Source organism: Streptomyces sp. 63XJN7_1_ISO-PGPR-S23-121 (genome assembly GCF_056173025.1).
Map to the genome: position 1 here is coordinate 1 of NZ_CM149653.1, position 57,112 is coordinate 57,112.

Below are 57,112 nucleotides of genomic sequence, written 5' to 3' on the forward strand. Positions count from 1 at the left end.
GTGGCTGACGTACCTGCCGATCTTGCCGCAGTGTGGCCACGCGTACTGGAGCAGCTGCTCGGAGAAGGCCGCGGGCAAGGCGTCGAATCGAAGGACGAGCACTGGATCCGCCGCTGCCAGCCCCTGGCACTGGTCGCCGACACCGCCCTCCTCGCCGTACCCAACGAGTTCGCGAAGGGCGTGCTCGAGGGACGTCTCGCCCCCGTCGTCAGCGAGACGCTGAGCCGGGAGTGCGGGCGCCCCATCCGCATCGCGATCACCGTCGACGAGACCGCGGGCGAACCCCCGGCCCCGCCGGCACCGCCCGCCCGCCCGCAGCCGCGCTACGAGGAGCCCGAGCTCCCGTCCCCCGGCCCGGGGGGAAGCGGTGCGGGCCAGAGCGGCCAGGGGAACCACAACCGTGCCGACTACGAGGGGTACGGCCGCCACCGCGCCGATCCGCTCCCCAGCGCCCGCCCCGCCTACCCGCAGGAGTACCAGCGCCCCGAGCCCGGCTCCTGGCCCCGCCCGTCCCAGCAGGACGACTACGGCTGGCAGCAGCAGCGGCTCGGCTTCCCGGAGCGGGACCCGTACGCCTCGCCGCCGCAGGACCCGTACGGCCCGCCCCAGGACGGCTACTCCTCCCACTCCTCACCCCAGCAGGACGGCTACGCGCAGGACTCCTACTCCCAGGACTCCTACGGCCAGGAGCCGTACCCCCAGGACGCGTACCCGCAGGACCGCCGCCCCCAGGACCGCCGGCCGCAGCCGCCGGAGCGCCCCCCGTACGACGCCCAGCGCCCGGACTACGACCAGCCCCGCGGCGACTACGACCAGCGCGGCACCCGGCGTGATCTCCCCGAGCCGCCGCCGGGTTCCGGCCACGTCCACCGCGGCGGCCCGGTGGGTCCCGGACCCGCCACCGGCGCTCCCGGCCCGCTCGCCGCACAGCCGGCGCCGGCGACCGGGCCCGGCGAGCCCACCGCGCGCCTGAACCCGAAGTACCTCTTCGACACCTTCGTCATCGGCGCCTCCAACCGCTTCGCCCACGCGGCGGCCGTCGCCGTCGCCGAGGCGCCCGCCAAGGCGTACAACCCCCTCTTCATCTACGGGGAGTCGGGCCTCGGGAAGACCCACCTGCTGCACGCGATCGGGCACTACGCGCGCAGCCTCTACCCCGGCACGCGCGTGCGGTACGTGAGCTCGGAGGAGTTCACCAACGAGTTCATCAACTCCATCCGCGACGGCAAGGGCGACAGCTTCCGCAAGCGCTACCGCGAGATGGACATCCTGCTCGTGGACGACATCCAGTTCCTGGCGGACAAGGAGTCGACGCAGGAGGAGTTCTTCCACACCTTCAACACCCTCCACAACGCCAACAAGCAGATCGTGCTGTCCTCCGACCGGCCGCCCCGGCAGCTGGTGACGCTCGAGGACCGGCTGCGGAACCGCTTCGAGTGGGGCCTGACCACCGACGTCCAGCCGCCCGAGCTCGAGACGCGCATCGCGATCCTGCGCAAGAAGGCCGTACAGGAGCAGCTCAACGCCCCGCCGGAGGTACTGGAGTTCATCGCCTCCCGCATCTCGCGCAACATCCGCGAGCTGGAGGGCGCGCTGATCCGCGTCACCGCGTTCGCGTCGCTCAACCGGCAGCCGGTCGACCTGGGCCTGACCGAGATCGTCCTCAAGGACCTGATCCCCGGCGGCGAGGACTCGGCTCCCGAGATCACCTCCACGGCCATCATGGGCGCCACCGCCGACTACTTCGGCCTCACCGTCGAGGACCTGTGCGGCACTTCCCGCGGCCGCGCACTGGTGACGGCCCGCCAGATCGCCATGTACCTCTGCCGCGAGCTGACGGACCTCTCGCTGCCGAAGATCGGCGCGCTGTTCGGCGGCCGCGACCACACCACGGTGATGCACGCCGATCGCAAGATCCGGAATCTGATGGCCGAGAGGCGCTCCATCTACAACCAGGTGACGGAGCTGACCAACCGCATCAAGAACGGCTGACGGCCGCCCGCACGGGCCGGCCCGCGTCCTCAAGGCGCCCCTGGAGAGCTCCGGGGGCGCCTTCTCCGTGCCTGCGGGCCGCGGCGCGGGGCTGCCGTATCCGGCATCAGCCCCGGACACGCCCCCCGCCCCCCGGGAAGCTCCGGACGCGGCTCCGGGAGGCGCCGGACCCGGCCGCAAGGGCTCCTTGAAGCGGCCCTGAAGGCTTCGGACGGGGCTCGGAAGGCTCCCGGACCCAGCCGCGGCACCGATCGCGCCGCCCCCGCTCCCGGCCCTCGCTGTTCGAATACCTGCCGGGTTACGGCCTCTCTCCACAGATTCGGCGACTTTTTCCCCTCCACAGCTTGGGGACCGGGAAGTTGTCCCGATCCTGTCCACAGGCTGGGCTGTTGAGGAATGATCAGGGCAGGTCAGCACCTTGTGGATCCGTGGACAAAAGATCTCCACAGCCTGTGGACAACGAAAAGTCCCCCAGCCCGTGCGTCAAGTTGTCCACCGGTGGCCCACAGGCTGGAGCCGGTTGTCCCCAGCGATCACCTGCTTCTCCACATGCCTGTCCACTGTTCGGCAACCCGGAGCGGCTCGTCACCGCCTCGAGTGAAAGGCGTCACACCGAGGGCCTGGATTGGGCTGTGGGAAAGGTGGGTAAACCTGGGGACGGCGCTGGGGAGAAGTCGCCCCTCCCTGTGCACGGCGTGTGCAGAACTTTCTGTTCTCCACAGAGACGCCCAGTTGTCCACCGGCTCCGCCCACAGGCCCCGTGGACAAAATTCCTGCGCTGACCTGCGCAAACGAGGTTATCCACGGTATCCACAGGCCCTACTACTACTCCCGACTAGAGAGAGAGCGGGAATCGTTTCGAAGCGGGACCTGTGCACAACTCGAGCTCTCGAGCCCGACCGCCCCTCGGCACGACTTGACCCCGAAGGGCACCTACTGTCAGTGCGGTGCGTCAGACTGGTCCCCGGTGTTCTGCCCCTCACCGGGGACGGCGACACCGGGTCAGACGACGAAGGCGAAGCAGGGCGAGAAGCGCCGGCAACAGCAGGAGGCGGCAACAGTGAAGATCCGGGTGGAACGCGACGTACTCGCGGAGGCAGTGGCCTGGGCGGCTCGCAGCCTCCCGGCCCGTCCGCCGGCGCCGGTCCTCGCGGGCCTGCTGCTGAAGGCCGAGGAGGGACAGCTCAGCCTGTCCAGCTTCGACTACGAGGTCTCCGCACGCGTGTCGGTGGAGGCGGAGGTCGAGGAGGAGGGCACGGTCCTCGTCTCCGGGCGGCTGCTCGCCGACATCTCCCGCGCCCTGCCCAACCGGCCGGTGGAGATTTCCACAGACGGTGTACGGGCGACGGTGGTGTGCGGGTCCTCGCGCTTCACCCTCCACACCCTGCCGGTGGAGGAGTACCCGGCCCTGCCGCAGATGCCGAACGCCACGGGCACCGTCCCCGGCGAGGTCTTCTCGGCGGCCGTGCAGCAGGTCGCCATCGCCGCCGGCCGCGACGACACGCTGCCCGTCCTCACCGGTGTGCGCATCGAGATCGAGGGCGACACGGTGACGCTGGCCTCCACCGACCGCTACCGCTTCGCGGTCCGCGAGTTCCTGTGGAAGCCGGAGGACCCGGAGACCTCCGCGGTCGCCCTGGTGCCCGCCAAGACGCTCCTGGACACCGCCAAGGCGCTGACCAGCGGCGATCAGGTGATCCTGGCGCTGTCCGGGTCGGGCGCGGGCGAGGGCCTGATCGGTTTCGAGGGAGCGGGCCGCCGGACGACGACCCGCCTGCTGGAGGGCGACCTCCCGAAGTACAAGACGCTCTTCCCGACGGAGTTCAACAGCGTCGCCGTGATCGAGACCGCCCCCTTCGTGGAGGCCGTCAAGCGCGTGGCCCTGGTCGCCGAGCGCAACACCCCGGTGCGGCTCAGCTTCGAGCAGGGCGTGCTCATCCTCGAGGCCGGCTCCAGCGACGACGCACAGGCTGTGGAAAGGGTGGACGCCCAGCTGGAGGGCGACGACATCTCGATCGCCTTCAACCCGACGTTCCTGCTCGACGGCCTGAGCGCGATCGACTCGCCGGTGGCCCAGCTGTCCTTCACGACGTCCACGAAGCCGGCGCTGCTCAGCGGCAGGCCCGCGCTGGACGCCGAGGCGGACGAGGCCTACAAGTACCTGATCATGCCGGTGCGGCTGAGCGGCTGACGCCGCCGGTCGTCCACAGGCTGAGGACAAAGACCCAGGTGGGGGCGTACGCATGAGCGCGTATGCCCACAGCTGTGCACGGAACTGCGGGTTTAGGCTCGTACGCGGGTACGAAAGTGCCGCGGCACGCATCCGCCGGGTGCGGGCGTGCCGCCACGCCACCTCGCAGACCTAAGGAACGCAACTGATGGAGCTCGGTCTCGTCGGCCTCGGCAAGATGGGCGGCAACATGCGCGAGCGGATCCGCCGCGCGGGCCACACCGTCGTCGGATACGACCGCAATCCGGATCTCGCGGACGTCCACAGCCTGGAAGAGCTTGTGGGCAAGCTCAGCGCCCCCCGCGTGGTCTGGGTGATGGTCCCGGCCGGTGAGCCCACCCAGGCCACCGTCGACCGGCTGGGAGAGCTGCTGGAGCCCGGCGACGTCGTCGTGGACGGCGGGAACTCCCGCTGGACGGACGACGAGAAGCACGCCGAGGAGCTGGCCGCCAAGGGCATCGGCTTCGTGGACTGCGGTGTCTCCGGCGGCGTCTGGGGCCTGGAGAACGGCTACGCGCTGATGTACGGCGGCGACGCGGAGAACGTCGCCAAGGTGCAGCCGGTCTTCGACGCCCTCAAGCCGGAGGGCGACTTCGGCGCCGTGCACGCCGGCAAGGTGGGCGCGGGCCACTTCGCGAAGATGGTCCACAACGGCATCGAGTACGCGATGATGCAGGCCTACGCCGAGGGCTGGGAGCTGCTGGAGAAGGTCGACTCCGTGGACAACGTCCGTGAGGTCTTCCGGTCCTGGCAGGAGGGCACGGTCATCCGCTCCTGGCTGCTGGACCTGGCCGTCAACGCGCTCGACGACGACGAGCACCTGGACGAGCTGCGCGGTTACGCACAGGACTCCGGTGAGGGACGCTGGACTGTGGAGGCCGCGATCGACAACGCGGTGCCGCTGCCGGCGATCACGGCGTCGCTGTTCGCGCGGTTCGCGTCCCGGCAGGACGACTCGCCGCAGATGAAGATGATCGCCGCGCTGCGCAACCAGTTCGGTGGTCACGCGGTGGAAAAGAAGTAGGCAACACCCGAAGGTTGGGGAGGTCGGCGAACGACCATGCACGTCACGCATCTGTCGCTGGCCGACTTCCGTTCCTATGCCCGGGTCGAGGTCCCGCTGGACCCGGGCGTCACCGCCTTCGTCGGCCCCAACGGGCAGGGGAAGACCAATCTCGTCGAGGCGGTCGGCTATCTGGCCACCCTCGGCAGTCACCGGGTCTCCTCGGACGCCCCCCTGGTGCGCATGGGCGCCGACCGGGCGGTGGTCCGGGCGCAGGTGCGGCAGGGCGAGCGGCAGCAGCTGATCGAGCTGGAGCTGAACCCGGGCAAGGCCAACCGTGCCCGGATCAACAGGTCGTCGCAGGTCAGGCCGCGTGACGTGCTGGGCATCGTGCGGACCGTGCTGTTCGCGCCCGAGGACCTCGCCCTGGTCAAGGGCGACCCCGGTGAGCGGCGCCGGTTCCTCGACGAGCTGATCACCGCCCGCTCCCCGCGCATGGCCGGGGTGCGCTCGGACTACGACCGGGTCCTCAAGCAGCGCAACACCCTGCTGAAGTCGGCCGCGCTCGCCCGGCGGCACGGTGGCCGCACGATGGACCTGTCCACGCTCGACGTCTGGGACCAGCACCTGGCGCGAGCGGGCGCCGAACTGCTGGCGCAGCGCCTGGACCTGATCGCCGCGGTGCAGCCGCTGGCCGACAAGGCGTACGAGCAGCTCGCTCCCGGCGGTGGTCCCGTCGCGCTGGAGTACAAGCCGTCGGCGCCCGGTGAGGCGCACACGCGCGAGGAGCTCTACGAGCAGCTGACGGCAGCGCTGGCCGAGGCCCGCAGGCAGGAGATCGAGCGGGGTGTCACCCTGGTCGGCCCGCACCGGGACGACCTGCTGCTGAAGCTCGGTCAGCTGCCCGCCAAGGGATACGCCTCCCACGGCGAGTCCTGGTCGTACGCGCTGGCGTTGCGCCTGGCGTCGTTCGACCTGCTGCGCGCCGAGGGCAACGAGCCGGTGCTGGTGCTCGACGACGTCTTCGCCGAGCTGGACGCGCGGCGCCGGGAGCGGCTGGCCGAACTCGTGGCGCCCGGTGAGCAGGTGCTGGTGACCGCCGCCGTGGACGACGACGTGCCGCACGTGCTGGCGGGGGCGCGATTCGCCGTGGCGGACGGGACGGTGGAGCGCGTATGAGCACCGACGGGCCGGCCCCCGGGAACGCCGGGGACGACCAGGGCAAGGGCGGCAGGGCCCCCGAGCCGTCCGGGGTAGACCTGGCGCGGGTGGCGCTGAGGGCGGCGCGTGAGGCGGCACGCGCGCGGGGGGACGCGGCGCAGCAGAAGCGGCAGGCGCGGCGCGGGGGGCTGCGTTCCGGTGCGCGCGCCGACGGCCGTGACCCGATGGCGCTGGGGTCGGCGATCAACCGGCTGATCACGGAGCGCGGCTGGGAGACGCCGGCCGCCGTGGGCGGTGTGATGGGCCGCTGGCCGCAGATCGTGGGCGAGGACGTGGCCAAGCACTGCGTGCCTGAGCGGTACGACGAGGACGAGCGGGTACTGGTCGTCCGGTGCGACTCGACGGCCTGGGCGACGAATCTGCGGCTGCTCGCCCCGACGCTGGTCGCCCGGCTCAACGAGGACCTCGGGCACGGCTCGGTCCGGGTGATCAAGGTGCACGGTCCGGGAGGTCCTGGCGGTTCCGCCCGGCGGTACGGACCGCTGCGCGCGCCGGGCAGCAAGGGGCCCGGGGACACCTACGGGTGACTCGCCCGCCCGCACTGCGGGTTGGTGAGGTACCTCACATTTTCGGGCGTCGAGGGCCGGTGCGGACCGTCGGCGCCCGGCTCGTCGTACCCCCGCACAGGGCTGCGAATCCCGATCTGACTCCCAAGTAGCCAAGGGTTGACGCCTCGAAGCGCTGAGTGCCGCCGTGAGCCTCTTGAGGCCCCCTTCCGTATATCGGGAGTCGGGAGAGGCTCGTTCAGGGCGGCACATGCGAACTCAGGCACCGGCAAACCCCCATCAGTGTCAGTGCTACCGGTAGAATGGAAGACAATCCCGCCCCGAACGTGGGGACCGTCCGGGACAAGCTGAGCAACGCTGATCAAGGCGTTACCAACGCAACATGCCGCAGCCGCTCCGGCAACCCGCCGACGAGCCCGGCTCGTGCTGTGCCAGAAAGGGCGCTTCGTGGCCGATTCCGGCAACCCCAACGAGAACAACCCGTCCACCGACACCGGCGTGAACGACGCGGTGAGCACCGTCAGCGCAGAGGCGCATGCCTCGTACGACGCCAGTGCCATCACCGTCCTCGAGGGTCTGGACGCGGTCCGCAAGCGACCCGGTATGTACATCGGCTCGACCGGTGAGCGCGGCCTGCACCACCTGGTGCAGGAGGTCGTGGACAACTCCGTCGACGAGGCGCTGGCCGGGTACGCGGACACCATCGACGTGACGATCCTCGCCGACGGCGGTGTCCGGGTCGTCGACAACGGCCGTGGCATCCCGGTGGGCATCGTCCCCTCCGAGGGCAAGCCCGCCGTCGAGGTCGTGCTGACCGTTCTGCACGCGGGCGGCAAGTTCGGCGGCGGCGGTTACGCGGTCTCCGGCGGTCTGCACGGCGTGGGTGTCTCCGTCGTCAACGCCCTCTCCACGAAGGTGTCCGTGGAGGTCAGGACCGACGGCTACCGCTGGACACAGGACTACAAGCTGGGCGTCCCCACGGCACCGCTGGTCCGGCACGAGGCCATCGAGGAGACCGGCACGTCGGTCACCTTCTGGGCCGACGGCGACATCTTCGAGACCACCGAGTACTCCTTCGAGACGCTCTCCCGGCGCTTCCAGGAGATGGCCTTCCTCAACAAGGGCCTGAAGATCAACCTCACCGACGAGCGCGAGTCGGCGAAGGCCACCGCCGGCGCGGACGAGGCGGGCGAGGACGAGAAGCACGAGGTCAAGAGCGTCTCGTACCACTACGAGGGCGGCATCGTCGACTTCGTGAAGTACCTCAACTCCCGCAAGGGAGAGCTGGTGCACCCCACCGTGATCGACCTCGAGGCCGAGGACAAGGACAAGAGCCTGTCCCTCGAGGTCGCGATGCAGTGGAACGGCGGCTACACCGAGGGCGTGTACTCCTTCGCCAACATCATCCACACGCACGAGGGCGGCACGCACGAGGAGGGCTTCCGGGCGGCGCTCACCTCGCTGATCAACAAGTACGCGCGCGACAAGAAGCTGCTGCGCGACAAGGACGACAACCTCACGGGTGACGACATCCGCGAGGGTCTGACGGCGATCATCTCGGTCAAGCTCGGCGAGCCCCAGTTCGAGGGCCAGACCAAGACGAAGCTGGGCAACACCGAGGTGAAGACCTTCGTGCAGAAGGTCGTCTACGAGCACCTGACCGACTGGCTCGACCGCAATCCGAACGAGGCCGCGGACATCATCCGCAAGGGCATCCAGGCGGCCACCGCGCGGGTGGCGGCCCGCAAGGCGCGTGACCTGACCCGCCGCAAGGGCCTGCTCGAGTCGGCGTCCCTGCCGGGCAAGCTGTCCGACTGCCAGTCGAACGACCCGACCAAGTGCGAGATCTTCATCGTCGAGGGCGACTCCGCCGGCGGTTCGGCCAAGTCCGGCCGGAACCCGCAGTACCAGGCGATCCTCCCGATCCGCGGCAAGATCCTCAACGTGGAGAAGGCGCGCATCGACCGGATCCTGCAGAACCAGGAGATCCAGGCGATGATCTCCGCGTTCGGCACGGGCGTGCACGAGGACTTCGACATCGAGAAGCTCCGCTATCACAAGATCATCCTGATGGCGGACGCCGACGTCGACGGCCAGCACATCAACACCCTGCTGCTGACCTTCCTGTTCCGTTTCATGCGGCCGCTGGTCGAGGCCGGGCACGTGTACCTGTCGCGTCCGCCGCTCTACAAGATCAAGTGGGGCCGCGACGACTTCGAGTACGCGTACTCGGACCGCGAGCGCGACGCGCTGATCGAGATGGGCCGCCAGGCCGGCAAGCGCATCCGCGAGGACTCCGTGCAGCGCTTCAAGGGCCTCGGTGAGATGAACGCCGAGGAACTGCGCATCACCACCATGGACCAGGAGCACCGCGTGCTCGGCCAGGTCACGCTCGACGACGCCGCGCAGGCCGACGACCTGTTCTCGGTGCTGATGGGCGAGGACGTCGAGGCCCGGCGCGCGTTCATCCAGCGCAACGCCAAGGACGTCCGCTTCCTCGACATCTGAGTCGGTCTCAGCTGACCGCACCAGGAAGGACCTTCACCAGCAATGACCGACGAGAACACCCCTGTGACGACGCCCGAGGGCGACGCCTTGGCGATGCGCGTCGAGCCCGTCGGGCTCGAGACGGAGATGCAGCGCTCGTACCTCGACTACGCGATGTCCGTCATCGTCTCGCGTGCGCTGCCCGACGTCCGTGACGGCCTCAAGCCCGTGCACCGCCGGGTGCTGTACGCCATGTACGACGGCGGCTACCGCCCCGAGCGCGGCTTCTACAAGTGCGCCCGCGTCGTCGGCGACGTCATGGGCAACTACCACCCCCACGGCGACAGCTCCATCTACGACGCCCTGGTCCGCCTCGCCCAGCCGTGGTCGATGCGGATGCCGCTCGTCGACTCCAACGGCAACTTCGGCTCGCCGGGCAACGACCCGGCGGCGGCCATGCGGTACACCGAGTGCAAGATGGCGCCGCTGTCGATGGAGATGGTCCGCGACATCGACGAGGAGACCGTCGACTTCACGGACAACTACGACGGCCGCTCCCAGGAGCCGACCGTCCTGCCCGCCCGTTTCCCGAACCTGCTGATCAACGGTTCGGCCGGCATCGCGGTCGGCATGGCGACCAACATCCCGCCGCACAACCTGCGCGAGGTCGCGGCCGGCGCCCAGTGGTACCTGGAGAACTACGAGGCCTCCCACGAGGAGCTGCTGGACGCGCTGATCGAGCGCATCAAGGGCCCCGACTTCCCGACCGGCGCCCTGGTGGTGGGCCGCAAGGGCATCGAGGAGGCCTACCGCACCGGGCGCGGCTCGATCACCATGCGCGCGGTCGTCGAGGTCGAGGAGATCCAGAACCGCCAGTGCCTGGTGGTCACGGAGCTGCCGTACCAGACCAACCCCGACAACCTCGCGCAGAAGATCGCCGACCTGGTGAAGGACGGCAAGATCGGCGGCATCGCGGACGTCCGCGACGAGACGAGCTCCCGCACCGGCCAGCGCCTGGTCATCGTGCTCAAGCGGGACGCGGTCGCCAAGGTCGTGCTGAACAACCTCTACAAGCACACCGACCTGCAGACGAACTTCGGCGCCAACATGCTGGCGCTGGTCGACGGGGTGCCGCGCACCCTCTCCCTGGACGCGTTCATCCGGCACTGGGTGAACCACCAGATCGAGGTCATCGTCCGGCGTACGAAGTTCCGCCTGCGCAAGGCGGAGGAGCGCGCGCACATCCTGCGCGGTCTGCTCAAGGCCCTGGACGCCATCGACGAGGTCATCGCCCTGATCCGGCGCAGCGACACCGTCGAGATCGCGCGCGGCGGCCTGATGGGCCTCCTGGAGATCGACGAGATCCAGGCCAACGCCATCCTCGAGATGCAGCTGCGGCGACTGGCCGCCCTGGAGCGGCAGAAGATCGTCCAGGAGCACGACGAACTCCAGGCGAAGATCAGCGAGTACAACGAGATCCTCGCCTCGCCGGTCCGCCAGCGGGGGATCGTCAGTGCGGAGCTGGCCGCGCTCGTCGAGAAGTACGGCGACGACCGCAAGACCAAGCTGATCCCGTACGAGGGCGACATGTCCATCGAGGACCTGATCGCCGAGGAGGACATCGTCGTCACGGTCACCCGCGGCGGCTACATCAAGCGCACCAAGACCGACGACTACCGGGCCCAGAAGCGCGGCGGCAAGGGCGTGCGCGGCACGAAGCTCAAGGAAGACGACATCGTCAACCACTTCTTCGTGTCCACCACCCACCACTGGCTGCTGTTCTTCACCAACAAGGGCCGGGTCTACCGGGTCAAGGCCTACGAGCTGCCGGACGCCGGCCGCGACGCGCGCGGCCAGCACGTGGCCAACCTGCTGGCCTTCCAGCCGGACGAGACCATCGCCCAGATCCGCGCGATCCGCGACTACGAGGCGGTGCCCTACCTGGTCCTGGCCACCAAGGCCGGCCTGGTGAAGAAGACGCCGCTGAAGGACTACGACTCGCCGCGCGCCGGTGGTGTCATCGCCATCAACCTGCGCCAGCAGGAGGACGGAAGCGACGACGAACTGATCGGCGCCGAACTCGTCTCGGCCGAGGACGATCTGCTCCTGGTCAGCAAGAAGGCGCAGTCGATCCGGTTCACCGCCTCCGACGACACGTTGCGTCCGATGGGCCGTGCCACCTCGGGCGTCAAGGGCATGAGTTTCCGCGAAGGGGACGAGCTGCTCTCGATGAATGTTGTTCGAGCCGGTACGTTCGTGTTCACTGCCACCGACGGCGGTTACGCGAAGCGGACCTCCGTCGACGAGTACCGCGTCCAGGGCCGCGGCGGTCTCGGCATCAAGGCTGCCAAGATCGTCGAGGACCGTGGGTCGCTCGTGGGTGCGCTGGTGGTCGAGGAGAACGACGAGATCCTCGCCATCACACTCTCGGGCGGTGTGATTCGTACGCGAGTCAGCGGAGTCAGGGAGACGGGCCGTGACACCATGGGCGTCCAATTGATCAATCTGGGCAAGCGCGATGCCGTCGTGGGGATCGCGCGCAACGCCGAGGCGGGACGCGAGGCGGAGGAGGTCGACGGCGATGTCGTCGTCGACGAGACCGCCGAGGGTGTCGCGACCACCGGCACGGACGAGGGTGAGGCGCCCTCGGCCGAGTAGCACGAGGAGAGAGTCATCGTGAGCGGAGCCACGGGCGCCGGATCGGCCAGTACCCCCAGGGGTGCGGAGACGGACGGCGGCCGTGGCTCCGCCGCGCGTGCGACGGATCCGCACACGACTCAGCTGCGCAAGATCGACGACGGCGCGACCGGCTCGCACGCGTCTGACACTCATGGATCCCAGGGGGGAACTGTGACGGACACCAGAGGCTCGCAGGCCCGGCAGGCGGCCTCGCCGCTGCCCGGGGAACGGCAGCCCCAGCAGGCCGGCGGGCCGTACCACCCGCCGCAGGCCTACCAGACCCAGGGCGGCAACCCGTCCGCGGCCGCGTCGCGCCGCCCGCGCACCGGCGCACGCACCACGCCCCGCGTCCGCAAGGCACGGCTGCGCGTGGCCAAGGCCGACCCGTGGTCGGTGATGAAGGTCAGCTTCCTGCTCTCCATCGCGCTCGGCGTCTGCACGATCGTGGCCTCCGCCGTGCTGTGGATGGTCATGGACGCCATGGGCGTCTTCTCGACGGTCGGCGGCACGATCTCCGAGGCCACCGGCTCGAACGAGTCCAACGGCTTCGACCTGCAGTCCTTCCTGTCGCTGCCCAACGTGCTGATGTTCACGACGATCATCGCGGTGATCGACGTCGTCCTCGCGACGGCTCTCGCCACACTCGGCGCGTTCATCTACAACCTGTCCGCCGGCTTCGTCGGCGGCGTGGAGCTGACGCTCGCCGAGGACGAGTGATCCGCGCGGGCGGTCCGGCGACAACCGATTTTGGGACTGCCCACCTCGTGCGCTAATCTTCAGGAGTCAGCGCGCGGGACACACACCGCAGAGCGCGGCGGGGCTATAGCTCAGTTGGTTAGAGCGCATCCCTGATAAGGATGAGGCCACAGGTTCAAATCCTGTTAGCCCCACCAGCGTAAAGACCTCCGGACCTCTGGTCCGGGGGTCTTGCTGCATCTCCGCAGCTGGGCCGTGGCTCGGTCTCAGGCTGATCGTGGTGGTGTTCCGGCGGTGCGCCTGGCGAGCAGTCCCGCGAGCAGCATGATGATCAGGCTGATTCCCACGCCGCACAGCGTCCACAGCACCCGGTAGCCCTCGGCCGACTCGTCGGAGGGCTGTGCCAGGTCCACCAGGATGAGTACGCCGGCGGCGATGGCCGCACAGTAGAGGGCGTAGTTCCAGAAGCGGATCCCGGCCCCGTGCCTGAGGAAGACGAGCGCCACCACTTCGAGTCCGCGTCGCACCGCGAACAGTCTGAGTCCGTGTTCACTCGCGGGCACCCACAGCTGCAGCGCGGCCGTGCCGGCTCCGGTCAGGGCGCCGGTGAGGCGCTGCGCGTCGGCCAGCGCGGCCTGCTCCAGTCTCGGTTTCAGCGCGATCATGGCAGCGATCGGGATCCAGTAGCCGTACGACAGGTCCAGTCCGAACGCCAGCGCGACGGTCCCGGCGATGACCACGGCGCGGATCACCGCGAACAGGACCAGCGGGCCGGTCAGCCTCCTCCTGGACGTGTCGCCCGGCAGCTCCGAGAAGGGCTGGTCCCGGTCCCTACGCCCACGGAGGAGCCACCCGAGGAACGACGCCGTGATCCACAGGGCCGCTCCTCCGGTCCAGGAGAGCACCTGAGCCCAGTCGTAACTGGGGATGCGAGCCTCACCGTGGATGCCGGCCTCGAAGCCGACGCCGACGATGAACCAGATGTTGAGAAGCAGGGCATCGACGAATCTGCGCACCCCGAACGCGGCCATCAGTCCGGCCGCCAGCGTGACCATGAAGGACACGAGGACCAGCCGCCCCCAGGCGTCCGAGCCGATACCGAAGGCCAGCGCGGTCACCCCGGCGCCGGCCAGCGCGAAGACGGCGATATGAGCGCGCGGTGGCCGTAGCCGCCTCCGGGGTCGGCCAGTGCCGCGAACAGCGGTCCGGCGCACGGCGACGGCCCGGCTGCTCCGTCGGAGCTGCCGGGCCGTTTCTCGCGTGCGGTGCTGTACGCAATACGCCGTGACGTCAGGGTCGGATGGCGGGGGCGCGGGGCGCCGGGCCGCTCAGCGCTGCAGCGGGACGGTGTGCTGCTCGGCCGGTGAGGCGGCGGTGTCGCACGGGGTGGCGGCTGCCGGCAGGGTCGTGACGGCCGAAGCGGCGTCGGTGAGGGGACGGTGCCGGCAGCTGGGGGCCTTGCCGTGGGCCTCGGCGTGGATGCGCTGTTTCATCGTGGGGGGCAGGGCGCCTGCCCGGGACCAGGACCAGGCTGCCGCCGCCGCCGGCTCGGCCGGCTCGGGCGCCGTCTCGGTGTTGCTGTGCGTCTCGGTGTGCGGTACGGCCGCCGCGGCGGTGGTCGTGACGAATCCGAGCGCCGTGCACAGCGCCAGGAAGGCGGTGACGATGGCGGTCCACAGCTTCATGACCTTGTTCCGGTCCATGGCCCCTCACTTTCGGGTCGGGCGATTTGCGTACTTTCCTCATGATGTGTATGTGGGCCGCGAAGTGGTGGACCCGCGACCGTGGCGCCGCGATGTTCAGATGAACACCACCCGGATGGCCGCAAGGGGGACGAAATGGTGCGGAGGCGGGAGGGGGACGGGCAAAAGTCACCGTCCGTGGAGATGTGATCACCCTCCGATCGGAACGACTCGGTCCGTATCTATTGCGTTCCGCGGACGGGCAGTTGAGGGCCGACTCAGATCACCGATCGGTATCGGCCGGTGTGTATAGTCGGGCGCCAGAGGTCCCCTACGTCAAGGAAAGACGAGGTAGCGCGGTGAAGAAGCTTCTCCTGGTCGCACTGGCCGCCATCGGCGGGCTCCTCGTGTACCGCCAGATCCAGGCGGATCGCGCCGAGCAGGATCTGTGGACGGAGGCGACCGACTCCGTGCCCACGGGTTCGTGAGTCCGACCGACATCCGGTCCTGAGCAGACCCCGGCCGTCATCACGGTCGGGGTTTTGTGTTGTCCGGAGGGGGCGCGGAGACCACCGGCGCGCGGCAGGATGGGCCACGGTCCGTGCGACGGCGAGCGCGAGGGGTGGCGACTGATGGTGCGGTGGTGTACGGCTCGCCGGCGAGTCCGGTCAGGACGTGGCCGCCCGCCGGTGCCGGTGCGTCTGGCCGCCGTGACCGCGGTGCTGGCCACCGTCTCAGTCCTGCCGGGCGGGACGGCCCTGGCGGCCGGCCCGCCGGGCGGCTACGCGTTCGCCCAGGACGCCCAGTGGGCCGAGGGCGCGAGCGGCGCGGCGAACGCCCCCTCCCTCGAACCCGGCACGACGTACCGGGGCTCCCTGCCGCGGACCGGCACGCTCCACTACCGCGTCGAACTCGACGGGGCCTCGGACACGTACGTCTCCGCCACCGCCGTCCCGGACGAGGGCGACGAGCTCACCGCCGTCGACGGCGTCCGGCTGTCCGTGGCGGACGCCGACGGGGGCACCTGCTCGTCCGACAGCGCGAGTTTCGGCGCCGCTCGCAGCCCCCGCCCGGTCACGGCCTGGGGCGTACGCGCGGTCTCCGCCGACGGGACGCGATGCCAGGACGCCGGGACCTACTACGTCACCGTCGAGCGGTCCCGGCCGCAGGACTCCCCGCCGGACCCCTGGGACCTCGAGCTCACCGTCGTCACCGAACCGCCCCCGGCCCGCACCGGCGCGACGCGGGCACCCGAGGCGTGGGACTCCGCCTCGCCCGGACCTCTCACGGGCGAGCCCGCACACCGCCGGGGCGGCGGCGGCTTCGCCGAGGCCACCACCGTCGGCCAGGGGGCGTGGAGCGACGACATCCGGCCCGGGCAGACCCTCTTCTACAAGGTGCCCGTCGACTGGGGCCGGCAACTGTACGCGGCCGCCGAACTCGGCGGCACCGACAGCGGATCGGGCTACACGACCGGCGCGCTGCGCCTGGCCCTGCACAACCCCGTGCGCGGCGAGGTCGTCGACGCCGCCAAGGGATACACCGGCCGCGGGGTCACGGCCGCTCTCGCTCCCGCGCCGCCGGTGGCGTACGCCAACCGGTACGCCACCGGGGAACGGGTCACCGGGATGCGGTTCGCCGGCGACTACTACCTCGTGGTGCACCTCGCGGCCCAGGTGGCCGACACCTTCGGAGAGGGGCCGTTCCCGCTGGTCCTGCGCCTGCGGCTCGGGGGGACGGCGCAGACCGGGCCGGAGTACGCGGGGAAGTCCGTGCCCGACGGCCTCTTCGAGCTCTCGGCCCTGGAGCGGCAGGCGGCGCCTGCGGACGGAGCGGCCGGGGAGGACGACGCCGCCATGACGGTGCTCGCCGTCGGCGGGATCGGCGGCGGCAGCGTCCTGCTGGCGGGCCTCGGCGTGTGGACGGCGGTGGCCCGGCGCCGGGCCACGTGACGCGGCCCGGCGGGCCTCAGATGCGGGTCAGGGCCCAGAAGCCCACGGCGTAACAGGCCAGCGCGAGCAGCAGCAGCGGAACCGCCACGCGGGCCGGGGGACCGGGCCGGCGGGGACGCCGCGCCGCGCGGTGCTGGGGGGACGCCGGAGCGGGCGGGGCAGCGTGCGGTGCCCGCGGGGCCCGGGTGGCCTGGGCGGTGTACGCGGCGGTGGGCACGTCGGCACGCTGCCACGGCTTAGGTGCGGGGGGACCCGGGGCGTGCGGATGCGCGTACGGGGGCTGGGGCCGTGGGCCGGGGAAGCCGGGGTCCTGCGGATGGACCGACGGAGGGGCCGGTGCGTGGGCGGGCGGCCGAGGGGGGCCGGGCACGGGGGTGGACGTGCCGGTGGCCTGCGGGGGCGGCAGGGGGAAGCTCCCGGTGTCCGACATCACGGACGGCCGTACGGGTTCGGGGGCCGGTGTGGGTGCGGAGGCGGGTGAGGGCGGTGGCGCCGGCGCCGAAGGCCCTGGCATACTGTCCGCCGCCCGCCCGGGTGCGGAGGGCCGCCGCGGATCCGTCGGTGCGTCGTCCAGTCCCTTGGCCCGCTCGAGCGGGCCCCCGGGGCCGAATCCCGCCGGCAGCGGCCCTATCTGGTCGAAGATCTCGATCAGCTCGTCGTCGGGCCCCGGCTCCGGCAGCAGCTCAGCGGCCGCGGCCAGCGCCTTGCGCGCCCCCGTGGCCGTGCGGAACCTCGCCTCCGGATCCGGCTGCACCAGCGTGGCCACGACCTGCCACAACGGTTCGGGGATGCCCTGTGGAGCCGGCGGCGTCCCGTGCTCCGCGAAGTACCGCACGAGCGTCCTGGCGTCGGGCTTCGCGCCCTCCAGCAGGTACAGGGCGACCAGTCCGACGGCGAACAGGTCGGCGGCGAAGTCCGGTTCCGCGCCCATCATCTGCTCCGGCGCGAGGTAACCGGGCGTCCCCACCACGAGGTTGGTCTCCGTCAGCCGGGGCTCGCCCAGCCGCATCGCGATGCCGAAGTCGGACAGCCGGAGCCGGGGCCGCCCCGTGCCGGTGGCCTCGAGCAGCACGTTGGCGGGCTTGACGTCCCGGTGCACGACGTCCTCCGCGTGCACCGCCGCCAGGCCCGACAGGAGCTGGTCCAGCAAGACGCAGACGAAACCGGGCGGCAGCGGGCCGTAGTCCCCGACCAGATGGACGAGTGAACCGCCCGTGACCAGGTCCATGGTGAACAGGACCTGGTCGTCGTCGGCGGCCCAGCTGGCCGGGGCGAGCACATGGGGATGGTCGATCCGCAGCGCCTGCTCACGCACGAAGCGCAGCAGCGAGTGGGCGTCCCTCTGCTGCAGCACCTTGGCGGCCACATAGCGCCGGCGGCGGTGGTCCCAGGCACGCCAGACGGCACCCACCCCTCCACGGCCGATCGGATCGACCAGCTCGTACCGGCCGGCGAAGACCTCACCCATGGCTGTGTGCCGCTCCTCCCCCTCGCGCCACTCCCCGCAAGGCCGGCCGGCGAGCCCTTCGACGGCCGGACCCCGGGGGTCAGTTCTGGTGGGACTGGTAGTGCGCCACGGCGTCGGAGGTGCGGCCGGCGCCGTACACCCGCAGGAACTCCGCCAACTCCGGGTGGGACGGGGAGAGGGCGTCCGCGGCGTCGATTATGTCGCCGGCGGCCGCCACCGAACGCAGCAGCGACTGGATCTCACGGACCACGCGCTTGACCGTGGGCGCTCCCGAACTGCTCGTCGTCTGCGTGGTGTTGCTGAGTACCGAGCCCCCCTGCGACTTCTTGATCTCGTCCATGCGCTCGGTGGCCTCGGCCGCGCTCACACTGCCGTCCGCGACCTGCCCCGCCAGGTCCTGGAGCAGCTGCACCCGCTGCACCACCGCGGGATTACCGATCTTCGCCCGCTGTCCGCTCATCAGCTGTGACAGCATCGGCGCGGACAGCCCCAGCACCCCCGCCAGACGAGCCTGGTTGAGGCCAAGATCGTCGATGAGCCTGCGGAAGAGCGCCCCCAGCGGCTCCCCGTACCAGTTCCGCTGCAGTTCCCGCGCTCTCGCGGTGGCTTCCTGCTGTGCGGCGTCCATTGCGTCTCCCCATCGCTTCCCCAAAAACCGCAGTTCGCTTCAGCGAACCACGCCGAGCATCTTACGGAGCGTGGTTGTTCATCGGGACCCCCAATCATTTGTGAGATACGGGGGGCGACCCGGTACTCTTGTCTGCGGCGCCCGCCGGTAAGAAGATCCTCCGGCCGGACGTCTCCTCCGGGGCCTTAGCTCAGTTGGTAGAGCGCTGTCTTTGCATGGCAGATGTCAGGGGTTCGACTCCCCTAGGCTCCACACCTCGAGAGCCCGTCCGACCTGCGTGAACACCAGGCCGGGCGGGCTCTTCGCGTCGCTGTCGTCACGCACCGTGGTGCAACGGGCCGGCGGCCGGCGGCCGGCGTCCAGCGCGGACGGCCGCGGCCCCCGCGCCGGGTGACCGCTCCCGCCTGCGGGTTCGCCCCCCGCGCCCGCCTGCGTCCCCGTGCTTCCCCCTTGCGTAAATGATCATCAACGGCGGGCGGATCGGGGGTAGTTGACGGTGTGACAGAGGCCACCGGCCTCCCGTCACCGGGCGGGAACGGGTGTGCGCGAGGCCACCGCTCGGCACCGGAGTCGCGCTGTCTGCTCTTGATATCGTCACCCCAGAGGGCACCAGCGCCACACCCCTGCGGGGCGGTGCCAAGCGGCGCACCGCCGCCGGAGCCGTCCGGTCGCTGCCGACGAGGTGAAAGGGGTAGAGCATGCGGGCCAAGGTACGAGCCGCTCTCGATGCGCTGTACATGAAGCGGCTGCTCAGAGAGCTGGAGGGTCGCCCACGTCCCCAGCACATCGGCATCATGCTGGACGGCAACCGCCGATGGGCCAAGGAATCGGGCATCGAGGACCCCCGTGAGGGCTACCGGGCCGGCGGCGCGAAGGTGCTGGACTTCCTGCGCTGGTGCGACTCCGCGCAGATCGAGCACGTGACCCTCTTCATGTTGTCCGACGACAACCTGCACCGCCCCGAGGACCAGCTCAACCCGCTGATCGACATCATCGCCGAGGTCGTGGAGCGCCTGGCCGCCCCGGGCAACCCCTGGCCCGTCGAGGTCGTCGGTGCCCTCGACCTGCTGCCGGCCGAGTCCGCGAACCGCCTGAAGACCGCGACCGCCGCCACCCAGGGCCGCAAGGGCGGAACGAGGGTCGACGTCGCCGTCGGCTACGGAGGCCGCCGGGAGATCGTCGACGCCGTGCGGTCGGCCCTCACGGAGCACGCCTCCGCGGGAGGCGACATCGACGAGTTCATCGACACGTTCACCATGGAGCACATCTCCAAGCACCTGTACTCCAAGGCGCGCTCCGAGTCCGACCTCATCATCCGCACCTCCGGAGAGCAGCGGCTGTCCGGATTCCTGCTGTGGCAGTCCGCCTACGCCGAGGTGTACTTCTGCGAGTGCTTCTGGCCGGACTTCCGCGAGATCGACTTCCTGCGCGCCCTGCGCTCCTACTCCCTGCGCGAACGCCGCTACGGCCGCTGAGGAGACGACGGAGCCCCGGGACACCGGCGCGCTGTTCCACGTGAAACATCGCCGCGGGGCGGGAGACCCGGAAGCCTCCCGCCCCGCGGCGCTGCACAGAGGTGGCGTGCCGACCCGTACCGGAAGGCGTCAGCGCGGCTCGTCGCCGCCGTCGGCGGCCTCGTCCTCGGCCTGCTTGGCCTGCACCTCGGGGTCCAGGGCCGCTCCGCCGGTGCCGTCCACCGACGTCAGTCGCCCGCTCTCGGGGACCTCCGTCGCCTCGGGCGGCTCCACCAGCCAGTCCGGGTTGGCCTGCTTGTCCCACCACTTCCAGGCGGCGAAGGCACCGCCCGCCACGGCGCCCACCACGGCCAGGATCCTGAAGGCGCGGCCGGCACTCGCCCGCCGCTCATTCTTGCGGGCCAGCTTCTGGATGTCCTTGGCCGAGACCTGCCCGCGCAGTGCGACCAGCGCGGCGGCACTCCGCGCGGCGGCCTCGTCCTTGACGGGTCCGGCCGCGGCGACCGCCTGCTCGATCACCGGACGGGAGTAGTCGGCCGCCTGGCGGGCGGCCAGTCGTGTACGGACCGCGGCCTCGTGCGCGGCCTGGTCCATCTTCGGCGGCACATGCGTACGGGCTTGTTCCAGACGAGGCGCGACATGCGTGCCGTACTGGAGCCGGGCCTGGCATGCGGCCTGCGACACCTTGGGCGCCAGCCGTACGCGCGCCTCCTGTGCGTAGTGAGCGGCCCTGTCCTTGGCCGTGTCGGCGTAGGGCGCCACCACTTCCGCGGCGTGCAGCACGCTGTCCTTCGCCGAACCGGTCGCGGCGCGCACGCTGTCGATGCGGGTCACGGGTTCCTCCTCCTCGGTGGCGTACGGTAATCGACTTTCCACCCTTTTACGGATCATGCCTGCCGACGCACAGCCAGGCATGCGAGGGCGAGCATCCGGGTCACGGGCGATGACACCGGGCCCTCCGGGGCGCGTGGTACCGGAGATGCGACCAAAGGACGATCAACGGCAATACGGACGAATGCAGGGCAACAGGGGCCTGTCGACGACAATGCCACGGATCCTCCTCCCGCGCTCGCAACCCAGGGGTACCCACTCGGATTTCGCTCAGCCCTCTCACCCGCCCGACGCCCGGACCGGAGCTGGGCGACGTGCGCCGGGGACCGTGCGAGGATCGGGGAGCACAACAGGACGACGGAAGGCACATCGTGGCCGAGCAGCTGTACGCCACCCTGAAGACCAACCACGGCGACATCGAGGTCCGGCTCCTGCCGAACCACGCCCCCAAGACGGTCAGGAACTTCGTCGAGCTCGCCCGGGGCGAGCGTGAGTGGACCAACCCCGAGACCGGGGAGAAGACCACGGACAGGCTCTACGACGGCACCGTCTTCCACCGGGTGATCAGCGGCTTCATGATCCAGGGCGGTGACCCGCTGGGCAACGGCACCGGCGGCCCCGGTTACAAGTTCGAGGACGAGTTCCACCCCGACCTCGCCTTCGCCAAGCCCTACCTGCTCGCCATGGCCAACGCCGGCCCGGGTACCAACGGGTCGCAGTTCTTCATCACCGTCTCCCCGACCACGTGGCTGAACCGCAAGCACACGATCTTCGGCGAGGTCGTCGACCCGGCCGGGCAGAAGGTCGTCGACGCCATCGCCGCCACGGAGACCAACCCGCGCACCGACCGTCCCGTCAACGACGTGGTCATCGAGTCGGTCGTCGTCGAGACCCGCGAGGGCTGATCACCGAGGCTCCCGGACCGCCCTCACCGGCGCGTCCCAAGGGAACCAAATGCCCCGCTCGTCCGTAAGGAAGGGCGGGGCCGCGTGCCTCTCGGACTCGGACGGACAAGGGAGGGGATCCCATGGACCAGTCACCGGACGGCCCGCAGGGCCCGGACGGCCAGGCGACCCCGCCCGCCCACAGCCTGCCCGGCTGCTACCGGCATCCCGACCGTGAGACCGGCATCCGCTGCACCCGCTGCGAGCGCCCGATCTGCCCCGACTGCATGGTCAACGCGTCCGTCGGCTTCCACTGCCCCGACTGTGCCCGCGGCGGAAGCGGCACCGGACCGGCCCCCGCCGCCTCCCGGCCCCGCACGCTCGCCGGCGGTACGGTCGCCGCGGATCCGCACCTCGTCACCAAGATCCTCATCGGTATCAACGTGGCGGTGTTCATCGCCGTCCGCGCGCGGTCCTCGCTCCTCGGCGACCTGGTCCTGATCGGGCAGTGGCCGCCCGCCCCGTACATGCCGACCGAAGGCGTCGCGGAGGGCGAGTGGTACCGCCTGGTGACCTCGATGTTCACCCACCAGGAGTTCTGGCACATCGGGTTCAACATGCTCGGCCTCTGGTGGCTCGGCGGCCCCCTCGAAGCGGCTCTCGGCAGAGCCCGCTACCTCACGCTCTACCTGGCGTCCGGCCTGGCCGGCAGCGCCCTCACCTACCTGCTCGCCGCACCGACCACCGCCTCGCTCGGCGCGTCCGGCGCCGTCTTCGGCCTCTTCGGCGCGACCGGAGCCCTCGTCCGCCGGCTCAACGCCGACATGCGACCGGTCATCGCCCTGCTGGTGATCAACCTGATCTTCACCTTCGGGTGGCACAACATCGCCTGGCAGGCCCACATCGGCGGCCTCGTCGCCGGCGCCGTCATCGGCTACGCCATGCTCCACGCCCCGCGCGAGCGGCGGACGCTCGTGCAGTACGGCACCTGCGCACTGGTCCTCGTGGCCGTCGTCGGGCTGACCCTGTTGAGAACCCTGCAGCTCACCTGAGCGTCGCGTTGTCCACAACCGGTACCGGGTCCTGTGCACAGTGTGCGGGAACAAGTGTGCCTCCTGTCACTTGACCGTGTTTCCGCAGGTCAGACAGGGGGCGAACAGGTTTTCGGTTCTTGGTACTTCCATCGTACCGGTGTCAATGCCCGGCGAGTTATCCACAGATCTTCGTTTCTTTTCCCCACCGTGTGGACAAGTTCTGTGGATAACTCGGTGGATAGCCCTGGGGAGAGCTACTTCCACTGCGTGGAGACACCGAATCCAGCGGCGATGAAACCGAAGCCCACCACGATGTTCCAGTTGCCCAGCGCGTCGATGGGCAGCGACCCGTCGGTGACGTAGAAGACGACGATCCAGGCCAGACCGATGACGAACATGGCCAGCATGACCGGCGCGACCCAACTGCGGCTGGTCAGCTTGATGGCGGCCGCCTGTTTCGCGGGCGGCGGCGTGTAGTCGGCCTTCTTGCGGATACGTGACTTCGGCACGAGGGTCTCTCCTGTCGATGCGCTGCGTGGCCGCGCAGGGAACGGTTCGGGCTCGGGGCGGCGTACAAGGGGACTCTGAGCGCTCCCCCGGGCGTCCGTTAGCGTAGTGCTTCCGCGGCGCCGAAGGAGATAAGGGTACGTTGAGCAATTCTGCCGACTCCCCCGGGACCGGATCCAGTCCTGCCCGCAGAAGCCGTTTCCGGCCGGTGCGGGTGCTCACGGCAGCCGTCTTCGCCCTCGCCGGGCTGATTTTCTTCACCAGCTTCGACACCGCCAAAGGCACCAATATCCGCACGGACGCCTCTTTGCTGAAGTTGTCCGATCTCATCCAGGAACGCAGCCATAAGAACGGCGAACTGGACGAGTCCAACGCGGCCCTGCGGAGCGACATCGAGTCGCTCGCCGAGCGCGACGACGGAAGCACGAAGGCGGAGGACGACAAGCTCGCCGCGCTGGAGGAGAGGACGGGCACGCACGAGCTGAAGGGCGAGTCGATCTCGGTCACGCTCGACGACGCCCCGCCGGACGCCACCGCCAAGCTCCCCGGCTATCCCGAGCCGCAGCCCGACTACCTGGTGATCCACCAGCAGGACCTGCAGGCCGTGGTGAACGCGCTGTGGCAGGGCGGCGCCGAGGGCATCAAGGTGATGGACCAGCGGCTGATCTCCACCAGTGCGGTGCGGTGCGTCGGCAACACGCTGATCCTCCAGGGCCGCGTCTACTCGCCGCCGTACCGGATCCAGGCGGTCGGGAATCCGGAGCGGCTGAAGAAGGCGCTGGCCGAGTCGCCGGCGATCCAGAACTACATGGTGTACGTCAACGTGTACGGGCTCGGCTGGAAGGTCGAGGACGAGGGGACGGCGACCCTGCCGGGGTACTCGGGCGCCGTCGACCTGCACTACGCCCAGCCTGTGGAGTGACGCCGTTCCCGGGGGCTCCGCGCCGCTAGTCTGGTGCCGTACGGCGTGAGTCTGGTGCCGTGGTGCGACGGAAGGGACGGCATGTACGGCTGGATCTGGCGGCATCTGCCGGGGAACGCGTGGGTCAGGGCGCTGCTCACGCTCGTGCTCGTGGTGGCCGTGGTCTACGTCCTCTTCCAGTACGTCTTCCCGTGGGCCGAACCGCTGCTTCCCTTCAACGATGTGACGGTGGACAACCAGTGAGCGCGCGCATCCTCGTCGTCGACAACTACGACAGCTTCGTCTTCAACCTGGTCCAGTACCTGTACCAGCTGGGCGCCGAGTGCGAGGTACTGCGCAACGACGAGGTGTCCACGGCACACGCCCAGGACGGTTTCGACGGGGTGCTGCTGTCGCCGGGGCCCGGAGCGCCGGAGCAGGCGGGCGTGTGCGTCGAGATGGTGCGGCACTGCGCGGCGACCGGCGTGCCGGTCTTCGGCGTCTGCCTCGGCATGCAGTCGATGCAGGTGGCGTACGGCGGTGTGGTGGACCGGGCGCCCGAGCTGCTGCACGGGAAGACCTCGGCGGTGGAGCACGGGGGCAAGGGCGTCTTCGCGGGCCTCCCGACGCCGTTCACGGCGACGCGGTACCACTCGCTGGCCGCCGAGCCGGGGACCGTGCCGGCCGAACTCGAGGTGACGGCCCGCACGCACGACGGAATCGTGATGGGGCTGCGGCACCGGGAACTGCCCGTCGAGGGCGTGCAGTTCCATCCGGAGTCGGTGCTCACCGAGCACGGGCACCGGATGCTGGCCAACTGGCTGGTGGAGTGCGGCGACCAGGGCGCGGTGGCGAGGTCGGCGGGGCTCGCCCCGGTGGTGGGCAGGGCCACGGCGTGACCGCGCTGCGCCCCGAGCGCGAGTCCGGCGCGGCCGGTGACCAGGGGGCCTCGTACGGGCACGCGTACGAGGGTTCCGGTGCGTTCGGAGGCGGCTCGTTCGGGGACGACGCGGACGGGAACGGCTGGTACGCGGGGCACGTCCCGGGCGAGGGGGCGTACGAGGAGCCCTACGCGCCCGTCGCCGACGACGAGACGGTGGCGCTGCGGGTCCCGGACCCTCCCCCCGGGCGCACGGAAGGCGTTCCTCCCCCCGAGGCGGCCGGACCACCCGGTGGGGGCCGCGCGGCCCGCAGGAAGGCCACCAAGGGCCGTCACGGGCGCCGTGGGGCCGCTCAGCCCCCGTCGGAGGCCCAGGGGCCCCGCGAGGCGCCCAAGGCGCCGCTGTCCCGCGTGGAGGCCCGCCGCCAGGCCCGCGCGCGCAAACCGGGCCCGGCGGTGATCGCGAGCCGGGCGATCGGCGAGGTCTTCATCACGACCGGCGTGCTGATGCTGCTGTTCGTCACCTACCAGCTGTGGTGGACGAACGTGCGGGCGCACGCCCAGGCCGACAAGGCGGCGAGCAGCCTCCAGGACGACTGGGCGAGCGGCAAGCGGAACCCGGGGGCCTTCGAGCCGGGGCAGGGCTTCGCCATCCTGCACATCCCGAAGCTGGACGTGGTGGTGCCGATCGCCGAGGGCGTCAGCAGCAAGAAGGTGCTGGACCGCGGCATGGTGGGGCACTACGCCGAGGACCCGCTCAAGACGGCGATGCCGGACGCCAGGAGCGGCAACTTCGGGCTCGCCGGGCACCGCAACACGCACGGTGAGCCGTTCCGCTACATCAACAAGCTGGAGCCGGGCGACCCCGTCGTCGTGGAGACGCAGGACGAGTACTACGTCTACAAGATGTCGTCGATCCTGCCGGTGACGCCACCGAGCAACACCAGCGTCCTCGACCCGGTGCCCAGGCAGTCGGGGTTCACCGGGCCCGGGCGCTACATCACGCTGACCACGTGCACCCCCGAGTTCACCAGCAAGTACCGGATGATCGTCTGGGGCAAGATGGTCGAGGAACGGCCGCGCAGCAAGGGCAAGCCGGATGCGCTCGTCAATTAAGGGCGGATGACCAGTGGCAGCGACCACCGACACGGATCACGAAGAGCACACCGACGCGTCCGGCCGGCCGCCGTCCGCAGCACGCCGCCGTCGCCGCCCGGGGCGGGCCGTCGCCCTGGTCGTCAGTGTCTGCGGTGAACTCCTCATCACGGCGGGCCTGGTGCTGGGCCTGTTCGTCGTCTACTCGCTGTGGTGGACGAACGTCGTCGCCGACCGCGCGGCCGGCAGGCAGGCCGACGAGGTCCGTGACAACTGGGCGCAGGACCGGGTGGGCCGGAGCGGGCCGGGTGCGCTGGACACCAAGGCGGGCATCGGCTTCCTGCACGTGCCCGCGATGGGGAGCGGCGACGTCCTGGTGGAGAAGGGCACGTCGATGAAGGTCCTCAACGACGGCGTGGCCGGCTACTACACCGAACCGGTGAAGTCGGAGCTTCCGACGTCGGGCAAGGAGGGCAACTTCGCGCTGGCGGCCCACCGCGACGGACACGGTGCGAAGTTCCACGACATCGACAAGATCGAGAAGGGTGACCCGATCGTCTTCGAGACGAAGGACACCTGGTACGTGTACAAGGTCTACGGCATCCTCCCGGAGACCTCGAAGTACAACGTGAAGGTGCTCGGGGCCGTTCCCAAGGAGTCCGGGAAGACCAAGGCGGGGCACTACATCACGCTGACGACCTGCACGCCGGTGTACACGAGCCGGTACCGGTACGTGGTGTGGGGCGAGCTGGTCCGCACGGAGAAGGTGGACGGCGAGCGGACCCCGCCGGCGGAACTGAGGTGAGTGCCGCCGCCTGACGCGGCCTCGCACACCACGGAGCCCCGGTCCTCTGGCGAGGGCCGGGGCTCCGTCCGTCCAGTGGCGGTGGCGTCAGTCGCGGCCGAGGCCGCCGATGAAGCCGCCGCCGTCGTTGTTGCCGTTGTGGCCGTTGCCGCCGGCGGTCTGCAGCTGGATCGGCGTGGCGGCCGGGTCGTCCACCTCGGTGCCGGGCTGCGGGGTGAGGCCTATGACCATCGCGTTGTCGTCACCCGGGGAACCGGGGACGAGCTGGATGTTCGTGAACCCGTTCTGCTGGAGGATCTGCCGGGCCTCCCCAAGGGTCTTGGTCCGGACCTCGGGCACCGCGGTCTTCTTCGGTGCCTTGGCGATCTTCACCGTGACCGTGCTGCCGCGGTCCACGTCGCTGCCCGGGCTGAAGCTCTGCTCGAAGATGGTGCCCTCGGGCTGAGCGGTGGACTCCTCCTCCGTCTGGGAACCGAGGACGAGGCCCTTCTCGTTCAGACGCTGCTCGGCGTCCGCCGGGCTCAGGCCCAGCAGGCTCGGCACGGTCACCTGGGAGGTCTCCCGGGCGACGGTGAGCGTGACGGTCGAGCCCTTCTCGCGCGACTCGCCGCCCTCGGGGTTCTGGGAGAGCACCGTGTCCGGGGCCTGCGTCGACTCCTTGGACTCCTTCTCGACCTCGAAACCCGCGTCCTTCAGGGCCTTCTCGGCGTCGGCGAAGGTCTGGCCCTCGACGTCCGGGACCTCGGCCTTGGGCGCGCCGGTCGAGACGACCAGGTTGACGGTCGAGTTCTTCTTGACCTCGGTGTCCGGCTTCTGGTCCTGCGAGCAGATGTGGCCCTTGGCCTGGTCCTCGCAGGGCTTCTCGCTGAACGCCAGCTCCAGGTCGGCGTTGGTCGCCTGGTTGCCGGCCTCTTGCTTGGTGAGGCCCACGAAGTTCGGCACCGGGACGTTGTCGTTGCCCACGCCCCCGCCCCCGATGGCGTACTTGCCGATCATGATGGCGCCGACGAGCACGAGGATGCCGGCCAGGACCAGGAGGATCGTGGAGGTGTGGGACTTCTTCTGCTGCCGGCGCCGCCCGGGGCGGTCGTCGTAGCCGTAGCCGCCGTCGTCGGCGTTCATCGGCGGCAGCATGGTCGTAGCGCCCGCGCCCGCGCCGGAGTCCGAGCGCAGGGCGGTGGTCTGCTGGTCGTCGGGGTAGCCGTAGCCCCCGGCCGCCATGACACCCATCGCGGCGGTGGCGGCGACCGGCTGGCCGTCGAGGCAGGCCTCTATGTCGGCGCGCATCTCGTCCGCCGACTGGTAGCGGTAGTCGGGGTCCTTGACCAGGGCCTTCAGGACGATCGCGTCCATCTCGGGCGTGATCTCGGGGTCGAAGACGCTGGGTGCCTGCGGTTCCTCGCGGACGTGCTGGTAGGCGACCGCGACCGGGGAGTCGCCGACGAACGGCGGCCGGACCGTGAGGAGCTCGTAGAGCAGGCAGCCGGTGGAGTACAGGTCGGACCGCGCGTCGACCTGTTCGCCCTTGGCCTGCTCCGGGGAGAGGTACTGGGCGGTGCCGATGACGGCGGAGGTCTGGGTCATCGTCATGCCGGAGTCGCCCATGGCGCGGGCGATGCCGAAGTCCATGACCTTGACCTGGCCGTTGCGCGTCAGCATGACGTTGGCGGGCTTGATGTCGCGGTGGACGATGCCGGCGCGGTGCGAGTACTCCAGGGCCTGGAGGATACCGATGGTCATCTCCAGCGTCCGCTCGGGCAGCAGCTTGCGGCCGGAGTGGAGGAGCTCACGGAGTGTGGACCCGTCGACGTACTCCATGACGATGTACGGGATCGACACGTTGTCGATGTAGTCCTCGCCCGTGTCGTAGACCGCGACGATCGCGGGATGGTTGAGCGAGGCGGCCGACTGGGCCTCCCGGCGGAACCGGGCCTGGAAGGACGGGTCTCGCGCGAGGTCCGCGCGGAGCGTCTTCACCGCCACGGTGCGGCCGAGCCGGGTGTCGTGCGCGAGGTATACCTCCGCCATGCCACCACGGCCGAGCACCTGGCCCAGCTCGTACCGGCCGCCGAGGCGACGCGGCTCTTCCATGGTTACCTACCAGCCCTCTCCGTCGGTCCCGACCGGCATGCTTGTACGGTCGGGGGCTGCCGTCCGGCCTACCGTACCCGGCTCGTTCTGTGTGACCTGGCCAAGCCCGGTACCCGATACAGGACCGGTATCGCAACGTGCGTCGATGTGAAGGGGACGTGAGCGGAGTCACGTCCCGTTCAGTGCTTGGTCACTTCTTGCTGTTGATGACGGCCTCCATCACGTTCTTCGCGATGGGGGCCGCGAGACCGCCGCCGGAGATGTCGTCGCGGCTGGCGTTCTCGTCCTCGATCACCACGGCCACGGCGACCGGCGAACCGCCGTCGGTCTTGGCGTACGAGATGAACCAGGCGTACGGGTTCTCGCTGTTCTCGACACCGTGCTGCGCGGTACCGGTCTTGCCGCCTACGGTGACGCCGTCGATCTGCGCGTTGGTTCCCGTGCCGTCCTTGACGACGGTCTCCATCATCGACTGCAGGATCTGGGCGTTCTCCGCGGACAGCGGCTTGCTCATCTCCTGCGGGTCCGTCTTCTCGATGGTGTCGAGGTTGGGCGCCTGGAGCTCGTCCACCATGTACGGCTTCATCAGGGTGCCGTTGTTGGCGATGGCCGAGGTGACCATGGCCATCTGCAGCGGGGTGGCGGCGGTGTTGAACTGGCCGATGGAGGAGAGCGCGACCTGCGAGTCGTTCATGTCCTCGGAGAAGACCGACGCGCTGGAGCGGACGGGGACGAACTGCTCCTCGGTGAAGCCGAACTTCTTGGCCGTCTCGAGCATCTTGTCGTTGCCGAGGTCGTAGCCGATCTTGCCGAAGACGGTGTTGCAGGAGACGCGCAGGGCCTCGCGGAGGGTGGCGTTCTCGCAGGGCAGGTCGCCCTCGTTGTTCAGCGGGGTGCTGGTTCCGGGCATGGTCCACGGCAGCGGCGAGTCGGTCTTCTCGTCGGCCGAGGTGTACTTGCCGTGCTCCAGCGCGGCCGCGGCGGTGACGACCTTGAAGGTCGAACCGGGCGGGTAGACCTCGCGCAGGGCGCGGTTGAGCATCGGCTTGTCGGGGTTGTTCTTCTCGATGATCTTGTTCCAGGCCTTGCCGTCGGCGTCGCTGCCGCCGGCGATCGTCGAGGGGTCGTACGAGGGGTACGAGGCCAGGGCCAGGATCTTGCCGGTGGAGGGCTCGATGGCGGCGACGGCGCCCTTGCCGCCCTGCTTCTTCAGGCCCTGGTAGGCGGCCTTCTGCGCGGCGGTGTTGAGCGTGGTGACGACGTTGCCGCCCTCGCGCTTCTTGCCGGTGAGCATGTCGAGGGTGTTGCGGAAGAAGAGCCGGTCGTCGTTGCCGGTGAGGATGCCGTCGTCGATGTTCTCGAGCTGGGTGGCGCCGTAGGCCTGGGAGACGTAACCGGTGACGGGCGCCCACATGGCGCCGTCCTTGTAGGTGCGCTTGTACTTGAAGTCGCCCTCGGTGGTGGCGTGCCCGGTGATGGCCTTGCCGTCGACGATGATGTCGCCGCGCGGGGTGGCGTAGCGCTCGATGGCGACGCGGCGGTTGTCCTCGTCGTTCTTCAGTTCGTCGGCCTGGACGTACTGGAGCCAGTTGTCGCGGATGAGCAGGGTGAGGACCAGGAGTCCGCAGAAGATCGCGATGCGGCGCAGGGGCTTGTTCACGGTCGGACCACCTGGGTCATCTCGGCGTCGGGGTTGGCGGCGGGCGCGGGGGCGGGCCTGCGGGCGGTGTCGCTGATGCGCAGCAGGATGCCGATCAGCGCCCAGTTGGCGATGACGGACGAACCTCCGTAGGCCAGGAACGGCATCGTCATACCGGTGAGCGGGATGAGGCCCATCACACCGCCCGCCACGACGAACACCTGGAGCGCGAAGGCACCGGACAAGCCGATGGCGAGCAGCTTGCCGAAGGGGTCGCGGGCGGCCAGGGCGGTGCGCACGCCGCGCTCCACGATGAGTGCGTAGAGCAGAAGCAGGGCCATCAGGCCGGCCAGGCCGAGCTCCTCGCCGAAGGTGGCGAGGATGAAGTCGGAGTTGGCGGCGAAGCGGATCAGCTCGGAGTGGCCCTGGCCCCAGCCGGTGCCGAGGGTGCCGCCGGAGCCGAAGGCCCACAGGGCCTGCATGGCCTGCTCGGAGTGACCGACGACGTTCTGGCGGGAGAGCAGGTACTCGCCCATCGGGTCGAGCCAGGCGTCGACACGCTGCTGGATGTGCGGTTCGAAGCTGGCCACGCCGACGGCGCCGACGGCGGACATCAGCAGACCGAAGACGATCCAGCTGGTCCGTTCGGTGGCGACGTACAGCATGATCACGAACATGCCGAAGAACAGCAGCGAGGTGCCGAGGTCGGTCTCGAAGACGAGGATGAGGATCGAGACGATCCAGACGACCAGGATGGGGCCGAGGTCGCGGCCGCGCGGCAGGTAGAGGCCCATGAAGCGGCGGCTGGCCAGGGCGAGGGCGTCGCGCTTCACCATCAGGTAGCCGGCGAAGAAGATCGCCAGGACGATCTTGGCGAACTCTCCGGGCTGGATGGAGAACGAGCCGATCTGGATCCAGATCTTGGCGCCGTAGATGTTCTTGCCGAGGCCCGGGACCAGCGGGAGCAGCAGGAGGAACAGGGCGCCCACCATGGAGATGTAGGTGTAGCGCTGCAGGACGCGGTGGTCCTTGAGGAAGATCATCACGGCGACGAACAGCGCGATGCCCATCGCGGTGTACATCAGCTGGCGGGGTGCGGCGGTGCCGGCCTGCTTGATGTTCTGGAGCAGTTCGGACTGGTCCAGGCGCCAGATGGCGACCAGGCCGAGGCCGTTGAGCAGGGTGGCCAGCGGCAGCAGCAAGGGGTCCGCGTAGGGCGCGAACTTGCGCACGACCAGGTGACCGACGCCGGCCAGGAGGCCGAGGCCGAGGCCGTAGCTCAGCAGTCCGGCGGGTACCTCGTCGTTGATGGCCAGGCCCACGTTGGCGTAGGCGAAGACCGGGATGACGACGGCGAACACCAGCAGGGCCAGCTCGGTGTTGCGGCGGCTGGGCGCGCCGATGGCTCCGATCGTGGACGTGTGGTGCGTCGGCGAGTTGGAAGTACTGCTCATCGTGTGACGGGGCCTCTCACGGCTTGCCTACTGCTTACCGCACAGCGAGACGACCTTCTGCTCCTCCTCCGAGAGGCTGGGGCCGGGGCTGGTAGTGGGTGCGGTCGTGGACGGGGACGGTGACGATTCGGGCGTCTTGGACGGCGCCGACGCGCTGGGCGTCGGTGTGGCCTTGGACGTGAAGGAGGCGGGAGTGGTTCCCGTGGTGCCCCCGGCCTCGCCCTCGCCCGTCTTCGCGTTCTCGCTGTCCGCGGCCCGCCGTTCGGCCTGCTTCCTGCAGGCGGAGGCCTGGACCGACAGCTCTTCGATCTTCGCCCGGGCGTCGTTCAGGTCGCCTTCGGCGATGGTCGACTCGACGAGCTTCTGCTGGTAGGGCGGCAGGTACTTGAGTTCGATCTCGGGGTGGTCCTTCTGGACCTCGGAGAGCGAGACCCAGGCCAGGTCCTGGCTGATGCCCCGGTACAGGGCGACGTGGTCGTTGTTGATGCCGACGTAGTACTGGGTCTGCGTCCAGCGCCAGCCGCCGTAGAGGCCGCCGCCGACGACGGCGAGGGCGAGCACGGTGTAGAAGGACCGCTTGAGCCACTTGCGGTTCTTGCGGGGTTTGACGAAGTCGTCGTCGCCGTAGTCGTCGAAGCCGCCGGCCGGGATGTAGCCGGTGGTGTCGCCGCTGCCGGGCGGGCCGAACTCGCCCCCGCCGTGCCGGCCGCCGCCCTGGCGGCCGAGGCCGGCGGCCCGGCCGGCCGGGGTCTGCATGATGCCGTTGTCGCCGAACTGGGCCTGGTTCTCGGCGACGGCGCCGACGACGACGGGCGTGTCGGAGAGCTGGCCGGCGAGGGTGTCGCCGGTGTCGAGGTCCAGGACGTCGGCGACGATGACGGTGATGTTGTCGGGGCCGCCGCCGCGCAGCGCGAGCTGGATCAGCTCCTGCACCGTCTCCTGGGGGCCCTGGTAGCTGGCGAGGGTGTCCTCGAGCGTCTGGTGCGAGACGACGCCGGAGAGTCCGTCGGAGCAGATGAGGTACCGGTCGCCGGCCCGCACCTCGCGGATCGACAGGTCGGGCTCGACGTGGTCGCCGCTGCCGAGGGCCCGCATCAGCAGGGAGCGCTGCGGGTGGGTGCCGGCCTCCTCCTCGGTGATGCGTCCCTCGTCGACCAGGCGCTGCACCCAGGTGTGGTCCTGGGTGATCTGGGTGAGGACGCCGTCGCGCAGGAGGTAGGCGCGGGAGTCGCCGACGTGGACGAGGCCGAGGCGCTGGCCGGTCCAGAGCAGGGCGGTGAGGGTGGTGCCCATGCCCTCGAGGGCGGGGTCCTCCTCGACCATGTGCCGCAGCTGGTCGTTGGCGCGCTGCACGGCGGTGCCCAGGGAGGTGAGGATGTCCGAGCCGGGCACGTCGTCGTCGAGGGCGACGATGGTGGAGATCACCTCGGAGGAGGCGACCTCACCGGCGGCCTGGCCGCCCATGCCGTCGGCGATGGCGAGCAGGCGGGGACCGGCGTAACCGGAGTCCTCGTTGCCCTCCCGGATCATGCCCTTGTGCGACCCGGCGGCGAAGCGCAGTGACAGACTCATGCGCACCTCGCCCGTCGGCTCCGGGTACAGCCGGTCGTGTCGAGCCACACTGCCCACCCTCCGGTCGGGAGCGCGCCGGGGCCGGGGGTGCCGGCCGCCGTTGCGTGCTCGCTCCGCTCGCGCTCAATCATTGGTGTAGCACTACTTCCGCAGCTCGATGACGGTCTTGCCGATGCGGATCGGCGCCCCCGGGCCGATGGGGGTGGGGGACGTCAGCCGGGACCGGTCCAGGTAGGTGCCGTTGGTGGAGCCCAGGTCCTCGACGATCCACTGGCCGTCGCGGTCCGGGTAGATCCTGGCATGGCGGCTGGAGGCGTAGTCGTCGTCCAGCACGATCGTCGAGTCGTGTGCCCGGCCGAGCGTGATGGTCTGGCCCTGGAGGGCAACGGTGGTGCCGGTGAGGGTGCCCTCCGTCACCACGAGTTTGGTGGGAGCGTTGCGGCGGCCGCGGCCGCCGCTCGGCTGCTGGCGCTGCGGTGGAGGCGCCTGGCCCTGGCGCGCGGCCTGCTGCGGTCGTGCGGATTCGCGCCGCGATCCGCGCTGGGTGACCCGCGTACCGAACAGGTCGCTGCGGATGACCTGCACGGCCACGATCACGAACAGCCACAGTACGGCCAGGAAACCCAGCCGCATGACCGTGAGGGTCAGCTCTGACATTGCCCCCGGATCACCCTTCGGCTTGCCTATAGATAACGGTGGTGCTGCCCACGACGATCCGCGAGCCGTCGCGGAGCGTAGCGCGGGTGGTGTGCTGCCCGTCCACCACGATGCCGTTGGTGGACCCGAGATCCTGGATCGTCGAGGGCGTTCCGGTCCGGATCTCGCAGTGCCGGCGGGAGACGCCGGGGTCGTCGATCCGCACGTCGGCCTCGGTGCTGCGTCCGAGCACGAGGGTCGCGCGGGAGATCTGATGGCGGTTGCCGTTGATCTCGATCCAGTGGCGGGTGCGGGTGCCCGGCGCGGGTGCGGCCGGGAGGTGCTGGCCGCCCGCGGGCTGCGGGTAGCCGTAGCCGCCGGGGCGTCCGCCGGGAGGCGGAGCGGCCGGCATGGGCGGGGCGCCGGCGGGAGCGGCGGGCGGGTAGCCGTAGCCACCGCCCGGTGCGCCGGGGCGTCCGGAGGGAGCGGGGGGCGCGGCGGGTCCCGCGGGGCCCGGGCCTCCCTGCTGGCTGCTGGAGGAGGCGAGCGTACGGCTGCGGACCCGGTACAGGCCGGTGTCGAGGTCGTCCGCCTTCTCCAGGTGGACCTTGATCGGTCCCATGAAGGTGTAGCGCTGCTGCTTGGCGTAGTCGCGCACCATCCCGGCGAGCTCGTCGCCGAGCTGGCCGGAGTAGGGGCTGAGGCGCTCGAAGTCGGGCGTGCTCAGCTCCACGATGAAGTCATTGGGCACGACGGTGCGGTCGCGGTTCCAGATGGTCGCGTTGTTGTCGCATTCGCGCTGGAGCGCTCCCGCGATCTCCACGGGCTGCACCTCGGACTTGAACACCTTCGCGAAGGTGCCGTTGACCAGACCTTCGAGACGCTGCTCGAACTTCTTCAGGACTCCCATGGGGCACCTCCTCCGTCGCTGCCGTCCTGTCCACTGCCCTGCGTACTGCTCGTCGTGCCGCGTGTCCGCGCACTGTCCACCTGGTACTGCTTACTGATCGTATCCACGCGCCGGTCGATCGGCTGGTTCCCCCTGTCGGCCCCGTCGACGGGTGTCGACGCCCTTCGGAGTTCCCGCTGTGGCACCTCTTCGAACTCCCCCGGCCTTGCGAAGCGTGCTCGCGCAGGTGCTCATGCCCAGGATCGTAGAGGCGGCCGTGGACCAGTGTCCCGCACCTGACCGCGGACCCCTACCGGCTCCTGGGGAGACGGCGGGGACCGGTACGAGGTTGATACGTGAACGGATACGGGCCGGTACGAGTGCCCGGCCGGTCCCGGGAGGCCCCGTCCGCCCGCGAACAAGGGGTGTGAATCGGCCCCGTACAGCGTGCTAATGTTCTGGGTGTCGGAAGGCGCCGGGCCGAAAGGAACGGGGCCCGAGGACACACCCAATGCGCGGGTGGCGGAATAGGCAGACGCGCTGGATTCAGGTTCCAGTGCCCGAAAGGGCGTGGGGGTTCAACTCCCCCCTCGCGCACCAGACGAAAGCCCCCCAGGTCTCGGACCTGGGGGGCTTTCGCGTTGTCGGACGCGGCGCGCTGTGAGGAAGGTCTCACTCGGGTGGGATCACGCCCGGCCCCACAGGGCGGGGACGTTGGGCGGCTCCCAGCCGGTCATCGACGTGTGGGCCTGGAGGCAGCGGTAGGCGCCGGAGCCGTACGTCACGCGGTCGCCGGCGCGGTAGGCGCGGCCGGGGGCCCAGGTGCCGCCGGGCGGGTCGGTGGGCGGGTCGGTGGGGGTGCCCGGGCCGGGACCGCCGTCCACGTTCAGCACGAAGTCGAAGGTGGCCTCCTTGCCGCCGCCCGCGTCGCGGACGTTCATCAGCAGCGCCGGGTCGAAGATCGTGTCGGTGTTGTTGCGCGGTTCGCCGGGGAAGTACAGCTGGGTGGTCAGCACGGGTTCGCCGGGGGCCTGGGCCTTGACGTGGATGTGCCGGGTACGGCCCGGGTAGAGGCCGGGCACGATCGTGCGCAGGGTGAAGGCGCCGGTGGAGTCGGTGAACTGGTGGCCGCGCAGTGTGTATCCGGCCATGTCGTAGGCGCCCGCCTGGTCGGCCTGCCAGAAGTCGAGCAGGACGCCGGACAGGGGGACGCAGTCGCGGCCGAAGACGTAGCCGCGGACGGTCAGCCGGGTGCCGGCGGTGCCCGCGGTGGTCAGGTCGGTGCGCAGCGGGGAGCTCGGCTTGAAGTAGGGGCCCTCGATCTGGTCGGGCGTGGGGTCGTCGCCGTCGTCGCAGAAGGGTGTCGGTGCCAGGGTCGTGCCCGGGTTGCGCGCGGAGTCCCGGGCGAGGGCGACGGCGCCGCCGGCCAGCAGCGGCACGGCGGCGCCGGCGGCGACGGCCGCCCTGAGCAGGGTCTTGCGGCTGATGCCCGGCTCGGTGCCGGCTTCGTCGGGGGTGGGTGTCATGGCGGGCTCCTCGGTCTCCTCGGTGGGGGGCAGCCCCTGGGGAAGGCGATGGGCGGACGTGCACGACACGGAGCGCGTCCCCCGGGGTGCGGGGCGGGCAGGGTGCTCCGGGGGACGCGTTCCAGTGGCTGATCGCCGAAACCGTACGGCGCTCCGGCGGGCCGGGGGGACCTCCCGTTCCGCCCCCTGCCCGGTGTTATGGGGAGGGGGCGCGGCGGCCGTGTACGGGCGGTGCGGGCGGCTGTACGGTCGGGGCGCGCCCCCGGCGGCGGGTGCGCCCGGTGAGTGCGGGCGCACGGCGGCGGGGCACACGGGTGGCCGGGCGCGCGGGGCGGGTACGCCGTGGTGCGCCGGGCCGCGCGCGGGTCGTGTACGGGAGTCGGGGAGGACGGTCGGATGGCCGAGGCGATGGCGGGGACGCACACCGGGGAGGCCGCGGGCGCGGCCGGTGCGACGGACGACGGGGCATCGGCGGCCCGGGTGCCGGGCGTGCCGGGGTTCGCGCGGTGGCCGGCGGACGGCTCTCCCAAGGCGGAGGGCAAGGCGCTGCGCGGGCGCGTGCCGCGGTCCGCGCACGCCGCCTTCGACCCGGACGGGGCCCGGCCGGACGCCGTGAGCGCTGTCGAGGAGTCCCACCGGGGCCGCATCCCGGGGCTCACCCCGATACGGACCGGGCGGATGGCGGCCACGCCGTTCGCCTTCCTGCGTGGCTCGGCGGGCCTGATGGCGTACGACCTGGCGCGCACGCCCGTGACGGGCATCGGCGCCCAGATCTGCGGCGACGCGCACGCGGGCAACTTCGGTCTGTACGGCGACGCCCGCGGTGGCCTGGTGATCGACCTGAACGACTTCGACGAGACGGTCCACGGCCCCTGGGAGTGGGACCTCAAGCGGCTCGCCGCCTCCCTGGTGCTCGCGGGCCGGGAGGCCGGCGCCGACGAGGACACGTGCCGGGAGGCGGCCCACGACGCGGCCGGCGCCTACCGGCGCACCATGCGGCTGCTGGCCCGGCTGTCCGCGCTGGACGCCTGGAACGCCATCGCCGACGAGGAACTCGTCTCCCACACCGACGCCCACGATCTGCTCGGCACGCTGGAGCGGGTGAGCGAGAAGGCACGGGCCAACACCAGCGGCCGTTTCGCGGCCAGGTCGACCGAGGCCACCGAGGACGGCGGGCGCCGCTTCGTCGACGCGGCACCGGTGCTGCGCCGGGTGCCGGACCGGGAGGCGGCGGCGGTCGCGGCCTCCCTGGAGCCCTACCTCGCCACGCTTTCCGAGGACCGGCTGCCGCTGCTCGCCCGGTACGCCGTCCACGACGTCGCCTTCCGCGTCGTCGGCACGGGCAGCGTGGGCACGCGGTCGTACGTCGTGCTGCTGCTGGACCACCGGGGCGAGCCGCTCGTGCTCCAGGTGAAGGAGGCCCGGCCCTCGGTGCTGGAGCCCCATCTGGCGGCCGTCGGTTTCGACGTCCCCGAGGTCGCGCACGAGGGCCGCCGCGTGGTGCTGGGGCAGAAGCGCATGCAGGTGGTCAGCGACATCCTGCTGGGCTGGACCACGGTCGACGGGCGGCCCTTCCAGGTGCGGCAGTTCCGCAACCGCAAGGGCAGCGTCGATCCCGCCGCCCTGGCCGCCGACCAGCTCGACGATTACGGCCGCATGACCGGCGCCCTGCTGGCCCGCGCCCACGCGCACAGCGCCGACCCGCGCCTGGTCGCCGGCTACTGCGGCAAGAACGAGGAGCTGGACGAGGCGGTGGCCGCCTTCGCCCTGGCCTACGCCGACCGCACCGAGGCGGACCACGCCGAGCTGTTCGCCGCGGTGCGGGCGGGCCGGATCGCCGCGGAGACCGGCGTGTGACGCCTCGGTCCGCCGCCGCCGGCGGGGACGGCGGGCACGCCGGTGGTGGCGGGCGGTGCGTGGCCTAGGCTGGTCGGGTGACGACCCCGGAAGCTGAGCCCGAGCAGGGCGGTGCCCCACGGCCCGAGGAGCGGCTGGAGCGGGCCGTACGGGCCGCCGAGCAGGCGCTCATCGAGTACGAGATCGCCCTGGAGACCTTCCGCGTGGAGGTCGAGAACTTCTCACGGCTGCACGAACAGCGGCTCGGCCCGGTGTACGCGCGGCTCGAGGAGCTGGAGGCGCAGATCCTGGAGGCCAGGGCGGCCCGCAGCGGCGACCCCGAGGACCGGCGCCGGGCCGACGAGGCGCGGGCCCGGCTGATGCCGATCCCCGGGGTCGAGGAGCTGCTGCACGGCTGGATGGACGGGGACGGCCTGTTCCCGGAGGCCACGGCGATGCTCACCGGCCAGGCGGTGCGTCCGCCGAAGCGGGTCCGGCCGGGCGAGGAGGCCCGCAGGCTCTACCGCGAGCTGGCCCGCAAGGCCCATCCCGATCTGGCACAGGAGGACGCCGAGCGGGCCCGGCGCGAGGAGTTCATCACCCGGGTCAACGCCGCCTACGCCCGGGGCGACGAGGCCGAGCTGCGGGCGCTGGCCGAGGAGTGGGCCGCGGGCCCGGTGCCCGAGCGGCGGCCGAGCCGCGGCGAGGAGCTGTACGTGCGCCTCGAGTGGCTCGACCGGCGCAAGGAGCTGCTCACCGTGCTCGCCAAGGAGCTGGAGGAGAGCGCGATCGGCGCCATGCTCAGGCTGGCCCCGGACGACCCCGACCGCCTGCTGGAGGAGATCGCCGAGAAGCTGGCGGCCCAGGTGGGCGAGCGGGAGGCCGAGCTGGCGGGGCTGCTGGGGCAGTAGTCCCCGGCGGGCCGCTCCCGCCGGCCGCCGGGGCACCGAGGCGTGGTGCGGTGGGTGACGACGATCCGGGCCGGCTGTTTGCCCCGGCCCGCCGCCTCCGCGCGGCGCGGGCCCCGCGGGCCGGCCGGGCGGGGCGTCGTGTCGGGTAGCGTCGGGGACATGAGTTTTGGAGCTGGTGTGCCCACGGTCGAGGTCACGGACCTCAAGGACGGCGACTTCCTGCTGGACGTCCGTGAGGACGACGAGTGGCAGGCGGGTCACGCCGCCGGGGCCCTGCACATTCCCATCAGCGAGTTCGTCGCCCGCTACGGCGAGCTGACCGAGGCGGCGCCCGGGGACGGCCGGGTCCACGTGATCTGCCGTTCCGGCGGCCGCTCGGCCCAGGTCACCATGTACCTGGTCCAGCAGGGCATCGACGCCGTGAACGTCGACGGCGGCATGCAGGTGTGGGCCGCCGCCGGCCGGCCCGTCGTGGACGGGAAGGGCGAGCCGGGGCACGTCCTCTAGCGGTCCGGCACGGGGCGACGGTCCACGGCCCACGGCGCGGTGTGGTGACGGCCACTGCGCCGCCGGGCCGCCGGGGGCTGTGCCGGGGGGCCGTCCTGAGTACCGTTCCCGTTCGGGCGCCGTGCAGCCTGCGCACCGGTGGTGTCACGCGGCGCCCCCGCGGCAGGGCGGGCGGAGAGACGGACCGGGGAACGGGGCGGAATGGACGCGCACGACACAGGCTCGGACGCCCGGCGGGAGCCGGACGGGCCGGACCGGTCCGCCGACCCGTCCGCCCCGGTTGCCGGGCCGTCCGACGGGCCTCCCCGTACGGGGGTCGCCGCGCTCTCCCCGCGCTACCAGGCCGGTGCCGTGCTCGCGCTCGCCGTCGTCGCGGCCGCCGTCTGCGCCCACATCGGACTGACGTTCCTGCACGTCGCCCCGGCGAACACCCTGTCCAAGAAGCACGGCTCCGTGGTCGACGCGTGGATCTACCCGGAGTTCGAGCAGAACTGGAAGCTCTTCGCGCCCAACCCGCTCCAGCAGAACATCTCCGTCCAGGTCCGCGCCGAGGTGGCCACGGCGGACGGCGGGATACGGACCACCGGGTGGTACGACCTGTCCGCGGAGGACGGCCGGGCCATCGACGGCAATCCGCTGCCGAGCCACACCCAGCAGAACGAGCTGCGCCGGGCCTTCGACTTCTACGTCGCCACCCACGACTCCGACAACCGCCCGGTGGGCCTGCGGGGCACCCTGTCCGAGTCCTACCTGCGCCGTGTCGCGGTGCTGCGGCTGGACCGGAACGAGGCCGCCGGACCGGGCGGCGCCGTCCGGCGCGTCCAGTACCGCTCCCGGACGACCGACGTGCCGCCGCCCGACTGGAGCGGTGAGAAGGTCTCCGACCGGCCGGTGTACCGGGAGCTGCCCTGGTGGCGGGTGCCCGCCGGCGAGGCGGAAGGCGGCCTCGCGTGAACGGCCTCGTCCTGGCGGTCTCGCGCGGCATCGCCCGCGTCACCGGGTCCGCGCTCGGCCCGTACCAGACCGCCGTGATCCGCATCGGATTCAGTGCGACCTGGCTGCTGTTCCTGCTGCGCGAGTTCCCCCACCGCCACGAGCTGTACGGCCCCGACGGGCCCTGGAGCCACGGGCTCGCCGAGCAGCTGATCTCCGACAACGGCGCGTTCACGGCGCTGATGTGGTGGGACGGCGCGGGCTGGTTCGAGGCCGTCTACGCGCTGTCCCTCCTGAGCAGCGTGCTGTTGCTGCTGGGGTGGCGGACCAGGACCGTGTCGGTGCTCTTCATGGTCGGCGTGCTGTCGCTGCAGAACCGCAGCATCTTCATGGGGGACGGCGGCGACAACGTCCTGCACCTGATGAGCATCTACCTGGTCCTCACCCGTTGCGGCCAGGTGTGGTCGCTGGACGCGCGCCGGGCGCGGCACGCGGCCGGAGCACGCGCGCGCGGTGAACGCGTCGCCGACCGGACCGGGCCCGCCCTGTGGGCGGTGTTCGGGTTCGCGCTGCTCGTGGTGACGCTGGCGGGCCGGCTCGACGGCGACCCGTTCGTCCCGGCGCTGCTGTGGACGGTGTGGTCGGCGCAGGGCCTGTGGTGGGCCGTGGGGCGGTGGGCCAGGAGCGGCGAGCCGCGGATCCTGCTCGACGTCGTCGCCGACATCGTGCACAACGGCGCCCTGCTGGTGATCATGGCGGAGGCCTGCCTCATCTACGCGACCGCCGGCTGGTACAAGATCCAGGGCTCGCGCTGGCAGGACGGCACCGCCGTCCACTACCCCCTCCATCTCGACTACTTCTCGCCCTGGCCCGGCCTGTCCGAAGCGCTGGCGGCCAACGGCACGATGGTCATGCTCGTCACGTACGGCACGGTGGCGGTGCAGGTCGCCTTCCCGTTCACGCTGTTCAACCGGCGGGTCAAGAACGTGCTGCTGTTCGCCATGATCACCGAGCACGCGGTGATCGCCGTGGTACTCGGGCTGCCGTTCTTCTCGCTGGCGATGATCGCCGCCGACGCGGTGTTCCTGCCGACCTCGTTCCTGCGCCGGCTGGGCGGCTGGGCGGCACGCGCCCGGGAGGACGCCGAGCAGGCGCACGTAGGCTTCACCGCATGACCGACCCCGCCCCCGGGCCCCGCCCCGACGCCCTGACCGTCTGGCGCGGGCACGCGGATACGTGCGTGCTGCTCGACGGGTTCCACGCCCTCAAGCACGCGCTGCGCTTCGGGGCCGACGTCCCGGTGGCCGTCACCAGCGACCGCTCGGGCGCCCTCGACCTCGCCGGCGAGCTGGCGCCGGACGTCCGGGACGTGCTGGACGGGCTGCTGAGCGAGGTGCCGCACGCGGCGTACACGTCCCTCGTCCCGCGTCCGCACCCCACCGCGGTGGCCGCCCTGGCCGTGCGTCCCTCGCGCGAGGCCGGGCTGCGGACGCTGGCGCACACGCCCCGCACCAGCCCCGTCGTGGTCCTCGACCAGCCGCGCAACCTCGGCAACGCGGGCGCGGTGATCCGGCTGGCCGCCGGCTTCGGGGCGACCGGCGTGGTCACCACGGGTCCGCTCGACCCGTGGCACCCCACGGTGGTGCGCGGCGGCGCGGGGCTGCACTTCGCGACCACCGTGGAGCGGCTGGACGTGGCGCTGCTGCCGCCCGGGCCGGTCTTCGCGCTGGACCCGGAGGGCGAGGACATCCGCGGGCTGGAGCTGCCCGACGACGCGCTGCTCGCCTTCGGGTCCGAGCGCAGCGGGCTGTCGGGGGAGCTGCGCGCGCGGGCCGACCACCTGGTGGCGCTGCCGATGCGCCCCCAGGTCTCCAGCTACAACCTCGCGACCAGCGTGGCCATGACGCTGTACCACTGGAGCGCCGGCGGGGGCGCGCCGCGGGTGTCCTAGGGCCCGTCGTCTGGATCATGCCGGGACGCACCGTCCGTCCCAGCCGGCCCGGTCCGAACGACAGACCCTAGGCCGGGCGCCGGACCTCCACCACCCGGAAGCGGTTGGCGACGAACGCGCCGTCGCACAGAGCCGCGTTGGCCGCCGGGTTGCCGCCGGAGCCGTGGAAGTCGGAGAAGGCGGCCGTCTGGTTGACGTAGACCCCGCCGGTGAGGTTGAGGGACAGCTGGGCCGCCTCCTCCAGGCAGACCTCCTGCACGGCCTGCTCGACCTCCGGGTCGGTCGTGTAGGCGCCGACGGTCATCGCGCCCTTCTCCCGGACGCTGTGCCGCAGCAGGTCCACGGCGTGCGTGGCGGAGTCGACGGCGACGGCGAAGGAGACGGGGCCGAAGCACTCGCTGGTGTAGGCGGCCTCGTCGTCGGGCTTGGCGCCGTCCAGCTTGACGATCACCGGGGTGCGCACGACCGCGTCCGGGAAGTCCGGGTTGGTCACCTCGCGGGAGGCGAGGGCGACCTCGCCGAGACCGGCGGCGGCCTCCAGGCGGGCCTTGACGTCCGGGTTGACGATCGCGCCGAGCAGGGCGTTCGCCCGGGCGTCGTCGCCGAGGAGGCCGTCGACGGCGCGCGCCAGGTCGGCGGTGACCTCGTCGTAGGACTTGTCGCCCTGGTCGGTGCGGATGCCGTCGCGGGGGATCAGCAGGTTCTGCGGGGTGGTGCACATCTGGCCGCTGTAGAGGGACAGCGAGAAGGCCAGGTTGGAGAGCATCCCCCGGTAGTCGTCGGTCGACTCGACGATCACCGTGTTGACGCCGGCCTTCTCGGTGAAGACCTGGGCCTGGCGGGCGTTGGCCTCCAGCCAGTCGCCGAAGGAGGTCGAGCCGGTGTAGTCGATGATCCGGATCTCGGGGCGGGTCGCCAGCGTCTTGGCGATGCCCTCGCCGGGGCGCTCGGCGGCCAGCGCGACCAGGTTGGGGTCGAAGCCGGCCTCGGTGAGGACGTCGCGGGCGGCCTGGACGGTGAGGGCGAGCGGCAGCACCGCGCGCGGGTGGGGCTTGACCAGGACCGCGTTGCCGGTGGCGAGGGAGGCGAACAGGCCCGGGTAGCCGTTCCAGGTCGGGAAGGTGTTGCAGCCGATGACCAGGCCGATGCCACGCGGGACCGGCGTGAACTGCTTGGTCAGCGCCAGCGGGTCGCGCTTGCCCTGCGGCTTGGTCCACTCCGCCGTGTCGGGGGTGCGGACCTGCTCCACGTACGCGTAGGCCACCGCCTCCAGGCCGCGGTCCTGTGCGTGCGGGCCGCCCGCCTGGAAGGCCATCATGAAGGCCTGTCCCGAGGTGTGCATGACCGCCTGGGCGAACTCCATCGTCCGGTCGGCGATGCGCCCGAGGATCTCCAGGCAGACCGTCGCGCGCAGCTCCGCGCCCGCCTCCCGCCACGCCTTCTGGCCGGCCTTCATGGCGGGCAGCAGCACGTCGAGGTCCGCGTGCGGGTACTCCACGCCGAGCTCGATGCCGTACGGGGAGACCTCGCCGCCGACCCAGTCGTCGGTGCCGGGCTGGCCGAGGTCGAGGCGGGTGCCGAGCAGGGCGTCGAAGGCGGCCTTGCCCGCGGCCATGTCCAGGCTGCCGTTCTCCCCGTAGGCCTTGGGGTGCTCGGGGTGCGGGGACCAGTACGCGCGGGTGCGGATCGTCTCCAGCGCCTGGTCCAGTGTCGGCCGGTGCCGGTCGATCAGCTGGTGCGCGGTGAGTTCGGCGGCCATGCGGGACCAACTCCTCGTCTCACGAGCTCTCCGTCGAGTCGTGACCTGGGGGGAACCTGGGCAGAAACAGGCGGACACGGCTAGAGTAACCGAACGATCGGTCGGGACAAGGGGGACCGGCGCATCTGTGGAAAACCCGGTGCGGGAGGATCGCGCACATGACAGCACTCGACCTCAGCAGCCCCGTGGCCGTCGTCGGCACCGGCACCATGGGCCAGGGCATCGCCCAGGTGGCGCTGGTCGCGGGCCACCCCGTACGGCTGTACGACGCGGCTCCCGGGCGGGCCCGCGAGGCGGCCGACGCGATCGTCGCCCGGCTCGACCGGCTCGTCGAGAAGGGTCGCCTCACCGCAGCCGACCGCGACGCGGCCCGCGCCCGGCTCACGCCCGCCGGGACCCTCGGCGAGCTCGCCGACTGCGCCCTGGTCGCCGAGGCGGTCCTGGAGCGGCTGGACGTCAAGCAGGAGCTTTTCCGCGCGCTGGAGGACGTCGTCGCCGACGACTGTATGCTCGCCACCAACACCTCCTCCCTCTCCGTCACCGCCATCGGCGGCGCGCTGCGCGTCCCCGGCCGCCTCGTGGGACTGCACTTCTTCAACCCGGCGCCGCTCCTGCCGCTGGTGGAGGTCGTCTCCGGGTCCGCCACCGACGTCACGTCGGCCACGCGCGCGTACGAGACGGCGCGCGCCTGGGGCAAGACCCCGGTGGCCTGCGCGGACACCCCCGGCTTCATCGTCAACCGCATCGCCCGGCCCTTCTACGCCGAGGCCTTCGCGGTCCACGAGGACCAGGGCGCCGACCCGGCCACCATCGACGCCGTGCTGCGCGAGTCGGGCGGTTTCCGGATGGGCGCCTTCGAGCTGACCGACCTCATCGGGCAGGACGTCAACGAGTCCGTCACGCACTCCGTGTGGCAGGCGTTCTTCCAGGACGTGCGTTTCACGCCGTCGCTCGCCCAGCGCCGCCTGGTCGAGTCCGGCCGCCTCGGCCGCAAGAGCGGACAGGGCTGGTACGACTACCGGGACGGGGCGCAGCGGCCCGAGCCGCACACCGCCGAGCCGGCCGAGCCGCCCGCGTACGTCGTGGTCGAGGGCGACCTGGCGCCGGCGGCCGAGCTGGTCGCGATGATCGGCGAAGCGGGCATCGAGGTCCGCCGGGAGGACGAGGACAACGGCACGCGGCTCGTCCTGCCCAGCGGCGGCCAGCTCGTGCTCGCCGACGGCCAGACGTCGGTGGAGTTCCGGGACGTCGTCTACTTCGACCTCGCCCTGGACTACCGCAGGGCCTCCCGCATCGCCCTGTCCGCCGCGCAGAGCACCTCCCCGCGCACCCTCGCCCAGGCCACCGGCCTGTTCCAGGCGCTCGGCAAGAAGGTCAGCGTCATCGGCGACGTCCCCGGCATGATCGTCGCCCGCACGGTGGCGCGGATCGTCGACCTGGCGATCGAGGCGGTCGCCAAGGGGGTGGCCACCGAGGAGGACATCGACACCGCGATGCGGCTCGGCGTCAACTACCCGCTGGGTCCGCTGGAATGGAGCCGCCGTCTGGGCGGCGACTGGGCCTGCGCGGTCCTCGACAATCTGCACGAGTGCGCGCCCACGGGCCGCTACGCTCCCTCCCTGGCGCTCTACCGCCACGCGTACGCCGCCGGCAAGCAGGAGGGCAGTTCCTCATGACCACCGCCAGGCGCGACACGTACACGCCCGAGACGCTGCTGTCCGTCGCCGTGCAGGTCTTCATCGAGCGCGGCTACGACGGCACCTCCATGGAGCACCTCTCCAAGGCGGCGGGCATCTCCAAGTCCTCGATCTACCACCACGTCACGGGCAAGGAGGAACTCCTGCGCCGGGCCGTGAGCCGGGCCCTGGACGAGCTGTTCGGCATCCTCGACGAGGAGCACGCGCGCGAGGGGACCGCCGCGGGACGGCTGGAGTACGTCGTGCGGCGCATGGTCGAGGTGCTCATGGCCGAACTGCCGTACGTGACGCTGCTGCTGAGGGTGCGTGGCAACACCGGCACCGAGCGCTGGGCGCTGGAGCGGCGGCGTGAGTTCGACCACCGGGTCGCCGAGCTGCTCAGGGCGGCGGCGGCCGAGGGCGAGGTGCGCGCGGACGTGGAGGTGCGGCTCGCGACGCGGCTGGTCTTCGGCATGATCAACTCGATCGTCGAGTGGTACCGCCCGGAGGGTCCCGACGGCCGTGGCGGCTCGGGCGAGCGCGAAGTGGTGGACGCGGTGGCGCGGTTGGTGTTCGCGGGGCTGCGCGGGACCTCCTGAGCCGGCCCGGCGCGGGCTCCGTGCCGCCGGGGATCAGCCGTGCGGCTCCAGGTCCTCCGTCTCGAACACCAGCAGCGTGCGGGTGCTGAGCACCTCCGGGATGGCCTGGAGGCGGGTGAGGACCAGCTCCCGCAGCGCCCGGTTGTCGGGCGTGTGCACCAGGAGCAGGACGTCGAAGTCGCCGCCGAGCAGGGCGATGTGGGAGGCCCCGGGGAGCTGTCTGAGCTGGGCGCGGACCGTGCGCCAGGAGTTCTGGACGATCTTCAGCGTGATGTACGCCGAGGTGCCGTGCCCCGCGCGTTCGTGGTCGACGCGGGCACCGAAGCCGCGTATGACGCCGTCCTCGACGAGCCGGTTGATGCGCGCGTAGGCGTTCGCCCGCGAGACGTGCACCCGCTCGGCGACCGACCGGATCGAGGCGCGGCCGTCCGCCTGGAGCATGCGCAGGATGTCCTGGTCGATCGCGTCCAGCGGACGCGGGGGCGGCGGGGCGCCGGCGTCGTCCGGGCCGCCGGCCTCCCCCGGGCGTTCGGCCATTTGTTCAGATGCCATGCGCCCCCGCCTTCCTACCATGGACGTACTGCGTCCATCTCAGGCTGTGGAGAACCGTTTGTCCACAGCCTGGGGGTGCCTGTAGCCAAAATGTGCCAACGACCGAACAATCGGTAGGTGAGGCCCGTCACACCCGTGGCGAGCCCGAAGCCGCTCCCACGAGGAGGTGCCGTCATGACGGTCATGGAGCAGCGGGGCGCGTACCGGCCCACACCGCCGCCCGCCTGGCAGCCCCGTACCGACCCCGCGCCGCTGCTGCCCGACGCGGAGCCGTACCGCGTCCTCGGCACGAAGGCCGCCGAGCAGCTGGACCCCGAGCTGCTGCGCACGCTGTACGCCCGCCTGGTGAGCGGCCGGCGGTACAACGTGCAGGCCACGGCCCTGACCAAACAGGGCAGGCTCGCGGTCTACCCGTCCAGCACCGGTCAGGAGGCGTGCGAGGTGGCCGCCGCGCTGGTGCTCGAGGAGCGCGACTGGCTCTTCCCCAGCTACCGCGACACACTCGCCGTCGTCGCCCGCGGAGTCGACCCCGTCGAGGCCCTCACCCTGCTGCGCGGTGACTGGCACACCGGCTACGACCCCTACGAGCACCGGGTCGCCCCGCTGTCCACCCCGCTCGCCACCCAGCTGCCGCACGCCGTCGGCCTCGCGCACGCCGCCCGCCTCAAGGGCGACGACGTGGTCGCGCTGGCCATGGTCGGCGACGGCGGCACCAGCGAGGGCGACTTCCACGAGGCGCTCAACTTCGCCGCCGTCTGGCAGGCACCGGTCGTCTTCTTCGTGCAGAACAACGGCTTCGCGATCTCCGTCCCGCTCGCCAAGCAGACCGCCGCCCCGTCGCTGGCCCACAAGGCCGTCGGCTACGGGATGCCGGGCCGCCTGGTCGACGGCAACGACGCGGCCGCCGTCCACGAGGTCCTGTCCGACGCCGTGCGCCGCGCGCGCGAAGGCGGCGGCCCGACGCTGGTGGAGGCGGTGACGTACCGCGTGGACGCGCACACCAACGCAGACGACGCGACGCGCTACCGGGGCGACGACGAGGTCGAGACCTGGCGCCGGCACGATCCGGTCGAGCTGCTGGAGCGCGAGCTGACCTCGAGCGGCCTGCTCGACGAGGACGGGATACGCGCCGTCCGTGAGGACGCCGAGACCATGGCCGCCGATCTGCGCGCGCGCATGAACCAGGACGCGGAGCTCGACCCGATGGACCTCTTCGCGCACGTGTACGCCGAGCCCACCCCGCAGCTGCGCGAGCAGCGGGACCTGCTGCGGGCGGAGCTCGCGGCGGAGGCCGAGGCCGGACCAGGACCGGAAGGGACACACCGATGACCACCGTCGCCGTCAAGCCGGCCACCATGGCGCAGGCGCTCACGCGGGCGCTGCGCGACGCCATGGCCGCCGACCCGGGCGTGCACGTCCTGGGTGAGGACGTGGGCACCCTCGGCGGTGTCTTCCGGGTCACCGACGGACTGGCCGAGGAGTTCGGCGAGGACCGCTGCACGGACACCCCGCTCGCCGAGGCCGGCATCCTCGGCACCGCGGTCGGCATGGCGATGTACGGGCTGCGCCCGGTCGTGGAGATGCAGTTCGACGCCTTCGCCTACCCGGCGTTCGAGCAGGTCGTCAGCCACGTCGCCAAGATGCGCAACCGCACGCGCGGCAAGATGCCCCTGCCGCTGACCATCCGCGTCCCCTACGGCGGCGGTATCGGCGGCGTCGAGCACCACAGCGACTCGTCCGAGGCGTACTACATGGCGACTCCGGGGCTCCATGTCGTCACGCCCGCGACCGTCGCCGACGCCTACGGACTGCTGCGGGAGGCCATCGCCTCCGACGACCCGGTGGTCTTCCTCGAGCCCAAGCGGCTGTACTGGTCGAAGGACTCCTGGAACCCGGAGGAGCCGACGCCCGTCGAACCCATAGGCCGCGCGGTGGTGCGGCGCCCGGGCCGGAGCGCCACGCTCATCACGTACGGGCCGTCGCTGGTGGTCTGCATGGAGGCGGCCGAGGCGGCCCGGGCCGAGGGCTGGGACCTCGAGGTCGTCGATCTGCGCTCCCTGGTGCCGTTCGACGACGAGACGGTGTGCGCCTCGGTGCGGCGGACGGGACGCGCGGTCGTCGTCCACGAGTCGGGCTCCTTCGGGGGGCCGGGCGGGGAGATCGCTGCCCGGGTCACGGAGCGCTGCTTCCACCACCTGGAGGCACCGGTGCTGCGGGTGGCCGGGTTCGACGTCCCGTATCCGCCGCCGATGCTGGAGCGTCACCACCTGCCCGGTGTGGACCGGATCCTGGACGCCGTGGGGCGCCTGCAGTGGGAGGCCGAAAGCTGATGGCACAGGTGCTGGAGTTCAAGCTCCCCGATCTCGGTGAGGGGCTCACCGAGGCGGAGATCGTGCGCTGGATGGTCGAGGTCGGTGACGTGGTCGCCGTCGACCAGCCGGTCGTCGAGGTCGAGACGGCCAAGGCGATGGTCGAGGTGCCCTGCCCGTACGGCGGTGTGGTCACCGCCCGCTTCGGCGAGGAGGGTGCGGAGCTGCCCGTCGGGGCGCCGCTGCTGACGGTGGCGGTGGGCGAACCCGCCGAGGCCGCCGACCCCGCCGCTTCCGCCGCGCCCGCCGGGGGGCGGCCGGCGCGGGACGCGGGCACCGGTGCCGAGGGCGCCGGTGAGGCGAAGGGCTCGGGCAACGTCCTGGTGGGTTACGGCACGTCCGAGGCGCCCGCGCGGCGGCGCCGGGTGCGGCCGCAGCGGACGGCGCCCGCCGCTCCGGCGGAGCCCGTGCGGGTCAACGGCCGGGCGCGCACCGCCGAGCCGGCGGACGGCCCCGTTCCCGTCATCTCCCCGCTGGTGCGCAGGCTGGCCCGGCAGAACGATCTGGATCTGCGCGAGCTGACCGGCTCCGGCCCCGAGGGGCTGATCCTGCGGGCGGACGTGGAGTACGCGCTGCGTGCCGCCGCGGCGCGGGGCGGCCGTGCGGAAGCCCCGGGCACCGAGGCGGCCGCGCACGTGGCCGCACCGCCCCAGGCGCCGGCCCCCGCCCTCGTGGGAGGGGCGCCCGCCGAGGTCCGCACTCCCCTCAAGGGAGTCCGGGGAGCCGTCGCCGACAAGCTCTCCCGCAGCCGGCGCGAGATACCGGACGCGACCTGCTGGGTGGACGCGGACGCGACGGAGCTGATGCGGGCCCGCACGGCGATGAACGCGGCGGGCGGTCCGAAGATCTCCCTGGTCGCCCTGCTGGCCCGGATCTGCACCGCGGCGCTCGCCCGCTTCCCCGAGCTGAACTCCACGGTCGACACGGAGGCCCGGGAGATCGTCCGGTTCGGCCACGTCCACCTGGGCTTCGCCGCCCAGACGGACCGTGGCCTGGTCGTACCGGTCGTCCGGGACGCGCACGCGCGCGACGCCGAGAGCCTCACCGGGGAGTTCGCCCGGCTGACCGAGGCGGCCCGGGACGGCCGGCTGACCCCGGGCGAGCTGACCGGCGGCACCTTCACGCTGAACAACTACGGCGTGTTCGGCGTCGACGGCTCCACGCCGATCATCAACCACCCCGAGGCGGCCATGCTCGGCGTCGGCCGCATCGTGCCCAAGCCCTGGGTGCACCAGGGGGAGCTGGCGGTCCGTCAGGTCGTCCAGCTGTCGCTCACCTTCGACCACCGGGTGTGCGACGGCGGAACGGCGGGCGGTTTCCTGCGGTACGTCGCGGACTGCGTGGAACAACCGGCGGTGCTGCTGCGCAGCCTGTGACGGGAGTGCCCGCGCGCACACTCCGGCCGCGCGGGCTCCCCCGCGTTCCCTGTGATCGCGCGGACACGCATACTCGGGGGGTGACCGCGTACGAACCCCCGGGCGAATCCGGCGCAGGCACCGGCCCCGCGCCGGGGACGGCCCCTGCCGTGTACGACGCCGTCGTGCTCGCCGGCGGGGCCGCCCGCAGGCTCGGCGGCGCGGACAAGCCCGGCCTGCGCGTGGGCGGGCGCGCCCTGCTCGACCGGGTGCTCGCCGCCTGCGCCGGGGCTCGCGTCACCGTCGTCGTCGCCGATCCCCGGCCCACCGCGCGGCCGGTGACCTGGGCCCGCGAGGAACCGCCCGGTGGCGGCCCGCTCGCCGCGCTCGCCGCCGGGCTGCGGCACACCACCGCGGAGCACGTCGTGGTGGTCTCGGCCGACCTGCCGTTCCTCGCCGGACCGACCGTCGGGAGACTGTCGGCGGCCCTCGCCGCGAGCGATGCCGACGGCGTCCTGCTCACCGACGCCGACGGCCGCGACCAGCCCCTCGTCGCCGCGTACCGCGCCTCGGCGCTGCGCCGTGGCATCGCCGCGGCCACCGGCGACCGGCAGGACCCCACCGGGCTGCCGCTGCGCCGGCTGACCGACGGTCTGCGTCTCACCCGCGTCCCCGACGCCGTCGCCTCGTTCGACTGCGACACCTGGGACGACATCGCCACCGCCAGGGCACGGATCAGGGAGCATGGGCACGTGTTGGATGAATGGATCTCCGCAGCCAAGGACGAACTGGGCATCGACCTGGACGTCGACATCCGCGTCCTGCTGGACCTCGCCCGGGACGCCGCCCACGGTGTGGCCCGGCCCGCGGCACCGCTGACCACCTTCCTCGTCGGCTACGCCGCCGCACGGGCCGGGGGAGGCGCCGACGCCGTCGCGGACGCCGCGCGCAAGGCCGCCGCCCTCGCCCAGCGCTGGGCGGAGGAGACCGCGGCCGCCGGGCCGGACGGGGCCCCCGGGGCCGCTTCCGACACTCGCCCGGACGCCTGATGACCTCCCCCGGCACACGGGCCGACGGGGAGGCGGAGGACCTCCACGTCGAGGAGGCGCTCGCCCTCGTGCGGGAGAAACCCGGCCCCCCGCCCGGCGACCGGAACCCCGCGACCGGCACGCACTCCGGCCACGGCGGGTACCGAGACGACGACGCGCACCCCGGCCGCGGCACGCGCAAGGGCGACGACGCGCACCCCGGCCGCGAGCCCCACCCCGGCCACGAACAGCACCCGGAGCACCGAGGCCACCGCGGCGGCGACGCACGCCCCGGGCACCGGGCCACGGCGCACCGGGCGAGTACCTGGCCAGAGGCCCGGTCGGCCGCCGAGCGCGCCGGCCGGTCCGGCGCCCGCGCGGGCCGCCGCGGCGCGGTCTCCGTGCCGCTCGACGCCGCGCTCGGCCTCACCCTGGCCGCACCCCTCACCGCCCTCACCGACCTGCCCTCCTTCGACACCTCCGCGATGGACGGCTGGGCGGTCGCCGGTCCGGGCCCCTGGACCGTGCGCGACGAGGGCGTCCTGGCCGGGCACGCCGAGCCCGCCCCCCTCACCGACGGCGAGGCCGTCCGCATCGCCACCGGCGCCCGCGTCCCCCTGGACTCCACCGCGGTCCTGCGTACCGAGCACGGCCGCACCGACGAGCGGGGCCGCCTGCACCCCACCCGTGAGATGGTCCACGGCCAGGACATCCGGCCCCGCGGTCAGGAGTGCCGCGGCGGCGACCAGCTGCTGGCCGTCGGCACCTCCGTGACCCCGGCCGTCCTGGGCCTCGCGGCGGCCGCCGGGTACGACACGCTGACCGCCGTTCGCCGTCCCCGCGTCGACGTCCTGGTGCTCGGCGACGAGCTGCTCACCGAGGGCCTGCCGCACGACGGCCTCATCCGGGACGCGCTCGGCCCCATGCTGCCGCCCTGGCTGCGGGCCCTGGGCGCCGAGCCCGGCACCGTCCGGCGGATCGGCGACGACGCCGACGCCCTGCACCGGGCCGTCACGACGTCCCGGGCCGACCTGATCGTGACGACCGGCGGCACCGCCTCGGGCCCCGTCGACCACGTCCACCCGGTCCTGCGCCGCATCGGCGCCGAGCTGCTCGTGGACGGTGTGAAGGTGCGCCCCGGCCACCCGATGCTGCTGGCCCGCGTCGCGGAGGACCGGCACCTCGTCGGCCTGCCCGGCAACCCCCTCGCCGCCGTCTCGGGGCTGATCACGCTCGCCGAGCCGCTGCTGCGCACCCTCGCGGCCCGCCCGGCACCGGAGCCGTACACCCTGCCGCTGCGGGACGCGGTGCACGGGCACCCTCACGACACTCGGCTGGTCCCCGTCGTGCTGCGGGGCGAGAGTGCCGTGCCGCTGCGCTACAACGGCCCGGCCATGCTGCGCGGCATCGCGGCGGCCGACGCGCTGGCCGTCGTACCCCCCGGCGGTGTGCGGCCGCGAGAGGAGACCGAGTTGCTCGACCTGCCCTGGGCCACCGGCGGAATCGGAGTGTGTTTCACGTGAAACTTCCGGGCCAGGACGCGATCGCCCGCCAGGCGGACGAGCACCTCGTGACCCATCGGGTGAAACTCCCGAGAAAGCTGGTGGAGCACCCGATCCGGCAGGTCGGCAAACGGCTGTCCCTGGCGCTGGTGGTGCTCCTGGCGACCGCGTTGATCGTCTACGCGGACCACGACGGGTACACCGACAACTCGGACGGTTCCGTCGACCTCCTCGACGCCTTCTACTACGCCACCGTCACCCTCTCCACCACCGGGTACGGCGACATCACCCCGGTCAGTGACGCCGCACGGCTGACCAACATCTTCGTCATCACGCCCCTGCGCGTGCTGTTCCTGATCATCCTGGTCGGCACCACGCTGGAAGCCCTCACCGAGCGCACTCGGGAGGAGTGGCGCCTGAACCGCTGGAGGTCCACCTTGCGCGATCACACCGTCGTCGTCGGCTTCGGTACGAAGGGACGGTCGGCGATCCAGACCGTGTGTGCGACGGGCCTGCGGAAGGAGCAGGTCGTGGTGGTCGACCCCAGCGGAAAGGCGATCGACGCCGCGACGGCCCACGGCTTCGCGGGGGTGATAGGCGACGCGACGCGCAGCGACGTCCTGAACAGGGCCGAGGTCTACCGGGCGAAGCAGATCATCATCGCCACCCAGCGCGACGACACGGCGGTCCTGGTGACGCTGACGGCACGGCAGCTCAACCGCGCCGCGAAGATCGTGGTCGCGGTGCGGGAGGAGGAGAACGCCCCGCTGCTGAAGCAGTCCGGCGCGGACGCCGTGATCACCAGTGCCAGTGCGGCGGGCCGCCTGCTCGGGCTCTCGGTGCTCAGCCCCGCTGCCGGCATGGTGATGGAGGACCTGATCAGCCAGGGCAGCGGGCTCGACCTCGTCGAACGCCCCGTCATAAAGGCGGAGGTGGGCAAGGGCCCGCGCGAGACGGAGGACCTGGTCGTGAGCGTCCTGCGCGGGCACCGGGTGCTCGGGTACGACGACCCGGCCGTCGGCAGACTGGAGTTGACGGACCGCCTGATCACCATCGTCCGGGCGACGCCGGGCACCCAGGTGGCGCCCGACACCCGCCCGCTGCCACGCGACTGAGCGCCTACTTGCGGTTGTAGAGCCGCATGGTGACCGGCCCGAACACGAGCAGCAGCGCGGCCGCCCAGCCCAGCGTCCAGGCGATCTCGCCGCCCGGCCAGTCACCCGCCATCAGCTCCCGCACGGCGGACGCGAGATGTGTGATGGGGCTGTTGTTGACGAAGGCCTGAAGCCAGCCCGGCATGGTCTTCGGGTCGACGAACACGTTGGACAGGAAGGTGAGCGGGAAGATCACCATCATGCTGACGCTCATCACCGACTTCTCGGTCCGCAGCATCAGCCCGAACATCGTCCAGATCCACGAGAAGGCGAACGAGAAGACCAGCAGCAGCGCGATTCCGGCGACCACGCCGGCGAAACCGCCGTCCGGCCGGTAGCCGAGGAGCAGCCCGACGGCGAGCATGACGACCGAGGCGATCGTGTAGCGCAGTGCGTCGCCGAGCAGGTAGCCGACCATCGCCGACGGCCGCCAGATCGGCAGCGAGCGGAAGCGGTCGAAGACGCCCTTCTCGATGTCGATGTTCACCGAGACCCCGGTGTACATCGTGATCATCACGACCGACATCACCAGGATGCCCGGCAGCACGAACTGGATGTAGTCACGCGGCGACCCCGCCAGCGCGCCGCCGAAGAGGTACGTGAACATCAGCAGGTTCATGATCGGGAAGGCCGTGACGTCGAAGAGCTGCTCCGGCACGTGCTTGATCTTGAGGATCGCGCGCCAGCCGAAGGTCAGGGACGTCGACAGGGAACTGGGCCGCGGCGGGCGCTCCCTGGTGACCAGCAGGGCCGCCAGCGACTCGGTGCTGACGGGCGCGAGGTCCTTGCTCTCGGTGCTCGTGGCCGTGCTCATGCCGCCACCTCGTCCTTCGTGTCGTCGCCGGTGCCGGCACCGGTGCCGGTGCCGTGTCCGGTGTCGTGGCCGGTCAGTGCCAGGAAGACCTCGTCGAGGCTGGGCTGCCCCAGGGAGAAGTTGTCCACCGTGATGCCCGCCCGGGCCAGTTCGCCCAGGGCCCGGGCGGCCCGGCCGGCCGCCGTGTCGCCGGTCGCCGCGCCGAGGCGGGCGGTCAGCGCCACCGGATCGGGTTCCAGCTGGACCTCGGCGGCCAGCAGGTCCCGCAGCACCCGCTCGGCCTCCGGTCGCCGGCCGGCGTCCCGCAGCCGCACGTGGACGGATCCGGCGCCGACGGACGCCTTCAGGTCGCCCTTGGTGCCCTCGGCGATCACCCGGCCCCGGTCGATGACGGCGATCCGCGACGCCAGCTGGTCGGCCTCGTCCAGGTACTGCGTGGTCAGCAGCACGGTGGTGCCCTGGGCGACGACCGCGCGGACGATGTCCCACACCTGGTTGCGGCTGCGCGGGTCGAGCCCGGTCGTGGGCTCGTCGAGGAAGAGCAGGTCGGGGGTGTTCAGGATGGAAGCGGCGATGTCGATGCGGCGCCGCATGCCACCGGAGTAGTGCTTGACCTGCTTCCCGGCGGCGTCCGTCAGCCCGAAGGCCTCCAGCAGCTGCCCGCCCCGCTCCCGCGCGGCCTTCTTTCCGTGCCCGAGGAGCCGGCCCAGCAGGACCAGGTTCTCGGTGCCGGTGAGGTCCTCGTCGACCGACGCGTACTGACCGGTGAGGCTCACCCGGCCGCGCACCTCGTCGGCCTCGCGCACCACGTCGTGACCGAAGACGTGGGCCTGGCCGCCGTCGGGCCGCAACAGGGTGGCGAGCATCTTCACCGTGGTGGTCTTGCCGGCTCCGTTGGGCCCGAGGACGCCGTACACCGTGCCGGCGGGCACCGCGAGGTCCACCCCGTCCACGGCCCGGGTCTCGCCGAACGTCTTCACCAGGCCCGCGGTCTCGATCGCCAGGCCCGACGTGTGCGTGCTCATACGTGGTGGTCCTTCCGCGCTTTGGGCTACGCATGGGAAGACCTTTACCGTCGCGCGAATTCATCGGTTCCGCACCGGGTTCTTCCGGAGGTTGGGCCCAAAGGCGGACGCGGGTCCGTCCGCGGACGCGGGCACCGGGGCTCCGCCGGGGCCCGGGGAGTAGCGTCGCCCTCATGCATGCGATCACGATTCCCGAACCCGGAGGCCCCGAGGCGCTGGTCTGGGCCGAGGTCCCCGACCCGGTGCCCGGCGAGGGCGAGGTCCTGGTCGAGGTGACGGCCGGCGCCGTCAACCGGGCCGACATCATGCAGCGCCAGGGCTTCTACGACCCGCCGCCCGGTGCCTCCCCCTACCCCGGCCTGGAGTGCTCCGGGCGCA

The 57,112-nt window shown here is 71.6% G+C and carries 50 protein-coding genes and 3 tRNA genes (1 of these 53 cut by a window edge); 36 read left to right on the forward strand and 17 right to left on the reverse strand.

Annotated features, from left to right (window positions below; all coding sequences use genetic code 11):
- Nucleotides 1-30 precede the first annotated feature (30 nt).
- From dnaA to AC0VYN_RS00045, 9 genes are all read left to right on the forward strand, one after another.
- Nucleotides 31-1,992 carry a chromosomal replication initiator protein DnaA gene (gene dnaA / locus AC0VYN_RS00005; RefSeq protein ID WP_475534234.1) on the forward strand — a complete coding sequence of 654 codons (1,962 nt, stop codon included), beginning with the start codon at nt 31-33 and terminating at the stop codon, nt 1,990-1,992.
- 1,060 nt (nt 1,993-3,052) lie between these two features.
- On the forward strand, nt 3,053-4,183 hold the full coding sequence (gene dnaN, locus AC0VYN_RS00010) for a DNA polymerase III subunit beta (RefSeq protein ID WP_385464860.1): 1,131 nt from the start codon (nt 3,053-3,055) through the stop codon (nt 4,181-4,183).
- Nucleotides 4,184-4,370: 187 nt separating this feature from the next.
- Complete coding sequence (gene gnd / locus AC0VYN_RS00015) at nt 4,371-5,246, forward strand: phosphogluconate dehydrogenase (NAD(+)-dependent, decarboxylating) (protein WP_451688390.1); 876 nt, start codon at nt 4,371-4,373, stop codon at nt 5,244-5,246.
- 36 nt (nt 5,247-5,282) lie between these two features.
- Nucleotides 5,283-6,404, forward strand: coding sequence for a DNA replication/repair protein RecF (gene recF, locus AC0VYN_RS00020; protein ID WP_475534235.1), 1,122 nt, complete (start codon nt 5,283-5,285; stop codon nt 6,402-6,404).
- Nucleotides 6,401-6,973, forward strand: a complete 573-nt coding sequence (locus AC0VYN_RS00025; RefSeq protein ID WP_385464851.1) for a DciA family protein — start codon at nt 6,401-6,403, stop codon at nt 6,971-6,973. Before recF ends, AC0VYN_RS00025 begins: the two co-directional genes overlap by 4 nt.
- Before the next feature lie 426 nt (nt 6,974-7,399).
- Nucleotides 7,400-9,460 (forward strand): DNA topoisomerase (ATP-hydrolyzing) subunit B, encoded by a 2,061-nt coding sequence (gene gyrB / locus AC0VYN_RS00030; RefSeq protein ID WP_475534236.1) that lies wholly within the window; start codon nt 7,400-7,402, stop codon nt 9,458-9,460.
- Nucleotides 9,461-9,502: 42 nt separating this feature from the next.
- The gene (gene gyrA / locus AC0VYN_RS00035; protein WP_475534237.1) at nt 9,503-12,097 is read left to right on the forward strand and encodes a DNA gyrase subunit A; all 2,595 of its coding nucleotides are present in this window, start codon (nt 9,503-9,505) and stop codon (nt 12,095-12,097) included.
- A gap of 18 nt (nt 12,098-12,115) precedes the next feature.
- Nucleotides 12,116-12,835, forward strand: a complete 720-nt coding sequence (locus tag AC0VYN_RS00040) for a DUF3566 domain-containing protein (RefSeq protein WP_385464841.1) — start codon at nt 12,116-12,118, stop codon at nt 12,833-12,835.
- 99 nt (nt 12,836-12,934) lie between these two features.
- A tRNA-Ile gene (locus AC0VYN_RS00045) sits at nt 12,935-13,011 on the forward strand.
- A gap of 69 nt (nt 13,012-13,080) precedes the next feature.
- On the opposite strand, the gene AC0VYN_RS00050 is transcribed toward AC0VYN_RS00045, so the two are convergent.
- Nucleotides 13,081-13,932, reverse strand: a complete 852-nt coding sequence (locus tag AC0VYN_RS00050; protein ID WP_475534238.1) for an FUSC family protein — start codon at nt 13,930-13,932, stop codon at nt 13,081-13,083.
- Between the two features lie 210 nt (nt 13,933-14,142).
- Entirely contained in the window at nt 14,143-14,517 is a 375-nt protein-coding gene (locus tag AC0VYN_RS00055; protein WP_475534239.1) for a DUF6344 domain-containing protein, read from the reverse strand.
- A 338-nt stretch (nt 14,518-14,855) separates the two neighbouring features.
- Between AC0VYN_RS00055 and AC0VYN_RS00060 the strand changes: the two genes are divergently transcribed.
- Both AC0VYN_RS00060 and AC0VYN_RS00065 read left to right on the forward strand, forming a co-directional pair.
- The gene (locus tag AC0VYN_RS00060; protein WP_003999697.1) at nt 14,856-14,984 is read left to right on the forward strand and encodes a DLW-39 family protein; all 129 of its coding nucleotides are present in this window, start codon (nt 14,856-14,858) and stop codon (nt 14,982-14,984) included.
- 144 nt (nt 14,985-15,128) lie between these two features.
- Nucleotides 15,129-16,448 carry a hypothetical protein gene (locus tag AC0VYN_RS00065; RefSeq protein WP_475534240.1) on the forward strand — a complete coding sequence of 440 codons (1,320 nt, stop codon included), beginning with the start codon at nt 15,129-15,131 and terminating at the stop codon, nt 16,446-16,448.
- Between the two features lie 16 nt (nt 16,449-16,464).
- Here AC0VYN_RS00065 and AC0VYN_RS00070 read toward each other — a convergent pair whose 3' ends face one another.
- Together AC0VYN_RS00070 and AC0VYN_RS00075 are read right to left on the reverse strand one after the other, a co-directional pair.
- On the reverse strand, nt 16,465-17,916 hold the full coding sequence (locus AC0VYN_RS00070) for a serine/threonine-protein kinase (RefSeq protein WP_475534241.1): 1,452 nt from the start codon (nt 17,914-17,916) through the stop codon (nt 16,465-16,467).
- A 79-nt stretch (nt 17,917-17,995) separates the two neighbouring features.
- Nucleotides 17,996-18,544, reverse strand: coding sequence for a helix-turn-helix domain-containing protein (locus AC0VYN_RS00075; RefSeq protein ID WP_385464826.1), 549 nt, complete (start codon nt 18,542-18,544; stop codon nt 17,996-17,998).
- A gap of 179 nt (nt 18,545-18,723) precedes the next feature.
- Between AC0VYN_RS00075 and AC0VYN_RS00080 the strand changes: the two genes are divergently transcribed.
- Both AC0VYN_RS00080 and AC0VYN_RS00085 read left to right on the forward strand, forming a co-directional pair.
- A tRNA-Ala gene (locus AC0VYN_RS00080) sits at nt 18,724-18,796 on the forward strand.
- 446 nt (nt 18,797-19,242) lie between these two features.
- Entirely contained in the window at nt 19,243-20,019 is a 777-nt protein-coding gene (locus AC0VYN_RS00085) for an isoprenyl transferase (protein ID WP_475534242.1), read from the forward strand.
- Nucleotides 20,020-20,148: 129 nt separating this feature from the next.
- On the opposite strand, the gene AC0VYN_RS00090 is transcribed toward AC0VYN_RS00085, so the two are convergent.
- Nucleotides 20,149-20,853, reverse strand: a complete 705-nt coding sequence (locus AC0VYN_RS00090; protein ID WP_475534243.1) for a DUF5324 family protein — start codon at nt 20,851-20,853, stop codon at nt 20,149-20,151.
- Nucleotides 20,854-21,221: 368 nt separating this feature from the next.
- Between AC0VYN_RS00090 and AC0VYN_RS00095 the strand changes: the two genes are divergently transcribed.
- Together AC0VYN_RS00095 and AC0VYN_RS00100 are read left to right on the forward strand one after the other, a co-directional pair.
- Nucleotides 21,222-21,755 (forward strand): peptidylprolyl isomerase, encoded by a 534-nt coding sequence (locus tag AC0VYN_RS00095; RefSeq protein ID WP_475534244.1) that lies wholly within the window; start codon nt 21,222-21,224, stop codon nt 21,753-21,755.
- Between the two features lie 122 nt (nt 21,756-21,877).
- Nucleotides 21,878-22,786, forward strand: coding sequence for a rhomboid family intramembrane serine protease (locus AC0VYN_RS00100; RefSeq protein WP_475534245.1), 909 nt, complete (start codon nt 21,878-21,880; stop codon nt 22,784-22,786).
- Between the two features lie 236 nt (nt 22,787-23,022).
- Here the strand turns inward: AC0VYN_RS00100 and crgA are convergent, their stop codons facing one another.
- Complete coding sequence (crgA, locus tag AC0VYN_RS00105; RefSeq protein WP_386919631.1) at nt 23,023-23,277, reverse strand: cell division protein CrgA; 255 nt, start codon at nt 23,275-23,277, stop codon at nt 23,023-23,025.
- 140 nt (nt 23,278-23,417) lie between these two features.
- Between crgA and AC0VYN_RS00110 the strand changes: the two genes are divergently transcribed.
- From AC0VYN_RS00110 to AC0VYN_RS00130, 5 genes are read left to right on the forward strand one after another with little or no spacing between them, the layout of a single operon-like run.
- Nucleotides 23,418-24,197 (forward strand): DUF881 domain-containing protein, encoded by a 780-nt coding sequence (locus AC0VYN_RS00110; RefSeq protein ID WP_385466888.1) that lies wholly within the window; start codon nt 23,418-23,420, stop codon nt 24,195-24,197.
- A 45-nt stretch (nt 24,198-24,242) separates the two neighbouring features.
- Entirely contained in the window at nt 24,243-24,440 is a 198-nt protein-coding gene (locus AC0VYN_RS00115; protein WP_475537069.1) for a hypothetical protein, read from the forward strand.
- Nucleotides 24,437-25,075: an aminodeoxychorismate/anthranilate synthase component II gene (locus AC0VYN_RS00120; RefSeq protein ID WP_385466886.1), complete on the forward strand. Its 639-nt coding sequence runs from the start codon at nt 24,437-24,439 to the stop codon at nt 25,073-25,075. The genes AC0VYN_RS00115 and AC0VYN_RS00120 overlap by 4 nt, the downstream gene beginning before the upstream one ends.
- Nucleotides 25,072-26,172, forward strand: a complete 1,101-nt coding sequence (locus AC0VYN_RS00125) for a class E sortase (protein WP_475534246.1) — start codon at nt 25,072-25,074, stop codon at nt 26,170-26,172. The genes AC0VYN_RS00120 and AC0VYN_RS00125 overlap by 4 nt, the downstream gene beginning before the upstream one ends.
- A gap of 13 nt (nt 26,173-26,185) precedes the next feature.
- Nucleotides 26,186-26,956: a class E sortase gene (locus tag AC0VYN_RS00130; RefSeq protein ID WP_385466881.1), complete on the forward strand. Its 771-nt coding sequence runs from the start codon at nt 26,186-26,188 to the stop codon at nt 26,954-26,956.
- 87 nt (nt 26,957-27,043) lie between these two features.
- Here the strand turns inward: AC0VYN_RS00130 and pknB are convergent, their stop codons facing one another.
- The 6 genes from pknB to AC0VYN_RS00160 all read right to left on the reverse strand — a co-directional run bounded on the left by pknB (nt 27,044) and on the right by AC0VYN_RS00160 (nt 35,258).
- On the reverse strand, nt 27,044-29,047 hold the full coding sequence (gene pknB, locus AC0VYN_RS00135) for a Stk1 family PASTA domain-containing Ser/Thr kinase (RefSeq protein WP_475534247.1): 2,004 nt from the start codon (nt 29,045-29,047) through the stop codon (nt 27,044-27,046).
- Between the two features lie 190 nt (nt 29,048-29,237).
- Nucleotides 29,238-30,707: a peptidoglycan D,D-transpeptidase FtsI family protein gene (locus AC0VYN_RS00140; protein ID WP_475534248.1), complete on the reverse strand. Its 1,470-nt coding sequence runs from the start codon at nt 30,705-30,707 to the stop codon at nt 29,238-29,240.
- A complete protein-coding gene (locus tag AC0VYN_RS00145) occupies nt 30,704-32,140 on the reverse strand; it encodes an FtsW/RodA/SpoVE family cell cycle protein (RefSeq protein WP_475534249.1) in 1,437 nt (478 codons plus the stop codon). Before AC0VYN_RS00145 ends, AC0VYN_RS00140 begins: the two co-directional genes overlap by 4 nt.
- Nucleotides 32,141-32,167: 27 nt before the next feature.
- A complete protein-coding gene (locus AC0VYN_RS00150; RefSeq protein ID WP_385466869.1) occupies nt 32,168-33,712 on the reverse strand; it encodes a Stp1/IreP family PP2C-type Ser/Thr phosphatase in 1,545 nt (514 codons plus the stop codon).
- Between the two features lie 141 nt (nt 33,713-33,853).
- On the reverse strand, nt 33,854-34,369 hold the full coding sequence (locus tag AC0VYN_RS00155) for an FHA domain-containing protein FhaB/FipA (RefSeq protein WP_385466866.1): 516 nt from the start codon (nt 34,367-34,369) through the stop codon (nt 33,854-33,856).
- Nucleotides 34,370-34,379: 10 nt separating this feature from the next.
- Entirely contained in the window at nt 34,380-35,258 is an 879-nt protein-coding gene (locus AC0VYN_RS00160; protein ID WP_475534250.1) for an FhaA domain-containing protein, read from the reverse strand.
- Nucleotides 35,259-35,750: 492 nt separating this feature from the next.
- Between AC0VYN_RS00160 and AC0VYN_RS00165 the strand changes: the two genes are divergently transcribed.
- A tRNA-Leu gene (locus AC0VYN_RS00165) sits at nt 35,751-35,837 on the forward strand.
- 86 nt (nt 35,838-35,923) lie between these two features.
- On the opposite strand, the gene AC0VYN_RS00170 is transcribed toward AC0VYN_RS00165, so the two are convergent.
- Entirely contained in the window at nt 35,924-36,763 is an 840-nt protein-coding gene (locus AC0VYN_RS00170) for a dioxygenase family protein (protein ID WP_475534251.1), read from the reverse strand.
- A 396-nt stretch (nt 36,764-37,159) separates the two neighbouring features.
- Between AC0VYN_RS00170 and AC0VYN_RS00175 the strand changes: the two genes are divergently transcribed.
- The 6 genes from AC0VYN_RS00175 to AC0VYN_RS00200 all read left to right on the forward strand — a co-directional run bounded on the left by AC0VYN_RS00175 (nt 37,160) and on the right by AC0VYN_RS00200 (nt 42,901).
- Complete coding sequence (locus AC0VYN_RS00175) at nt 37,160-38,620, forward strand: DUF2252 domain-containing protein (protein WP_475534252.1); 1,461 nt, start codon at nt 37,160-37,162, stop codon at nt 38,618-38,620.
- Nucleotides 38,621-38,697: 77 nt separating this feature from the next.
- Nucleotides 38,698-39,510, forward strand: coding sequence for a J domain-containing protein (locus AC0VYN_RS00180; protein WP_451688428.1), 813 nt, complete (start codon nt 38,698-38,700; stop codon nt 39,508-39,510).
- Nucleotides 39,511-39,687: 177 nt separating this feature from the next.
- Nucleotides 39,688-40,017: a rhodanese-like domain-containing protein gene (locus tag AC0VYN_RS00185; protein ID WP_385466906.1), complete on the forward strand. Its 330-nt coding sequence runs from the start codon at nt 39,688-39,690 to the stop codon at nt 40,015-40,017.
- 201 nt (nt 40,018-40,218) lie between these two features.
- Complete coding sequence (locus AC0VYN_RS00190; protein WP_475534253.1) at nt 40,219-40,971, forward strand: DUF5819 family protein; 753 nt, start codon at nt 40,219-40,221, stop codon at nt 40,969-40,971.
- A complete protein-coding gene (locus tag AC0VYN_RS00195; RefSeq protein ID WP_475534254.1) occupies nt 40,968-42,125 on the forward strand; it encodes an HTTM domain-containing protein in 1,158 nt (385 codons plus the stop codon). The genes AC0VYN_RS00190 and AC0VYN_RS00195 overlap by 4 nt, the downstream gene beginning before the upstream one ends.
- Complete coding sequence (locus AC0VYN_RS00200; RefSeq protein WP_475534255.1) at nt 42,122-42,901, forward strand: TrmH family RNA methyltransferase; 780 nt, start codon at nt 42,122-42,124, stop codon at nt 42,899-42,901. Before AC0VYN_RS00195 ends, AC0VYN_RS00200 begins: the two co-directional genes overlap by 4 nt.
- A 67-nt stretch (nt 42,902-42,968) precedes the next feature.
- Here the strand turns inward: AC0VYN_RS00200 and paaN are convergent, their stop codons facing one another.
- A complete protein-coding gene (paaN, locus tag AC0VYN_RS00205; RefSeq protein ID WP_475534256.1) occupies nt 42,969-44,660 on the reverse strand; it encodes a phenylacetic acid degradation protein PaaN in 1,692 nt (563 codons plus the stop codon).
- A 158-nt stretch (nt 44,661-44,818) separates the two neighbouring features.
- On the opposite strand from paaN, the gene AC0VYN_RS00210 reads away from it, so the two are divergent.
- Both AC0VYN_RS00210 and AC0VYN_RS00215 read left to right on the forward strand, forming a co-directional pair.
- Nucleotides 44,819-46,336 carry a 3-hydroxyacyl-CoA dehydrogenase gene (locus AC0VYN_RS00210; protein ID WP_475534257.1) on the forward strand — a complete coding sequence of 506 codons (1,518 nt, stop codon included), beginning with the start codon at nt 44,819-44,821 and terminating at the stop codon, nt 46,334-46,336.
- Nucleotides 46,333-46,935: a TetR/AcrR family transcriptional regulator gene (locus tag AC0VYN_RS00215; RefSeq protein WP_451688440.1), complete on the forward strand. Its 603-nt coding sequence runs from the start codon at nt 46,333-46,335 to the stop codon at nt 46,933-46,935. Before AC0VYN_RS00210 ends, AC0VYN_RS00215 begins: the two co-directional genes overlap by 4 nt.
- A gap of 33 nt (nt 46,936-46,968) precedes the next feature.
- Here AC0VYN_RS00215 and AC0VYN_RS00220 read toward each other — a convergent pair whose 3' ends face one another.
- Entirely contained in the window at nt 46,969-47,472 is a 504-nt protein-coding gene (locus AC0VYN_RS00220) for an Lrp/AsnC family transcriptional regulator (protein ID WP_385466903.1), read from the reverse strand.
- Between the two features lie 189 nt (nt 47,473-47,661).
- Between AC0VYN_RS00220 and pdhA the strand changes: the two genes are divergently transcribed.
- The 6 genes from pdhA (at nt 47,662) to AC0VYN_RS00250 (ending at nt 54,856) form a co-directional block, all read left to right on the forward strand.
- A complete protein-coding gene (gene pdhA / locus AC0VYN_RS00225; RefSeq protein WP_385466835.1) occupies nt 47,662-48,816 on the forward strand; it encodes a pyruvate dehydrogenase (acetyl-transferring) E1 component subunit alpha in 1,155 nt (384 codons plus the stop codon).
- Nucleotides 48,813-49,817 (forward strand): alpha-ketoacid dehydrogenase subunit beta, encoded by a 1,005-nt coding sequence (locus AC0VYN_RS00230; protein WP_385466832.1) that lies wholly within the window; start codon nt 48,813-48,815, stop codon nt 49,815-49,817. The genes pdhA and AC0VYN_RS00230 overlap by 4 nt, the downstream gene beginning before the upstream one ends.
- Nucleotides 49,817-51,232, forward strand: coding sequence for a dihydrolipoamide acetyltransferase family protein (locus AC0VYN_RS00235; protein ID WP_475534258.1), 1,416 nt, complete (start codon nt 49,817-49,819; stop codon nt 51,230-51,232). The genes AC0VYN_RS00230 and AC0VYN_RS00235 overlap by 1 nt, the downstream gene beginning before the upstream one ends.
- 80 nt (nt 51,233-51,312) lie before the next feature.
- Nucleotides 51,313-52,260 carry an NTP transferase domain-containing protein gene (locus tag AC0VYN_RS00240; protein ID WP_475534259.1) on the forward strand — a complete coding sequence of 316 codons (948 nt, stop codon included), beginning with the start codon at nt 51,313-51,315 and terminating at the stop codon, nt 52,258-52,260.
- Nucleotides 52,260-53,762, forward strand: a complete 1,503-nt coding sequence (locus AC0VYN_RS00245; RefSeq protein ID WP_475534260.1) for a molybdopterin molybdotransferase MoeA — start codon at nt 52,260-52,262, stop codon at nt 53,760-53,762. Before AC0VYN_RS00240 ends, AC0VYN_RS00245 begins: the two co-directional genes overlap by 1 nt.
- On the forward strand, nt 53,759-54,856 hold the full coding sequence (locus AC0VYN_RS00250; protein ID WP_475534261.1) for a potassium channel family protein: 1,098 nt from the start codon (nt 53,759-53,761) through the stop codon (nt 54,854-54,856). The genes AC0VYN_RS00245 and AC0VYN_RS00250 overlap by 4 nt, the downstream gene beginning before the upstream one ends.
- A 4-nt stretch (nt 54,857-54,860) precedes the next feature.
- Here AC0VYN_RS00250 and AC0VYN_RS00255 read toward each other — a convergent pair whose 3' ends face one another.
- Nucleotides 54,861-55,709, reverse strand: coding sequence for an ABC transporter permease (locus AC0VYN_RS00255; RefSeq protein ID WP_385473023.1), 849 nt, complete (start codon nt 55,707-55,709; stop codon nt 54,861-54,863).
- Nucleotides 55,706-56,734, reverse strand: a complete 1,029-nt coding sequence (locus AC0VYN_RS00260; protein ID WP_475534262.1) for an ATP-binding cassette domain-containing protein — start codon at nt 56,732-56,734, stop codon at nt 55,706-55,708. The genes AC0VYN_RS00255 and AC0VYN_RS00260 overlap by 4 nt, the downstream gene beginning before the upstream one ends.
- 173 nt (nt 56,735-56,907) lie before the next feature.
- Between AC0VYN_RS00260 and AC0VYN_RS00265 the strand changes: the two genes are divergently transcribed.
- Nucleotides 56,908-57,112, forward strand: partial view of an NAD(P)H-quinone oxidoreductase gene (locus tag AC0VYN_RS00265; RefSeq protein ID WP_475534263.1) — the start only. Its footprint extends 779 nt past the window's final position; the window shows 205 of its 984 coding nt (coding positions 1-205); it begins with the start codon at nt 56,908-56,910; its stop codon lies beyond the right edge, outside the window.

Coding starts and splice junctions, on each gene's coding strand:
- paaN (WP_475534256.1), bottom strand. CDS start 44,660: ATGGCCGCCGAACTCACCGCGCACCAGCTGATCGACCGGCACCGGCCG.
- AC0VYN_RS00160 (WP_475534250.1), bottom strand. CDS start 35,258: ATGGGAGTCCTGAAGAAGTTCGAGCAGCGTCTCGAAGGTCTGGTCAAC.
- AC0VYN_RS00215 (WP_451688440.1), top strand. CDS start 46,333: ATGACCACCGCCAGGCGCGACACGTACACGCCCGAGACGCTGCTGTCC.
- AC0VYN_RS00100 (WP_475534245.1), top strand. CDS start 21,878: ATGGACCAGTCACCGGACGGCCCGCAGGGCCCGGACGGCCAGGCGACC.
- AC0VYN_RS00260 (WP_475534262.1), bottom strand. CDS start 56,734: ATGAGCACGCACACGTCGGGCCTGGCGATCGAGACCGCGGGCCTGGTG.
- AC0VYN_RS00170 (WP_475534251.1), bottom strand. CDS start 36,763: ATGACACCCACCCCCGACGAAGCCGGCACCGAGCCGGGCATCAGCCGC.
- AC0VYN_RS00055 (WP_475534239.1), bottom strand. CDS start 14,517: ATGGACCGGAACAAGGTCATGAAGCTGTGGACCGCCATCGTCACCGCC.
- AC0VYN_RS00070 (WP_475534241.1), bottom strand. CDS start 17,916: ATGGGTGAGGTCTTCGCCGGCCGGTACGAGCTGGTCGATCCGATCGGC.
- AC0VYN_RS00085 (WP_475534242.1), top strand. CDS start 19,243: ATGCGGGCCAAGGTACGAGCCGCTCTCGATGCGCTGTACATGAAGCGG.
- AC0VYN_RS00075 (WP_385464826.1), bottom strand. CDS start 18,544: ATGGACGCCGCACAGCAGGAAGCCACCGCGAGAGCGCGGGAACTGCAG.
- recF (WP_475534235.1), top strand. CDS start 5,283: ATGCACGTCACGCATCTGTCGCTGGCCGACTTCCGTTCCTATGCCCGG.
- pknB (WP_475534247.1), bottom strand. CDS start 29,047: ATGGAAGAGCCGCGTCGCCTCGGCGGCCGGTACGAGCTGGGCCAGGTG.
- AC0VYN_RS00245 (WP_475534260.1), top strand. CDS start 52,260: ATGACCTCCCCCGGCACACGGGCCGACGGGGAGGCGGAGGACCTCCAC.
- AC0VYN_RS00190 (WP_475534253.1), top strand. CDS start 40,219: ATGGACGCGCACGACACAGGCTCGGACGCCCGGCGGGAGCCGGACGGG.
- AC0VYN_RS00200 (WP_475534255.1), top strand. CDS start 42,122: ATGACCGACCCCGCCCCCGGGCCCCGCCCCGACGCCCTGACCGTCTGG.
- gyrA (WP_475534237.1), top strand. CDS start 9,503: ATGACCGACGAGAACACCCCTGTGACGACGCCCGAGGGCGACGCCTTG.
- pdhA (WP_385466835.1), top strand. CDS start 47,662: ATGACGGTCATGGAGCAGCGGGGCGCGTACCGGCCCACACCGCCGCCC.
- AC0VYN_RS00210 (WP_475534257.1), top strand. CDS start 44,819: ATGACAGCACTCGACCTCAGCAGCCCCGTGGCCGTCGTCGGCACCGGC.
- AC0VYN_RS00175 (WP_475534252.1), top strand. CDS start 37,160: ATGGCCGAGGCGATGGCGGGGACGCACACCGGGGAGGCCGCGGGCGCG.
- gnd (WP_451688390.1), top strand. CDS start 4,371: ATGGAGCTCGGTCTCGTCGGCCTCGGCAAGATGGGCGGCAACATGCGC.
- AC0VYN_RS00220 (WP_385466903.1), bottom strand. CDS start 47,472: ATGGCCGAACGCCCGGGGGAGGCCGGCGGCCCGGACGACGCCGGCGCC.
- AC0VYN_RS00255 (WP_385473023.1), bottom strand. CDS start 55,709: ATGAGCACGGCCACGAGCACCGAGAGCAAGGACCTCGCGCCCGTCAGC.
- AC0VYN_RS00150 (WP_385466869.1), bottom strand. CDS start 33,712: ATGAGTCTGTCACTGCGCTTCGCCGCCGGGTCGCACAAGGGCATGATC.
- AC0VYN_RS00230 (WP_385466832.1), top strand. CDS start 48,813: ATGACCACCGTCGCCGTCAAGCCGGCCACCATGGCGCAGGCGCTCACG.
- AC0VYN_RS00025 (WP_385464851.1), top strand. CDS start 6,401: ATGAGCACCGACGGGCCGGCCCCCGGGAACGCCGGGGACGACCAGGGC.
- AC0VYN_RS00065 (WP_475534240.1), top strand. CDS start 15,129: ATGGTGCGGTGGTGTACGGCTCGCCGGCGAGTCCGGTCAGGACGTGGC.
- AC0VYN_RS00145 (WP_475534249.1), bottom strand. CDS start 32,140: ATGAGCAGTACTTCCAACTCGCCGACGCACCACACGTCCACGATCGGA.
- AC0VYN_RS00155 (WP_385466866.1), bottom strand. CDS start 34,369: ATGTCAGAGCTGACCCTCACGGTCATGCGGCTGGGTTTCCTGGCCGTA.
- AC0VYN_RS00235 (WP_475534258.1), top strand. CDS start 49,817: ATGGCACAGGTGCTGGAGTTCAAGCTCCCCGATCTCGGTGAGGGGCTC.